Origin of the sequence: Ectothiorhodospira sp. 9100 (assembly GCF_022227565.1) — a bacterium.
Classification (GTDB): domain Bacteria; phylum Pseudomonadota; class Gammaproteobacteria; order Ectothiorhodospirales; family Ectothiorhodospiraceae; genus Ectothiorhodospira; species Ectothiorhodospira marina.
Genome location: NZ_JAJNAN010000020.1, coordinates 1 through 55,457, shown reverse-complemented (window position 1 = coordinate 55,457; position 55,457 = coordinate 1). Strand labels below are relative to the sequence as shown.

General features: G+C 62.5%; 51 protein-coding genes. 23 read left to right on the top strand and 28 right to left on the bottom strand.

Annotated features, from left to right (window positions below; translation table 11 throughout):
• Window positions 1-162 precede the first annotated feature (162 nt).
• Window positions 163-1,473, bottom strand: a complete 1,311-nt coding sequence (gene aceA, locus LPW29_RS08245) for an isocitrate lyase (RefSeq protein ID WP_090253499.1) — start codon at window positions 1,471-1,473, stop codon at window positions 163-165.
• Window positions 1,474-1,811: 338 nt separating this feature from the next.
• On the opposite strand from aceA, the gene aceK reads away from it, so the two are divergent.
• Window positions 1,812-3,569 carry a bifunctional isocitrate dehydrogenase kinase/phosphatase gene (gene aceK / locus LPW29_RS08240; protein ID WP_238627611.1) on the top strand — a complete coding sequence of 586 codons (1,758 nt, stop codon included), beginning with the start codon at window positions 1,812-1,814 and terminating at the stop codon, window positions 3,567-3,569.
• A gap of 1 nt (window position 3,570) precedes the next feature.
• On the opposite strand, the gene pgsA is transcribed toward aceK, so the two are convergent.
• From pgsA to LPW29_RS08195, 9 genes are all read right to left on the bottom strand, one after another.
• Window positions 3,571-4,122: a CDP-diacylglycerol--glycerol-3-phosphate 3-phosphatidyltransferase gene (gene pgsA / locus LPW29_RS08235; protein ID WP_090253306.1), complete on the bottom strand. Its 552-nt coding sequence runs from the start codon at window positions 4,120-4,122 to the stop codon at window positions 3,571-3,573.
• A 3-nt stretch (window positions 4,123-4,125) separates the two neighbouring features.
• Entirely contained in the window at window positions 4,126-5,976 is a 1,851-nt protein-coding gene (uvrC, locus tag LPW29_RS08230) for an excinuclease ABC subunit UvrC (RefSeq protein WP_238627606.1), read from the bottom strand.
• Window positions 5,966-6,610, bottom strand: a complete 645-nt coding sequence (locus tag LPW29_RS08225; RefSeq protein ID WP_238627605.1) for a uracil-DNA glycosylase — start codon at window positions 6,608-6,610, stop codon at window positions 5,966-5,968. The genes uvrC and LPW29_RS08225 overlap by 11 nt, the downstream gene beginning before the upstream one ends.
• Before the next feature lie 12 nt (window positions 6,611-6,622).
• Window positions 6,623-7,333, bottom strand: coding sequence for a response regulator (locus tag LPW29_RS08220; RefSeq protein ID WP_238627604.1), 711 nt, complete (start codon window positions 7,331-7,333; stop codon window positions 6,623-6,625).
• A 6-nt stretch (window positions 7,334-7,339) separates the two neighbouring features.
• On the bottom strand, window positions 7,340-7,807 hold the full coding sequence (locus LPW29_RS08215) for a CYTH domain-containing protein (RefSeq protein ID WP_090253314.1): 468 nt from the start codon (window positions 7,805-7,807) through the stop codon (window positions 7,340-7,342).
• Between the two features lie 98 nt (window positions 7,808-7,905).
• The gene (locus tag LPW29_RS08210) at window positions 7,906-8,877 is read right to left on the bottom strand and encodes a beta-ketoacyl-ACP synthase III (RefSeq protein WP_238627603.1); all 972 of its coding nucleotides are present in this window, start codon (window positions 8,875-8,877) and stop codon (window positions 7,906-7,908) included.
• Window positions 8,874-9,902: a phosphate acyltransferase PlsX gene (gene plsX / locus LPW29_RS08205; RefSeq protein ID WP_090253319.1), complete on the bottom strand. Its 1,029-nt coding sequence runs from the start codon at window positions 9,900-9,902 to the stop codon at window positions 8,874-8,876. The genes LPW29_RS08210 and plsX overlap by 4 nt, the downstream gene beginning before the upstream one ends.
• Before the next feature lie 201 nt (window positions 9,903-10,103).
• Window positions 10,104-10,298, bottom strand: coding sequence for a 50S ribosomal protein L32 (gene rpmF, locus LPW29_RS08200; RefSeq protein ID WP_063465610.1), 195 nt, complete (start codon window positions 10,296-10,298; stop codon window positions 10,104-10,106).
• Window positions 10,299-10,359: 61 nt separating this feature from the next.
• Window positions 10,360-10,899 (bottom strand): YceD family protein, encoded by a 540-nt coding sequence (locus LPW29_RS08195; RefSeq protein WP_238627602.1) that lies wholly within the window; start codon window positions 10,897-10,899, stop codon window positions 10,360-10,362.
• Between the two features lie 264 nt (window positions 10,900-11,163).
• On the opposite strand from LPW29_RS08195, the gene LPW29_RS08190 reads away from it, so the two are divergent.
• Genes LPW29_RS08190 through LPW29_RS08180 form a run of 3 tightly spaced genes read left to right on the top strand, consistent with a single transcriptional unit; the run spans window position 11,164 to window position 15,005 of the window.
• Window positions 11,164-12,582 carry an acetyl-CoA carboxylase biotin carboxylase subunit gene (locus tag LPW29_RS08190; RefSeq protein WP_238627601.1) on the top strand — a complete coding sequence of 473 codons (1,419 nt, stop codon included), beginning with the start codon at window positions 11,164-11,166 and terminating at the stop codon, window positions 12,580-12,582.
• Window positions 12,583-12,600: 18 nt separating this feature from the next.
• A complete protein-coding gene (oadA, locus tag LPW29_RS08185; RefSeq protein ID WP_238627600.1) occupies window positions 12,601-14,424 on the top strand; it encodes a sodium-extruding oxaloacetate decarboxylase subunit alpha in 1,824 nt (607 codons plus the stop codon).
• Window positions 14,424-15,005 (top strand): Maf family protein, encoded by a 582-nt coding sequence (locus LPW29_RS08180; protein ID WP_238627599.1) that lies wholly within the window; start codon window positions 14,424-14,426, stop codon window positions 15,003-15,005. Before oadA ends, LPW29_RS08180 begins: the two co-directional genes overlap by 1 nt.
• A 16-nt stretch (window positions 15,006-15,021) precedes the next feature.
• Here the strand turns inward: LPW29_RS08180 and LPW29_RS08175 are convergent, their stop codons facing one another.
• Window positions 15,022-15,447 carry an FHA domain-containing protein gene (locus LPW29_RS08175; RefSeq protein WP_090253330.1) on the bottom strand — a complete coding sequence of 142 codons (426 nt, stop codon included), beginning with the start codon at window positions 15,445-15,447 and terminating at the stop codon, window positions 15,022-15,024.
• 184 nt (window positions 15,448-15,631) lie between these two features.
• Between LPW29_RS08175 and LPW29_RS08170 the strand changes: the two genes are divergently transcribed.
• The 4 genes from LPW29_RS08170 to LPW29_RS08155 all read left to right on the top strand — a co-directional run bounded on the left by LPW29_RS08170 (window position 15,632) and on the right by LPW29_RS08155 (window position 18,936).
• Window positions 15,632-16,573, top strand: a complete 942-nt coding sequence (locus tag LPW29_RS08170) for an L-lactate dehydrogenase (RefSeq protein WP_238627598.1) — start codon at window positions 15,632-15,634, stop codon at window positions 16,571-16,573.
• An 82-nt stretch (window positions 16,574-16,655) separates the two neighbouring features.
• Window positions 16,656-17,492: an ion transporter gene (locus tag LPW29_RS08165; RefSeq protein ID WP_090253335.1), complete on the top strand. Its 837-nt coding sequence runs from the start codon at window positions 16,656-16,658 to the stop codon at window positions 17,490-17,492.
• Between the two features lie 44 nt (window positions 17,493-17,536).
• On the top strand, window positions 17,537-17,731 hold the full coding sequence (locus LPW29_RS08160; RefSeq protein WP_090253338.1) for a hypothetical protein: 195 nt from the start codon (window positions 17,537-17,539) through the stop codon (window positions 17,729-17,731).
• The gene (locus LPW29_RS08155; protein ID WP_238627597.1) at window positions 17,731-18,936 is read left to right on the top strand and encodes a cation:proton antiporter; all 1,206 of its coding nucleotides are present in this window, start codon (window positions 17,731-17,733) and stop codon (window positions 18,934-18,936) included. The genes LPW29_RS08160 and LPW29_RS08155 overlap by 1 nt, the downstream gene beginning before the upstream one ends.
• Window positions 18,937-18,985: 49 nt before the next feature.
• Here LPW29_RS08155 and LPW29_RS08150 read toward each other — a convergent pair whose 3' ends face one another.
• Both LPW29_RS08150 and LPW29_RS08145 read right to left on the bottom strand, forming a co-directional pair.
• On the bottom strand, window positions 18,986-19,633 hold the full coding sequence (locus LPW29_RS08150) for a peroxiredoxin (RefSeq protein WP_238627596.1): 648 nt from the start codon (window positions 19,631-19,633) through the stop codon (window positions 18,986-18,988).
• A gap of 183 nt (window positions 19,634-19,816) precedes the next feature.
• Window positions 19,817-20,170: a metalloregulator ArsR/SmtB family transcription factor gene (locus LPW29_RS08145; protein WP_090253343.1), complete on the bottom strand. Its 354-nt coding sequence runs from the start codon at window positions 20,168-20,170 to the stop codon at window positions 19,817-19,819.
• 141 nt (window positions 20,171-20,311) lie between these two features.
• Between LPW29_RS08145 and LPW29_RS08140 the strand changes: the two genes are divergently transcribed.
• Window positions 20,312-21,421, top strand: coding sequence for an AI-2E family transporter (locus LPW29_RS08140; protein ID WP_238627595.1), 1,110 nt, complete (start codon window positions 20,312-20,314; stop codon window positions 21,419-21,421).
• Window positions 21,422-21,466: 45 nt separating this feature from the next.
• On the opposite strand, the gene LPW29_RS08135 is transcribed toward LPW29_RS08140, so the two are convergent.
• The 5 genes from LPW29_RS08135 to LPW29_RS08115 form a co-directional block, all read right to left on the bottom strand.
• On the bottom strand, window positions 21,467-21,829 hold the full coding sequence (locus tag LPW29_RS08135; RefSeq protein WP_238627610.1) for a thiol-disulfide oxidoreductase DCC family protein: 363 nt from the start codon (window positions 21,827-21,829) through the stop codon (window positions 21,467-21,469).
• 80 nt (window positions 21,830-21,909) lie between these two features.
• Window positions 21,910-22,671, bottom strand: a complete 762-nt coding sequence (gene ubiG / locus LPW29_RS08130) for a bifunctional 2-polyprenyl-6-hydroxyphenol methylase/3-demethylubiquinol 3-O-methyltransferase UbiG (protein ID WP_238627594.1) — start codon at window positions 22,669-22,671, stop codon at window positions 21,910-21,912.
• Complete coding sequence (locus tag LPW29_RS08125) at window positions 22,668-23,582, bottom strand: NAD(P)-dependent oxidoreductase (RefSeq protein ID WP_238627609.1); 915 nt, start codon at window positions 23,580-23,582, stop codon at window positions 22,668-22,670. The genes ubiG and LPW29_RS08125 overlap by 4 nt, the downstream gene beginning before the upstream one ends.
• A gap of 66 nt (window positions 23,583-23,648) precedes the next feature.
• Window positions 23,649-24,428: an ABC transporter permease gene (locus LPW29_RS08120; RefSeq protein WP_090253353.1), complete on the bottom strand. Its 780-nt coding sequence runs from the start codon at window positions 24,426-24,428 to the stop codon at window positions 23,649-23,651.
• Window positions 24,429-24,431: 3 nt separating this feature from the next.
• Complete coding sequence (locus LPW29_RS08115; protein WP_090253355.1) at window positions 24,432-25,391, bottom strand: ATP-binding cassette domain-containing protein; 960 nt, start codon at window positions 25,389-25,391, stop codon at window positions 24,432-24,434.
• Between the two features lie 140 nt (window positions 25,392-25,531).
• On the opposite strand from LPW29_RS08115, the gene lexA reads away from it, so the two are divergent.
• Window positions 25,532-26,131 carry a transcriptional repressor LexA gene (gene lexA, locus LPW29_RS08110; protein ID WP_238627593.1) on the top strand — a complete coding sequence of 200 codons (600 nt, stop codon included), beginning with the start codon at window positions 25,532-25,534 and terminating at the stop codon, window positions 26,129-26,131.
• A gap of 9 nt (window positions 26,132-26,140) precedes the next feature.
• Here lexA and LPW29_RS08105 read toward each other — a convergent pair whose 3' ends face one another.
• On the bottom strand, window positions 26,141-27,124 hold the full coding sequence (locus LPW29_RS08105) for an alpha/beta fold hydrolase (RefSeq protein ID WP_238627592.1): 984 nt from the start codon (window positions 27,122-27,124) through the stop codon (window positions 26,141-26,143).
• A 217-nt stretch (window positions 27,125-27,341) separates the two neighbouring features.
• On the opposite strand from LPW29_RS08105, the gene LPW29_RS08100 reads away from it, so the two are divergent.
• Window positions 27,342-28,862, top strand: a complete 1,521-nt coding sequence (locus tag LPW29_RS08100; RefSeq protein WP_238627591.1) for a DUF2868 domain-containing protein — start codon at window positions 27,342-27,344, stop codon at window positions 28,860-28,862.
• Window positions 28,859-30,259 (top strand): GTPase/DUF3482 domain-containing protein, encoded by a 1,401-nt coding sequence (locus LPW29_RS08095; protein WP_238627590.1) that lies wholly within the window; start codon window positions 28,859-28,861, stop codon window positions 30,257-30,259. Before LPW29_RS08100 ends, LPW29_RS08095 begins: the two co-directional genes overlap by 4 nt.
• 19 nt (window positions 30,260-30,278) lie before the next feature.
• Here the strand turns inward: LPW29_RS08095 and LPW29_RS08090 are convergent, their stop codons facing one another.
• Together LPW29_RS08090 and pabB are read right to left on the bottom strand one after the other, a co-directional pair.
• A complete protein-coding gene (locus tag LPW29_RS08090) occupies window positions 30,279-31,934 on the bottom strand; it encodes a methyl-accepting chemotaxis protein (RefSeq protein ID WP_090253368.1) in 1,656 nt (551 codons plus the stop codon).
• A gap of 99 nt (window positions 31,935-32,033) precedes the next feature.
• Window positions 32,034-33,425, bottom strand: a complete 1,392-nt coding sequence (pabB, locus tag LPW29_RS08085; RefSeq protein WP_338018684.1) for an aminodeoxychorismate synthase component I — start codon at window positions 33,423-33,425, stop codon at window positions 32,034-32,036.
• A 378-nt stretch (window positions 33,426-33,803) separates the two neighbouring features.
• Here pabB and LPW29_RS08080 point away from each other — a divergent pair, with 378 nt between their 5' ends.
• The 7 genes from LPW29_RS08080 (at window position 33,804) to moeA (ending at window position 43,817) form a co-directional block, all read left to right on the top strand.
• Complete coding sequence (locus LPW29_RS08080) at window positions 33,804-34,994, top strand: efflux RND transporter periplasmic adaptor subunit (protein ID WP_090253372.1); 1,191 nt, start codon at window positions 33,804-33,806, stop codon at window positions 34,992-34,994.
• Window positions 34,991-38,095, top strand: a complete 3,105-nt coding sequence (locus LPW29_RS08075; RefSeq protein WP_238627588.1) for an efflux RND transporter permease subunit — start codon at window positions 34,991-34,993, stop codon at window positions 38,093-38,095. Before LPW29_RS08080 ends, LPW29_RS08075 begins: the two co-directional genes overlap by 4 nt.
• Before the next feature lie 257 nt (window positions 38,096-38,352).
• Window positions 38,353-39,741, top strand: coding sequence for a TolC family protein (locus tag LPW29_RS08070; protein ID WP_238627608.1), 1,389 nt, complete (start codon window positions 38,353-38,355; stop codon window positions 39,739-39,741).
• 39 nt (window positions 39,742-39,780) lie between these two features.
• Window positions 39,781-40,674, top strand: coding sequence for an AEC family transporter (locus tag LPW29_RS08065; RefSeq protein ID WP_238627587.1), 894 nt, complete (start codon window positions 39,781-39,783; stop codon window positions 40,672-40,674).
• 164 nt (window positions 40,675-40,838) lie between these two features.
• A complete protein-coding gene (mobA, locus tag LPW29_RS08060; protein ID WP_238627586.1) occupies window positions 40,839-41,501 on the top strand; it encodes a molybdenum cofactor guanylyltransferase MobA in 663 nt (220 codons plus the stop codon).
• Window positions 41,498-42,502 carry a GTP 3',8-cyclase MoaA gene (gene moaA, locus LPW29_RS08055; protein ID WP_238627585.1) on the top strand — a complete coding sequence of 335 codons (1,005 nt, stop codon included), beginning with the start codon at window positions 41,498-41,500 and terminating at the stop codon, window positions 42,500-42,502. Before mobA ends, moaA begins: the two co-directional genes overlap by 4 nt.
• A 40-nt stretch (window positions 42,503-42,542) precedes the next feature.
• Window positions 42,543-43,817 (top strand): molybdopterin molybdotransferase MoeA, encoded by a 1,275-nt coding sequence (moeA, locus tag LPW29_RS08050; RefSeq protein ID WP_238627584.1) that lies wholly within the window; start codon window positions 42,543-42,545, stop codon window positions 43,815-43,817.
• A 32-nt stretch (window positions 43,818-43,849) separates the two neighbouring features.
• On the opposite strand, the gene LPW29_RS08045 is transcribed toward moeA, so the two are convergent.
• The 4 genes from LPW29_RS08045 to nagZ all read right to left on the bottom strand — a co-directional run bounded on the left by LPW29_RS08045 (window position 43,850) and on the right by nagZ (window position 46,826).
• Window positions 43,850-44,602, bottom strand: a complete 753-nt coding sequence (locus tag LPW29_RS08045; RefSeq protein WP_238627583.1) for an S-methyl-5'-thioinosine phosphorylase — start codon at window positions 44,600-44,602, stop codon at window positions 43,850-43,852.
• Window positions 44,603-44,668: 66 nt separating this feature from the next.
• Window positions 44,669-45,226: a hypoxanthine-guanine phosphoribosyltransferase gene (locus LPW29_RS08040; protein WP_238627582.1), complete on the bottom strand. Its 558-nt coding sequence runs from the start codon at window positions 45,224-45,226 to the stop codon at window positions 44,669-44,671.
• Between the two features lie 85 nt (window positions 45,227-45,311).
• Window positions 45,312-45,680, bottom strand: a complete 369-nt coding sequence (locus tag LPW29_RS08035) for a DsrE/DsrF/DrsH-like family protein (protein WP_238627581.1) — start codon at window positions 45,678-45,680, stop codon at window positions 45,312-45,314.
• A gap of 99 nt (window positions 45,681-45,779) precedes the next feature.
• Window positions 45,780-46,826: a beta-N-acetylhexosaminidase gene (nagZ, locus tag LPW29_RS08030; protein ID WP_338018683.1), complete on the bottom strand. Its 1,047-nt coding sequence runs from the start codon at window positions 46,824-46,826 to the stop codon at window positions 45,780-45,782.
• Window positions 46,827-46,917: 91 nt separating this feature from the next.
• Between nagZ and LPW29_RS08025 the strand changes: the two genes are divergently transcribed.
• Together LPW29_RS08025 and LPW29_RS08020 are read left to right on the top strand one after the other, a co-directional pair.
• On the top strand, window positions 46,918-47,754 hold the full coding sequence (locus LPW29_RS08025; protein WP_238627580.1) for a succinylglutamate desuccinylase/aspartoacylase family protein: 837 nt from the start codon (window positions 46,918-46,920) through the stop codon (window positions 47,752-47,754).
• A 234-nt stretch (window positions 47,755-47,988) separates the two neighbouring features.
• Window positions 47,989-48,282 carry an Lpp/OprI family alanine-zipper lipoprotein gene (locus LPW29_RS08020; RefSeq protein WP_090253399.1) on the top strand — a complete coding sequence of 98 codons (294 nt, stop codon included), beginning with the start codon at window positions 47,989-47,991 and terminating at the stop codon, window positions 48,280-48,282.
• A 175-nt stretch (window positions 48,283-48,457) separates the two neighbouring features.
• Here LPW29_RS08020 and LPW29_RS08015 read toward each other — a convergent pair whose 3' ends face one another.
• Complete coding sequence (locus LPW29_RS08015; RefSeq protein ID WP_238627579.1) at window positions 48,458-49,747, bottom strand: diguanylate cyclase; 1,290 nt, start codon at window positions 49,745-49,747, stop codon at window positions 48,458-48,460.
• Window positions 49,748-50,015: 268 nt separating this feature from the next.
• Between LPW29_RS08015 and LPW29_RS08010 the strand changes: the two genes are divergently transcribed.
• Window positions 50,016-50,366: a hypothetical protein gene (locus LPW29_RS08010; protein ID WP_238627578.1), complete on the top strand. Its 351-nt coding sequence runs from the start codon at window positions 50,016-50,018 to the stop codon at window positions 50,364-50,366.
• A 148-nt stretch (window positions 50,367-50,514) separates the two neighbouring features.
• Here LPW29_RS08010 and putA read toward each other — a convergent pair whose 3' ends face one another.
• Together putA and LPW29_RS08000 are read right to left on the bottom strand one after the other, a co-directional pair.
• Entirely contained in the window at window positions 50,515-53,712 is a 3,198-nt protein-coding gene (gene putA, locus LPW29_RS08005; protein WP_238627577.1) for a bifunctional proline dehydrogenase/L-glutamate gamma-semialdehyde dehydrogenase PutA, read from the bottom strand.
• A 93-nt stretch (window positions 53,713-53,805) separates the two neighbouring features.
• Window positions 53,806-54,099, bottom strand: coding sequence for a hypothetical protein (locus LPW29_RS08000; protein ID WP_238627576.1), 294 nt, complete (start codon window positions 54,097-54,099; stop codon window positions 53,806-53,808).
• On the opposite strand from LPW29_RS08000, the gene LPW29_RS07995 reads away from it, so the two are divergent.
• A complete protein-coding gene (locus LPW29_RS07995; protein ID WP_238627575.1) occupies window positions 54,098-55,456 on the top strand; it encodes a methyl-accepting chemotaxis protein in 1,359 nt (452 codons plus the stop codon). The two genes, LPW29_RS08000 and LPW29_RS07995, sit on opposite strands and share 2 nt — an antisense overlap.
• Window position 55,457: the final 1 nt, after the last annotated feature.

Below are 55,457 nucleotides of genomic sequence, written 5' to 3'. Positions count from 1 at the left end.
GCACTGTGCCGGCCCTCGCCCCTCACCCCAACCCCTCTCCCCTGAGGGGAGAGGGGCTCGTCTGGAAACACAGGCCCCGCAAACCACAAGGGCCGCATCCCCCGTTCCCGGTTGATGCGGCCCTTGAAGATCCCGTTCAGTTCGGGTCAGCCCAGGCAGGCCTTAGCCGCTGAACTGATCTTCCTCGGTGGAACCCTTCAGCGCGGTCACCGAAGAGGTGCCACCCTGAATCACGGTGGTGATGTCGTCGAAGTAACCGGCACCCACTTCCTGCTGGTGAGACACAAAGGTGTAACCCTTGTCGCGCGCTGCGAACTCAGGCTGCTGCACCTTCTCCACGTAGTGCTTCATGCCCTCGCCGCGGGCATAGTCATAGGCCAGATCGAACATGTTGTACCACATGTTGTGGATACCGGCGAGGGTGATGAACTGGTACTTGTAACCGTACTCGGACAGCTTCTCCTGGAAGTGAGAAATGGTCTTGTCGTCCAGGTTCTTCTTCCAGTTGAAGGAGGGCGAGCAGTTGTAGGCCAGCAGTTGATTCGGGTTCTTGGCGCGCACGGCCTCGGCGAACTCACGGGCAAAGCCCAGGTCCGGCGTGCCGGTTTCGCACCACACCAGGTCAGCATAGGGGGCGTAGGCCACACCGCGGGAGATGGCCTGCTCCAGGCCGTTCTTCACCCGGTAGAAGCCCTCGGCGGTGCGCTCGCCGTTGACGAACGGACGATCGTTCTCATCAAAATCGGACGTCAGCAGGTTGGCCGCTTCGGCATCGGTGCGGGCCAGCAGCAGAGTGGGCACACCCATCACATCGGAAGCCATACGAGCAGCAATCAACTTGTGGACCGCTTCCTGAGTGGGCACCAGCACCTTGCCACCCATGTGACCGCACTTCTTCACCGCAGCCAGCTGGTCCTCAAAATGCACCCCGGCCGCGCCGGCGGTGATCATGTTCTTCATCAGCTCAAACGCGTTGAGCACGCCACCAAATCCGGCCTCAGCGTCGGCCACGATAGGCAGGAAGTAATCGATACCCTCGGGATCTTCCGGGCTCATGCCACGGGACCACTGGATCTCGTCGGCGCGCTTGAAGGCATTGTTGATACGGCGCACCACAGTGGGCACCGAGTCATAGGCGTACAGGGACTGGTCCGGATACATGGTTTCGGAGGTGTTGGCGTCTGCCGCCACCTGCCAACCGGAAAGATAGATGGCCTCGATACCGGCCTTCGCCTGCTGCACGGCCTGACCACCGGTCAAGGCCCCCAGGCAATTCACGTAACCCTTCTTGGCGTCGCCGTTGACCAGCTTCCACAGCTTCTCGGCGCCACGGCGGGCCAGGGTGTGCTCAGGCTGAACGGAGCCACGCAGGCGCACCACATCCTCAGCAGTGTAGCCGCGCGTCACGTCCTTCCAGCGCGGATTTTCTGCCCAGTCCTTCTTGAGCGCCTTGATCTGTTCATCTCGGTTCATCATGCCTAATCCTCTGTCACTCTATCATTGTGGCCCGTTTCCCGGGCGGGGGTCTCTTGGTCCGGACAGGACAACGTATGGCCGAACTGACTCGTGTGGGCCTCGGTGACACAGACCGGAAACCCGTTCATCTGCTTACCCGACGACTCCACCCGACTTTTCGAATGGAGGGGCCAAGCGTAGTCTAGACTCAGACAAAAGCCAGCAAGAAATTTCAATAGTAACCATTTGCTGGTGCAATGCAACATAGCAATTGGTACAAACAGAGTAAATACTGTAGTAGATTTGACATGTTGATAGCACACACCGCTCAGGCGACCACAGGCAACCAGCAGACCATGAATGACCGCGCGCGGCAGATCGCCCGCTCAATCCTCACGGGTTTTGAACGCCACTTCTCGTTTTTCCAGGAGATCACCAGCAGTGCCCGGGAACGTTTCGAGCATGCCGACTGGGAGGCCGTACGAGCCGCGTCAGTCAAACGCATCAGCTCCTACGACGGACGCGTGCAGGAAACCCTCGCCAAGGTGCGCGCCACCTTTGGCATCGATGGGTTGGAGGAAAAACTCTGGCAGCTGGTCAAGATCTCCTACATGGACCTGCTGCAACACCACTCCCGCCCGGAACTGGCGGAAACCTTCTACAACTCGGTGTTCTGCCGCCTGTTTGAGCGTAAGTACTACAATAATGACATGATCTTCCTGGAATCAGTGGCTAACCGGCAAGAACTGGCCGAGCGTTACAGGGGCTATCTATCCTTCCATACTCGTGACGGCGGCGTGGAGACCTGTATATGGGAAATCCTCTCGGCCTTCTATTTCAACCTGCCCCATGCAGACCTCTCCCAGGATGTGAGCAACATCACCGAGGCCCTGATCGAGCGATCGGAATTCGGTCCCGAGGCCATGTCGGACCTGCGCATTGACGTACTGGAGTTCCCCTTCTTCCGTAACAAGGCCGCCTACCTGATTGGCCGCGTGGTGCACGAGGGTTACTGCCACCCCTTCATCGTCCCCCTCACCAACAACGAACATGGCGGCCTGGTGGCCGACGCCCTGCTCACCACCGAAGAGGAGGCAGAAGCGGTATTCAGCTTTGCCCGAGCCTACTTCCTCGTAAAAACCCCGGTCCCCGCCGCCACCGTGGCCTTCCTGCAGGACCTGATGCCCAACAAGGCCGTAGCGGAGCTGTACATGAGCCTGGGCTTCCACAAGCAGGCCAAGAACGAGTTCTATCGGGACTTTCTCCACCACCTGGCCGACAGCCATGACCTGTTCAGCCTGGCCCAGGGCACGCCGGGCCTGGTGATGATGGTGTTCACCCTGCCCTCCTACCCCTACGTCTTCAAGGTGATCAAGGACCGCTTCCCGCCGCAAAAAGATGTCACCCACGAATTGATCGAGCGACGTTACCTGCAGGTCAAGATGCACGACCGGGTGGGTCGCATGGCCGATACCCTGGAATTTTCCGAGGTGGCCTTCCCCCTGTCACGGTTCTCCCCGCAGCTGCTGGAAGCCCTGCAGGACGAGGTGAGCTCCCAGGTGGAGGTGAGTGACGGCATGCTGGTGATCAAGCACCTGTATATCGAGAAGCGCATGCTACCGCTGGACGTCTTCCTGCAGAGCGCCAATGAAGAGGAGGCACGTCACGCCCTGCACGAATGGGGGCTGGCGGTGAAGCAGTTGATGGGCGTGAACATCTTCCCCGGCGACCTGCTGTTCAAGAACTTCGGCGTCACCGACAGCGGCAAGGTGGTGTTCTACGATTACGATGAGATCTGCTATCTCACCGAATGCCATTTCCGCAAGATCCCCGAATCCCCGTTCCCGGAAGACGAACTCAGTTCCGATGCCTGGTACTCAGCCGGCCCCAACGAGGTCTTCCCCGAGGAATTCCCCACCTTCCTGAGCACCGACCCCAGGGTGCGACGCACCCTGATCAAGCTGCACCCCGACCTGTTCGACTATCGCTACTGGCAGGCGCGTCAGGAAGACGTAAAGAAGGGCATTCACGGAGATGTCTTCCCTTACCGCCAATCGGTCCGCTTCAACAAGTCACCCGCTCAGCGCCCGGTTGCCCAGGCCGCCTCCGCCTGAGCTACTCGCTGATGCGCATGGCTGCGCGCAGGTAGTGGAACATGGACCACAAGGTCAGACCGGCGGCCACATAGAGCAGGATCATGCCGATGCCCATGCTGGGCAGACCGATAATGGGTTGCCCGTAGAGCAGCAGGAAAATGGCCACCATCTGCGCGGTGGTCTTGAGTTTGCCAATCCAGGAGACCGCCACCGCGCCGGACTGTCCCAGTTGAGCCATCCACTCCCTCAGGGCGGAGATGGCGATCTCCCGACCAATAATCACCACGGCTGCCAGGGTGATCAGCACGCCGCCCGGATGATCCACCAGCAACACCAGGGCCGTGGCCACCATCAGCTTGTCAGCCACCGGATCGAGAAAGGCACCGAACTGGGACGTCTGCTCCAGGCGCCGGGCCAGATAACCATCCAGCCAGTCCGTCCCCCCCGCCAGAGCGAAGATAAAGGCGCTCACCGGCCCTGAGAGTGGATGAGGATAGTAATACGTGACCACGATCAGCGGGATCAGGGCGATCCGCAGCCAGGTCAGCAGATTGGGGATGGACAATGTCATGAATCAGTCGTCGTGTAGCGAATCGAATATCTGCTGCGCCAGCTTGCGACTGATGCCGGGCACCTTGGCGAGTTCTTCCACCCTGGCACTGCTGACAGCCTTCAAGCCACCAAAATGCTTGAGCAACTGCTGGCGACGCTTGGGACCCATGCCGGGAATCTGCTCCAGCGGCGAGGTATTGCGTGCCTTGGCACGCTGCTGCCGATGTCCTGTGATGGCAAACCGATGCGCTTCGTCACGGATTTGCTGAATCAGGTGCAGCGCCTTTGAACTCGGCGGCAGTATAGACGGGCCGCGTTCATCGCTCAATATCAGCGTTTCCAGGCCGGGCCGGCGATCCTCGCCCTTGGCCACGCCCACCACCATGACCTCCGCCACCTGCAGGTCCTCCAGCACCTCCAGTGCCTGGCGCACCTGCCCCTTGCCGCCATCGATGAACAGGATATCCGGCAGGCGCGCCTCGCCCTCCTTGAGACGGGTATAGCGCCGATGCAGAGCCTGATACATGGCCGCATAGTCATCCCCGGGGGTGATATCGCGAATATTGAAACGCCGATAATCGGACTTGAGTGGCCCTTCGGGGTTGAAGACCACGCAGGAGGCCACAGTGGCCTCCCCATGAGAGTGACTGATATCGAAGCACTCCATGCGCGTAGGCACCTCGTCCAATTCCAGGGCCTCCCGCAGGGCCTCCAGGCGCTCACGCATGCCGGCCTTGCCGGCCAGGCGCGTGGCCAGGGACATCTGCGCATTGCGCTGAGCCATTTCCAGCCAGCGCGCCCGCTCGCCGCGCACGCTCCAGGCCAGACTCACCCTGTGACCCCGCTGCATGGTAAGCATTTCCTCCAGCAAGGCCGACTCCTCCGGGGCATGACTGAGGATGATCTGGGGCGGCACCTCCCGAGACAGGTAATACTGCCCCAGGAAAGCGGTCATCAACGCCTCGGCGCTGGTCTCTTCCGGCAGACTGGGGAATAGCGCCCGGTTACCCAGGTTCAAGCCGCCGCGAATGGAAAAAACCTGTACGCACACCTGGCCACCCTCCAGGGCGGCGGCGACAATATCCACATCACCGCCCTCCCCGCTCACATACTGCCGCTCGGAGATCTGCCGCAGGCGGGCAATCTGGTCCCGCACCTGAGCTGCCCGCTCGAACTCCAGGCGAACTGAAGCCGCTTCCATCTCAGCCACCAGATTCCGCATGACCTGATCGCTGCGACCTTCCAGAAAGTCCACCGCATGCTTCACATCACGCTCATAGGCCAGGGGATCGATCAGCCCCACGCAGGGGGCGGTACACCGCTTGATCTGGTACTGCAGGCAAGGGCGTGAGCGGTTCTCGAAGAAACTGTCCTTGCAGGGCCGGATCAAAAACAGCTTCTGCAGCAGATTGAGCGTGTCGCGCACCGCCGGGCTGGATGGATAAGGACCAAAATAGCGCCCTGGCTTCTTCCGTGCCCCACGATGAAATGTCAGGCGCGGATAGGTGTGCTGGGAGAGGAATATGTAGGGGTAGCTCTTATCGTCACGCAGCAGCACGTTGTAGCGTGGCCGATGCTGCTTGATGAGATTATTCTCCAGCAACAGGGCCTCGGCCTCGGTGGTGGTCACCGTCACCTGCACATCCCGGATCTGCGCCACCATGGAACGAATGCGGGGGCTGGGCACATTCCGGCGAAAATAGCTGGAAACCCGATTTCTGAGGTTCTTGGCCTTGCCCACGTAGAGCACCACACCCTCCTCATCCAGCATCCGGTAGACCCCAGGCTGGCGGGTCAGGCTGGCCAGGAAGGTCTTGGCATCAAAGCCGAATTCGGGTGGGGACGCATCCGTCACCATGGGATCAGCAGGCATCCAGGCGCTGGCGCAGTTCCGCAAACACGGCCTGGAACATCTCGGGCGTCAGCCGGCGGGTCTGGGTGTTGTAGCGGCTACAATGATAGGAGTCCACCAGGGTGATGCCACCCGGCAGATCGTGTATACAACCGTGACCGAAGGGATGATCCTTGAGTTTCAGGCCCCGAGCCCGAAGGATGGCCTGATGGGCAATGGATCCCAGAGCCAGCACCACCGCAGGGGCAGGCAAGGTCTCCATTTCCGCCGCCAGATAATCATTACAGGCGCGGACCTCCGCCCCCTGAGGCTTGTTCTGAGGGGGGAGGCACTTCACCGCATTGGTGATACGACAATCCCGCAGGATGAGCCCATCATCCCGGGAGCAGGATTCGGGTTGGCTCCCAAAGCCGGTTTCATACAGGGTGCGATACAGCAGGATGCCCGCATGGTCGCCGGTGAAGGGGCGCCCCGAGGCATTGGCGCCGTGCATGCCCGGCGCCAGCCCGACAATCAGCAACCGGGCATCCGGGTCACCAAAAGGGGGAACGGGCGCGGCATGATACTCGGGATGCGCCTGACGCACCTGGGAGAGAAATCCCGCCAGGCGGGGGCAGCGGACACAATGGGGGTCAAAGACGGTTCGAGACACCACAGGGAACAGACCTCAGGCGTCGTTGGAAGAATCCGGAGCGGTAATGCCATGATCCATGGCCAGGCGCAGCAGCTCGATATCACTGGAACACTCCAGCTTGTCCCGCAGACGGGCCTTGTAGGTACTGACAGTCTTCACATTCACGCCCAGTTCACTGGCAATCTTTTGTTGTTTGCAGCCCTTCACCAACAGCACCAGGATCTGCCGCTCCCGGGGAGACAGGCGAGCCAGGGCATCGGCTTCCTCCACCCCCTCGCCCCCCGACAGGTGGTGGGCGATCTTCGGGCTCATATGCCGGTCACCGCGCATGGCCAGCCGGATGGCCTCGATCAACTCATCCACCTGGCAGCCCTTGGTGAGATAACCTGAAGCCCCGCTATCCATCAACCAGCGGGGAAAAGGCCCTTCGTCCTGGACGGTGAGCACGATCACCTTGGTGCCGGGATACTGGGCCAGTACCTGACGGGTGGTCTCGAGACCTCCCATGCCGGGCATGTTCAGGTCCAGCAACACCACGTCCGGGCGCAGTCGCGGCAACTTTGCCAGGGCCTCCTCACCGGAACCGGCCTCGCCCACCACATGTATCCCCGCCTGAGCAGCACGCGACTCCAGCAAGCCGCGGATGCCAATGCGCACCAACTCGTGGTCATCCACCAGCAGCACATCCACCATACGCGGACTCAAGCCGTTCCTTTCGCCGTCGCCGTTGTGATTCCCGGACATCTTGAGCTACCAGTCCTTGTAAGGGTGCTGCACCAGACTCGTGTTGTAATAGCGCGGGTCATGGGAGACTTCCTCCCCGGCCCAGGCAGGGATTTCCGGCTCCTGCTGCGCATGCTCAAGTTCCACTTCAGCCACCACAAGACCGGCGTTGTCCCCCTCGAACACGTCCACCTCCCACAGATGGTCTCCCACCGGCACAAAATGCCGGGTCTTCTCGATCAACGGGTGATGACACAGGGATTCCAGCAACTCATGGGCATCGGTGGCTGGGATGGGATATTCAAACTCCTGACGCTGGACGCCCAGCGTGGCGCTCTTGATATTCAGGTCCGCCTGTTCATCCGATACACGCACCCGTACCGAAGCGCTCTTGTTACCGCACAGATAGCCCTGCCGAAGCTTCACACTCTTGGTGACATGCTTCTTCCAGGCATCTGAAACAACGAGGAATTTTTTTTCTATCTCCTGTCCCATGGCACCACCGAAAGATCCAGACGACCCATACCTTACCATGATCGCAGGACATTCGGCCCGCCCCGGTGCGGGTGTTGGCCCTGCAGGTCAAGCGAGGCTCAAAGATAGGCCAGCGCCGAACCCCAGGTGAAACCGCCGCCAAAGGCCTCCATGAGCACCAGTTGCCCGGGCTGGATTCGGCCATCGCGCACGGCCACATCCAGGGCCATGGGCACCGAGGCCGCCGAGGTGTTGCCGTGCTCCTCCACCGTGACCACCACCTTTTCCATGGGCAATTTCAACTTGCGCGCCGTGGCCTGAATAATGCGAATATTGGCCTGATGGGGGATCAGCCAGTCTATCCGGGATTGCTCCAGGCCCTGCTTTTCCAGGGTTTCCTCGACGATCCGGCCCAGGGTGTTCACCGCCCACTTGAAGACCTCGTTGCCCTTCATCTGCAGATACGCCTCACCAGCGATCATGTCCTTGTAGCCACGCCCCACACCCCGGGGCACGCTCAGCAGACTCTCGTAGCGTCCGTCCGCATGCAGATGCGTGGAGAGCACGCCGGGTGTGTCCGATGCCTCCAGGACCACCGCACCGGCACCATCACCAAAGAGCACACAGGTGCCCCGGTCATTCCAGTCCAGGATGCGGGAAATGGTCTCCGCCCCCACCACCAGCGCGCAACGGGCACTACCGGAGCGGATGAACTGATCTGCCACGCCCAGGGCATAGACGAACCCGGTACATACCGCCTGTATATCGAAGGCCGGGGAGCCGTTGTGTACGCCCAGCCGCTGCTGCAGCAAGCAGGCCGTGCTCGGGAAAACCTGATCCGGGGTGGTGGTCCCTACAATGATGAGATCAATATCCTCGGGGCGACGCCCGGCCATTGCCATGGCGCGCAGGGTCGCCTGTTCCGCCAGATCGCAGGTGGTCTCATCGTCCGCCACCACGTGGCGCTGGGCGATGCCGGTGCGCTCTCGGATCCACTCGTCCGAGGTCTCCACAATCTTTTCCAGATCGCGGTTGGTGAGAATCTTTTCCGGAAGATAGCTCCCGGTCCCTGTTATCCGGGAATAGATCACGTCGCGGACTCCTCGCTCAGCAGTTCTTCCAACCGCTTGTCGATGCGCTGCGGCACCCGCTTTCGGGCCTCGATGCGAGCAATGCGGATGGCGTTTTCAAAGGCCACTGCGTCGGCCCCGCCGTGACTCTTGATGACCACGCCCTGCAATCCCAGCAGGCTGGCACCATTGTAGGCCCGGGGGTCTATGCGGCTGCGGAATTTGCGCAATACGGGCATGGCTACCAGGGCCGCCAGACGACTGAACAGGCCGCGCTTGAACTCGGCTCGCATGTAGTGTGACACCATGCGTGCCACGCCCTCGCTGGTCTTGAGCGCCACGTTGCCCACAAAACCGTCGCATACCACCACATCCACATCGCCGCAGTAGATGTCGTTGCCTTCCACAAAGCCGATATAGTTCAGGTGGCTCTGCTCCAGCATGTGGGCCGCCTCCTTCACCTGATCGTTGCCCTTGATATCTTCCTCACCAATGTTCAGCAACCCCACCCGGGGATTGTTGACATTGTCCACGGCGCTGGCCAGTTCTGACCCCATCACGGCAAATTGGTATAGATGGTTGGCTGAGCAATCCACATTGGCGCCCAGATCCAGCATGTGGGTGTGGCCCTTGATGGCAGGGATGGCGGTGATGATGGCGGGGCGATCAATACCCGGCAGGGTCTTGAGTACATAGCGGGCGGTGGCCATCAGGGCGCCGGTGTTGCCGGCACTCACACAGGCATCGGCCTGCTGGTGCTTCACCAGGTTGATGGCCACCCGCATGGAGGAATCTTTCTTGTTGCGTAGCGCCTGAGTTGGGGGCTCGTCCATCCCCACCACCTGGGCGGCGTGATGAATACGCAGCCGGTCGGAAGGCGCCTTGCCGACGGCGGACAGTTCCTTCTCGAGCCGCGCCTTGTCACCCACCAGGATCAGGTGGATGTCGGAAAACTCGGCCAAGGCCTTGAGTGCCGCCGGAACAACCACATGGGGGCCGTGATCGCCCCCCATGGCATCCAGTGCGATGGTAAAGAGACCGCTCATGGACAAACTCTTTTTTTAACCTGCACAGGAAAGCCTCGCGGGATACAACATCCCGCGAGGTCGAAAGCGGAGGACCCACCGGTCCGCCGACAATGGCCTCATGGGCTGGCCGGCACCATATCGAGCCACGCCCCTGACCGGTGAGGCACCGGTGTTGGCAGGGTCATGCATCGGCATCACGGGCAGCCCGGGACCTAAGTGTTACTCTTCGTCTTCTTCCAGATCCTTGGCCTTGATCACCTGGCGACCCCGGTAAAAACCGTCGGCGCTGATGTGGTGACGACGGTGCAGCTCACCCGTGGTGGGCTCAACGGACAGGGTGGGACCGGTAAGGGCGTCGTGGGAACGACGCATACCGCGACGGGAACGGGTGGTACGACCTTGTGCAACAGCCATGATGTCTCTCCAATGAAAAGCGTTCGATGCCGCCGGGGCTTCCCACCGGCGGCCGTGTCAATCAACCGTCGTCGTCCAGGCGACCTTTCAGGGCACCCAGCGCAGCGAACGGGTTGTCTTCCTGCTTGCGGAGAGTCTCCACCTCCGCCTGCGAAAATTCCTTCAATGGCTGATCCGGGCAGTTGTCATCCGCATGCATGGGGACTGACGGCACCGACAACAGCAATTCATCCTCCACCAGCGACCAGACGGAGATCAGACCCTCTTCCAGCATGACCGGTTCAAACTCTACCGGCAGTTCCTCGATGGAACGCCCTTCCTCGAGCACGACACCCTCGAAGGTGGTATCCACCGGCCACGTCATGGGCCCGAGGCAGCGCTGGCACTGCAGTTGCAGCTCGGCCTGGATACTGCCAGATAGCTTGACCTGCCCACCGCGCTCCCGCCCGAATCGCAGGGACACCCGGGCCGGACCGGCCAGCGACATGCCCGCCGCGGCAAGACGCGGCAAGTTCGATGTCTCCAGCACGCCGTCCAGGGGACGCGCATGACCTGCGAGGCGAAACGGGTCGACCCGCTCAGAAAGGGTGGTCTCGGACATAAGCGCGCAATTCTAAAGGGCTTATCGCGGGACTGTCAAAACGAATTCGCGCCCGCGACTTGAAAAACCGTGCTGCGTTCACGGATACTGACGGTTTGATGACAATCTGCGGGCCGTACACGGCCCACCTCTCTTCATACATGCTTGGGTTGGGGGTCGGTGATTTCAAGGCGCGCAGGCCCGGTCGGGCAGCAGAACCTGTCCCGACCGGGCCAAGCACCAACCCATGAATCAATCGCCTCTGCGCAGGCGCGGGACCTGTTCGTGATAAAGAAGCTTCTGATCGCCAACCGCGGTGAGATCGCCGTTCGTATCATCCGCGCCTGCGCGGAGATGGGCATCACTTCCGTGGCTGTTTACACCGATGCGGACCGGCACGGACTGCACGTGAAAAAGGCCGACGAGTCGTATTCCATCGGCCCCGACTCCCTTTCCGGCTACCTGAATGTTCACCGCATGGTGAACATGGCCCGTACTGCCGGCTGCGATGCCATTCACCCGGGCTATGGCTTCCTCTCGGAAAATCCGGAGTTTGCCCGCGTCTGCGCCGAGCGGGGCATCCAGTTCGTGGGACCGGACAGCAAGGTCATCAGTCGCATGGGCGACAAGGTGGCCGCCCGCGAGGCCATGATCGAGGCAGGCGTGCCGGTGGTTCCCGGGAGTGAGGGCAACCTCTCCGGCGTCGAGGAGGCTGTGAGCCTGGCCGGCGACATCGGCTACCCGGTGATGCTCAAGGCCACCAATGGAGGCGGCGGCCGCGGCATCCGCCGGTGTGATGATGAGGCCAGCTTGCGCCGCAACTATGAGCGCGTGCGCTCCGAGGCCACCAAGGCCTTCGGCAGCACCGAAATCTTCATGGAAAAGGCCATCGTCAATCCGCGCCACATCGAGGCGCAGATCCTGGCCGACCGTCACGGCAATGTCATCCACCTCTACGAGCGGGACTGCTCCATCCAGCGACGTCATCAAAAGTTGGTGGAAATCGCCCCCTCCCCCCAACTCAGCCCCGAGCAGCGTGAATATGTGGGCGAGTTGGCGGTACGCGCCGCCCGGGCCGTGGGCTACGAGAATGCCGGCACCGTGGAATTCCTCATGGATGCCGATGGCAGCTTCTATTTCATGGAGATGAACACCCGCCTGCAGGTGGAGCACCCGGTGACCGAGATGATCACGGGTGTCGACATCGTGCAGGAGCAGATCCGCGTCGCCGCCGGCGAACCACTGCGCTACAGCCAGGATCAGATTACCTGTCGCGGCTTCGCGGTGGAGTTTCGCATCAACGCGGAAGACCCGAAAAATGACTTTCTGCCCAGTTTTGGGCGCATCACCCGCTATTTCGCCCCCGGCGGTCCGGGCGTGCGCACCGATGGTGCCATCTACACCGGCTACCACATTCCGCCCCATTACGATTCCATGTGCGCCAAGCTCATCGTCTGGGCGCTGGACTGGGACGCCCTCATCCATCGGGCCCGCCGGGCCCTCAACGATATCGGCGTGTACGGCGTGAAGACCACCATCCCGTATCACCTGGAGATCCTGGACAGCCAAGCTTTCCGCAAGGGCAGCTTCGACACGAGCTATGTGGATGCCCACCCGGAACTCACTCAGTACTCCGTTCGTCGCCCCACCCGGGAACTGGCGGCTGTGATCGCCGCTGCGATTTCCGCTCACAAGGGTCTCTGACCAGAAGGTAATGCACTGATGTCCAAGGTAACGATCACCGACCTGACCCTGCGAGACGGCCATCAGAGCCTGATCGCCACGCGCATGCGCACGGAGGACATGCTCCCCATCTGCGAGAAGATGGATGCCGTGGGCTTCTGGTCCCTGGAAGTCTGGGGCGGGGCCACATTCGACGCCTGCCTGCGCTTTTTGAAAGAAGATCCATGGGAGCGGCTGCGCCAGTTGCGCGAGGCCCTGCCCAACACCCGCCTGCAGATGCTGCTGCGTGGCCAGAACCTGCTGGGCTACCGCCACTATGCCGACGACGTGGTGCGCGGCTTCGTGGCCAAAAGCGCCGACAACGGCATGGACGTGTTCCGCATCTTCGATGCCATGAACGACACCCGCAACGTGCGTGTGGCCATCGAGGCGGTCAAGAAGGAAGGCAAGCACGCCCAGGGCGCCATCAGCTACACCACTAGCCCCGTGCACACCCCGGAGCAGTTCGTGACCATGGCCCGGGAGATGGTGGACATGGGCTGCGACAGCATCGCCATCAAGGACATGGCCGGCCTGCTCACCCCCTATGCCACGGGCGAACTGGTCTCGGCCCTCACCGATGCGGTGGCCGTGCCCATCCACCTGCATACCCATGCCACCGCCGGCCTCTCGGAAATGTGCCACCTCAAGGCCGTGGAAAACGGCGCGGCCAACATCAACACCGCCATGTCGGCCTTTGCCGGTGGAACCAGCCACGCGCCCACCGAGAGCATGGTGGCCGCCCTGCACGACAGCCAGTACAGCACCGATCTGGATCTGATGGCCCTGCAGGAGATCGGCTTCTACTTCCGCGAGATCCGCAAGAAGTATCACCAGTTCGAGAGTGAGTTCACCGGCGTGGACACCCGCGTGCAGACCACCCAGGTGCCGGGTGGGATGATCTCCAACCTGGTCAGCCAGCTCAAGGCTCAGGGGGCGCTGGACAAGGTCAACCAGGTGATGACCGAAATCCCCCGGGTTCGCGAGGACCTGGGCTATCCGCCCCTGGTCACGCCCACCTCCCAGATTGTGGGCACCCAGGCCGTGATGAACGTGCTCACCGAAGAGCGCTACCAGACCATCACCAATGAAGTGAAAAGTTACCTGCAAGGTCGATACGGACGCACCCCCGGCCAGGTGAACCCGGTGGTGCGTCGCAAGGCCATCGGTGATGCGGAGGTGATTGAATGCCGCCCCGCCGACCTGCTGCAGGACGAAATGGACACCTTGCGCGAGCAAGTGGGTGACCTGGCCCAGTCTGAAGAGGACGTGATGATCTACGCCATGTTCCCGGACCTGGGTCGCGAGTATCTGGAACATCGCCGCGATGGCAAACTGGTGCCCGAACCCCTCGAACCCGTCGGCGCCAAGGCCGAGGAAAAGAACGCCCCGGTGGAATTCAAGGCCACTCTGCATGGCGAGACCTACCACATCAAGGTCACCGGCACCGGCCACAAGCGGGACCACGAGCGCCCCTTCTATGTGACCGTGGACGGCATGCCGGAAGAGATCGTCGTGGAAACCCTGGATGAACTCGCCCTGGAGGGTGACGGCGGCGCCAGGCGCGATGGTCCACGGGGCAGCGGTCGCCCCCGGGCCACCAAGCCCGGCCACGTGAGCACCTCCATGCCCGGCACCATCATCGATGTGCTGGTGAAGGAAGGCGACGAGGTCAAGGCGGGTGATGGCGTACTCATCCTGGAGGCCATGAAGATGGAGACCGAAGTCCAGGCGCCGGTGGGTGGCGTGGTCAAGGCCATTCATGTGGCCAAGGGTGACAGCGTCAACCCCGATGACGCCCTGGTGGAGATCGAGGCCAGTTGATGAACCCCGGACTTGTCCTGGCCTCGACCTCGCCGTTCCGCCGTGAGCTGCTGCAGCGCCTGGCCCTACCCTTCGATACCTGCTCCCCCCAGGTGGATGAGACACCGAGGCCGGGGGAGGGTCCGAACGCCATGGTGGCTCGTCTGGCCGAGGCCAAGGCCCGGGCGGGGGCCAGGCAAAAGCCGGATCATCTCATCATCGGCTCCGATCAGTGCGCCGAATTGGACGGGCGGATACTGGGTAAACCCGGTGATCATCAACGGGCCCTGGAACAACTCACCGCCGCCTCGGGCCGTACGGTGGTCTTTCACACCGGCCTGTGCCTGCTGAATGCGGTCACCGGCGAGGCCCAAGTGGACGTGGTGCCCTTCAAGGTTCGGTTTCGTGCACTGAGCCCGGAGCAGATCGACCACTACCTGCGCAAGGAGCAGCCCTACCAGTGCGCTGGCAGCATCAAGTCGGAAGGGTTGGGTATCGCGCTCTTCGAGGCCATGGAGGGAGATGATCCCACCGCACTGGTGGGACTTCCGCTGATCCGGCTGTGCACGCTGCTTGAGCGGGCAGGTTTCAGGGTTGTATAGGGCCGTGCGCCCCCGCTCAGTGGGGCACAGAAAAACTCACCAGGTGGGTATCATCCTCGGCTGCCGGTCGCCCCAGACTGATCAGCCCCTCCCCCACCAACGGCAACTCCTCCCCGTTGAGCAGGCAGATTTCATCATTGCCCTGCAACCGCACATAGGTACCATTCGTGCTCTGATCAATGAGCACGAACTTTCCCTTGCGATAGATCACCCGGGCATGATGCCGTGACGCCACGGGCACCGACACCATCAGGTCGCAGTCCTGGCTGCGCCCCAGCACAAACACGCGAGCACCTGCTGTAAACCAGTGTTCCTCGCCATGCAGCCCGAACATCATACGGGCGTTGAGATCATACAGTGCACGCATGCTCTCCGCGCTGATCCGCTGCGTGGGGGAACGTTCCTCGTGATCGTCACCTGCATTATCCGGAGAAGCTTTCATATGCCGCGTATCCTCTTGAAAGGCCTGAAGAGGCACAGACCCTGACCAGCCTCGGATTATGACCTGAAACGATCTGTTTTTTTGTGATGTTTTGCAAAGATCGTTCATCATAACAAGTCATTGTCACTTCAAAGCGGATACATTGGCCCTTGACGGGTCTGCCCCGCCCCAGGAGGGTTTTGCCATGGCCAGAGACAGCGTAGGTATCATCGGCACCGGCAACGTGGGTGTTGCCGCCGCCTATTCCATCTTTCAACGACAGATCGCCGGCGATCTAATCCTGGTGGATCGGGATCAGCAACGCGCCGAGGGTGAGGCCATGGACCTGATGCATGGCCAGTCCCTGGTGGGACGGGTCATGGTCCGCGCTGGCGACTATGCCGACCTGACCGACTGCGGCGTGATCGTCATCACCGCCGGGGTCGGCCAGAAACCAGGCGAATCACGCCTTGAACTGCTCAACCGCAACGCCGCCGTGTTCCGTGAGATCGCCGCGCACCTGGACCGTCACGCCCCCGATGCTGTACTGGTGATCGCCACCAACCCGGTGGATATCCTCACCTACGTCATGCAGCGCCTCACACAACGACCGGCCCACCGCGTGATCGGTACCGGCACCATGCTGGACACCTCGCGGTTTCGCGCCGCCCTGGGAGAATACTACGGCGTAAACCCCCGGTCGGTTCATGCCTACATCCTGGGTGAGCACGGTGATTCCGAGGTGCCCATCTGGAGTACGGCCAAGGTGGGGGGACTGAGCCTGTTCGAGCAGACGGTGAATGGGCGGCAGTTCGCCCCCCAGGCCATGGAAAGATTATTTCAGCAGGTCAAGACTGCCGCTTTTGATATCATCTCGCGCAAGGGCTACACCAACACCGCCATTGGCCTCGTGATTGCCTACATGGTGCGGGTGATCCTGGAGGATCAAAAAAGCGTCCTGGCGGTCAGTGTGGATCCGCAAGGGGACTACGGTCTTGAGGATGTCTGCCTGAGCATTCCCTGCATCGTTGGCCGGGATGGCATTGAATCCCGTGTGGCGCCCTTGATCAACGAGACGGAGCACGAGGGCATGCAGGCCTCCTCCCAGGTTCTGCGGAACAGCCTCCAGGGCATGTCCATCGACTGAGAGAGTAAGGCCCACCCGTCCGGGCCTGCCCCTCCCTGTGGGGAGGGGGCATTAATGACCGATCTACCCAAGGAATTCGCACATGCATGTTGTGGCCGGTCCACGCGCCCGAGTGGGCGCCTTCATACAATCCGATCGCATCCAGCGCTGGATCATCGCGCTCATCCTGGTCAATGCCGTCATTCTGGGCCTGGAGACCTCATCCACCATCATGGAACACCCGGCGGCCCCTTGGCTGATCGCGGCGGACCGAATCATTCTCGGTGTCTTTGTGGTGGAGATCCTGCTCAAGCTCTTTGCCCAGGGCTGGGGGTTCTTCCGACGCCCCTGGAATGTCTTTGACTTCCTGGTGGTCGGCATCGCCCTTGTTCCCACCTCCGGACCCATGGCCGTGCTGCGGGTGCTGCGACTGTTGCGCCTCGTCTCCATGATGCCCAAACTCCGCTTCATCGTGGAGGCCCTGCTCAAGGCCATCCCGGGCATCCTGTCCATCCTCGGCCTGCTGGTGCTGTTGTTCTATGTGTTTGCCGTCATTGCCACCGGCCTGTTCGGCAAGAGCTTCCCGGAGTGGTTTGGCAGCCTGGGACAATCCATGTACACCCTGTTCCAGGTCATGACCCTGGAGAGCTGGTCCATGGGCATTGCACGACCCGTGATGGAAGAATACAGCTGGGCCTGGGTGTTCTTCGTGCCCTTCATCCTCATTGCCACCTTCACCATTCTCAACCTCTTCATCGCCATCATCGTCAACACCATGCAGTCCATGCAGGAGGACCAGCAGAAGTTCGAGCACGACGCCATTGAAGAGGTGGTCCACACCGAGAACACCCAGCTCCATGAAGATCTCAAGGCCCTGCGTCAGGAGATTGGCGAACTGCGCAAGGAGATCGCCCGCGATCGCACACCGGGCCCGGGCTGAGTGTCCACCCGATCAGACCCCCATCCGTTGCAAAGGACACCGGCATGAGCGAAGACGATCAAAAAACCGCGCCGCCCTCCAAACCCTACCCTGGTCCGGAGCGACGCAAGGGCGAACGTCGCAAGGCCCAGCACGACCGTCGTGAAATGTTCCGTTTCGAGCCGGAAAAGGACCCCCGCCGCTCCGGCCAGGATCGCCGCCGGGCCAATCAGGATGTCTGGAAGCAGCGGGATATTTGATGATGATGGAATCCCTTCCCGGTTGGCTGCCCGTTGAGGTGTCTCGAACCCCATTAAACATCCTCTTATTGGGCGTTATTTTATCCTTCAGTATTTTTGCTGACACGGTGGCACGCCGTGTGGGCGTTCCACGGATATCCATCCTGATCATGGTGGGTGTTGGTATTGCTTTTGTGCAGCAGGTGCTGATGGGGGCTCAAGACGCCGAATTATTGGGTGGGTCAAGTGAACCCCTGATCCAGTTGGCGCTGGTCATGGTGGCTTTTCTGCTGGGTAGTGAATTCAAGCTGAATCAGCTGCGGGATACGGGGTCACTGATTCTGATCATTTCACTCTTTGTGATTGTGGGCGGCGGCGTCCTGGTGGGCGTCGGTCTGCTGGCGCTGGGATTCCCGCTCGTGGTTGCCATCTCCTTGGCCGCCATTTCCGTGGCAACAGATCCTGCCGCCGTCACGGAGTCAATCAGGGAGAGTGGCGATACACGACTGCGGGCCAAGGTCTTGCTGGGCACCGTGGCCATTGATGATGTCTGGGGTATCTTGATATTCGGGATCAGCATGGCGGTGCTGGGGTGGGCGCTGAGCAATGACGGCCAGCTGGCCTTACTGCACGCCTTATGGGAGTTGGGAGGGGCCATCGTATTAGGTGCCCTGATCGGGCTGCCAGCCTCCTGGCTGACCGGTCGCCTCAGTCCGGGAGAGCCCATCCAGGTTGAAGCCATCGCGCTGATTCTCTTACTGGCGGGCTTTTCCGACTTGCTGGGTGTGTCGGCCCTGCTGGCATCCATGGTTGCCGGCACGCTGGTGGCCAATCTGGCCTACCACCATACCCGGTCATTCCGGGAGATCCAGCATATCGAATGGCCATTTCTGGTGTTCTTCTTTGTACTTTCCGGTGCAAGTATCGATCTGTACAACGTTGGAGATGCCATCGGGCTGACGATCGCTTATATCCTGCTGCGGCTGGTGGGCAGGATTCTTGGTGGATATCTGGCAGTGATATTGACCCGAAGTCAACAACAGACCCTGCCCCGGCATATTGGCCTGGCACTCACACCTCAGGCCGGCATCGCCATCGGGATGGGCTTGCTGGCAGCCGAGCAATTTCCCGAGTTCCGCGCTACGATCCTCTCGGTTGTGGTCGCTTCGACCATCACCTTTGAATTGATTGGACCGGTTCTGGTACGACGCGTCTTGCGTTCCTGAGTTGCCCCGCTGATGGAAAACGCCGCCCCCTCAAGGGCGGCGTCATGACCTACAGGGATTTGCGGGAGAAGTACCAGTCCACGTAGTCGTAACCTTCACCTTCGCGCTGCTTCATGCCCTCCGAGGTCTTGGGCGGCGGCACGATGACGGGCTGACCGGGGCACCATGCCTCAGGCGTGGCCACACCGTGTTCGTCAGAGGTTTGCAATGCATCCAGCAGTCGCACGAACTCGTCCACGCTTCTGCCATTGCTCATGGGGTAGTAGACCATGGCGCGAAGGATACCTTCCGGGTCAATCAGGAAGGTAGCACGCACCGCTGACGTATCGGCGGCATTGGGGTGGATCATGCCATAGGCACTGGCCACTTCCATCTTGAGATCCTCGATGATCGGGAAAGGAATCTCGACACCGAACTTCTCATGGATGTTTTTCGTCCAGGCCAGGTGAGAAAACAGGCTGTCAATCGACAACCCCAGCAATTGGCAATTCCGCTTTTTGAATTCCTCTGCCCGTTCAGCAAAGCCGAAGAATTCAGTGGTGCACACGGGCGTGAAGTCCGCTGGATGGGAGAACAGCACCAGCCACTGTCCCCGATAATCATTGAGAGAACGTTCACCGTGGGTGGTCTGGGCCTTGAAATGCGGGGCCGGGGCGTTGAGTTGCGGAAGACCGTAGGTTTGTTCGTTGGCTTGCATCGGGAGCTCCTTGGAAGGGTTATGGATTGATCGTGACCTTCGCGACCCATAATAAGGAAACGCTTATGCTTAGGCCAATGACTTTTCCCACCCAGCAAGATAGCCTTAGTTAATTGATTTATCGCAAGATATTCAAGGGAGTCCCCGGCCACCCGCCATCGAAAACCATGCTGGACGGCGCGCTCATACCACACACGTGGCGCCGGGCCTGCCGACCATGTTGGCCAGGCGCTCGCGGTCGAGGACAAAGGGTTCGGTGGGGGCAATCTCACGGGCAGTGCGCTCAAGGATGTCGCGTACCCAGGACGGGAGACCGGGATTGATGCGATAGAAAATCCATTGGCCACGACGATGGTCGGCCACGATGCCACTTTCGCGCAGCAGTGCCAGGTGACGGGACACCTTGGGCTGGGGCATCTGAATGGCGTGAGTGAGCTCACAGACGCACAACTCCCCCTCCAGACTGAGGAGCGTGAGGCACCGCAAGCGTGTGGAATCCGACAGGGCCTTAAAAACAGTTTCCGGCAACTTATTCATGGAACTGAATATATGGGATGCACCTCCCCCAGACAAGCGCCCTGGAAGCCGGCCAGGCAAGCAAGGTGCTCTGCTTGTGCGCGACGCCGCAGGCTCCGTATAATTCTGGAATCTTTACACTATTCATGGATAATCACCCGGATGCAAGCAGCCTTGGAACGACGCGCCTTCATCATCCTGCTGTTGCTGGTGACTGGCCTCTTCCTTTACCTGATGAAGCCTTTCTTCGGCGCCGTGCTCTGGGCCTGCATCATCGGGGTGCTGTTCCATCCGGTGCAGATGCGCCTGGAGTCCCACTGGGGCAGGCGCCCCAACCTCACGGCCCTGACCACCCTCACCCTCTGCGTCATCATGGTGATCATCCCGGTACTGTTCGTGCTGGGGTCGTTCCTGCGGGAAGGAGCCAGCCTGTACCAGGCGCTGGAGACCGGCAAGATCGACCCAGGGGCTTACGTGGACCGCATCCGCGAGGCCTTCCCCGTGATCCAGAACCTGCTGGATCGCCTGCAGGTGGACGTGGCCAGCCTCAAGGAGCGACTGGCCGATACGGCGCTCACGACCAGCGGATTAATCGCTCAGAACACGCTGCAGGTGGGACGTAACACCCTGCAGTTCTTCGTCAGCCTGGGACTGATGCTCTACCTGACCTTCTTCCTACTGCGGGACGGTGAGAAGTTGCTCCGACTCATTGAGCGCGCCCTGCCCATAGGTGATGAGCGGGAACGACTGCTTTTTGCGCGCTTTTCCGAGGTAGCCCGCGCCACGGTCAAGGGTAATCTGGTGGTGGCCACTATCCAGGGGACGCTGGGGGGGCTCATTTTCTGGATCCTTGGCATCCCCGGGGCCCTGCTCTGGGGCGTGGTGATGATCCTGCTCTCCTTGATTCCCGTGGTCGGTGCAGGGCTCATCTGGGCCCCTGTGGCCATTTATCTGTTCGCCGTCGGCGACTGGGTACAAGGGCTGATCCTGACAATCTTTGGCGCCGGGGTCATCGGTTTGGTGGATAACATCCTGCGCCCCATCCTGGTGGGTCGGGATACCAAGCTGCCCGACTACGTGGTGCTACTCTCCACCCTGGGCGGCATCGTCACCTTCGGCCTGAATGGCTTTGTGATCGGCCCGCTGATTGCCGTGCTCTTCACCGCCTTCTGGGGCATCTTCATGCGGGACTTCCACAGAGGGCCGGAGGAGCAGAGCGCTTCGGCCGCTGAAGAAGACGATGGGGAAGGTCAAGGCGGGGGAACGACCTGAACGCCGTCGTCTCCGCCCCCTTGGGTTTTCAGGAGTCCTGGGTTTTCAAGAGTCCTTGGGCAACTCACACGCGGCGGGTTGGCGGCGGCGGTAACGGGCCCAGATACCGTAACCAAAATCCATCACCGGCAGCACACCGGGGATCGCCGATACGGCCTTGGCCAACCAGCGATAGCCCGGCAAGGCACGCCAGACAGTCACAAAGGCATAGGCCCCGGTGGTCAACCGACCCTCGGCGTCGCAGGCGTGCATCCGCTCCATGGCCTGCTCCCAGGTAACCCCCAGGCGTTCCAACGCCTCGGGATGGCTGTGCAGATCAAGCCAGTTGACCTTTCCAGCCTTATCCAGCCGTCGGTAGTGACCGATCTCGCGGCGGCACAAAGGACAGCCCCCATCATAGAAAACCATGGGCCTACCATCGAATCCAGCACCTTGCGAGGGGCTGGAAGCGGCAGAGATATTGTCAGCGCTATTCATGAAATCAGGCCTCAAGACAGTCGGGGGCCGGGTTGATGCGTCATGAGCATATAGTTCACACCCATGTATCCGGCCAAGCTCATGCGACGGTTGAGCGGGTTGACCCGTACCCCCGTGCGTTCGATCACTTCCAGCCCATCGGGCGTAAGCAGGGCCTCCAGTTCCTCTGGCTTGGGGAAGCGCTTCCACTGGTGGGTGCCTCGAGGCAGCCAGCGCAGGATGTACTCGGCGCCGATGATCGCCGCCACAAACGAGGCCGCCGTCCGGTTGATCGTGGCAATGAAGCCATACCCCCCGGGGCGCAGCAGCCGATTACAGGCTTGCATGAAGCCGGACAGGTCCGCCACGTGCTCGACCACCTCCATGTTGAGCACCACATCATAGTGGGTGTCGCGGTTTGCCAGAGTCTCCACGGCAACCTCTTCATAGGTGACCGGCAGCCCTGAATGCTCCGCATGCATCCGTGCCACAGTGATATTGCGTCCGGTCACATCCACACCATGAACCTGCGCGCCCAGCTTCGCCATGGACTCGCTGAGAATTCCTCCGCCACAGCCAATGTCCAGCAGGGTGAGGCCCTCCAGTGGGCGCTCAGCATGACAGTCACGTCCCAGATACTGACAAAGCCGCTCCAGGATATACCCGGTGCGCACCCGATTCAGCGTGTGCAGGGCCCAGAAAGGCCCTCGGTCATCCCACCAGAGATCGGCCAAGGCGGTATAGCGGGCCACCTCTTCCGGGTCGATGGAAGACTCTCGGGACGGGGATATCATGAGCGGCCTCCGGCCTCTTTGTCAGACACGCTGGATGACGGCATCAAGCGGCGCAGTACCTCGGCAATCACCGCGGAGTCCTCTTCTCCGTATCCCTGCCCCACGGCTGCATTGATCCACTGGGCCGCCTGAGCGGTACCCGGCAGGGGCAAACCCAGATCCGCCGCGGTTTGCAGCACAATGCCCATGTCCTTGGCGTGCAAGCGGGCCTTGAAACCAGGTGGATAGGAGCGATCAATCATCCGCTGGCCGTGCACTTCCAGCACCCGGGAATAAGCCAGGCCACCCAGCACGGCCTCGCGCATGGCCGCCGGGTCCACCCCGGAGGCCTCGGCCAGGCGGATGGCCTCGGAGACCGCGTTCATGGTCTGGGCCACAATCAATTGGTTGCAGGCCTTGGTGATCTGACCGGCCCCGTGGTCACCCACATGCGTGATGGACCTGCCCACCACCTCGAGCACCGGGCGTACGCGTTCCAGCACCTCGGCCTTGCCACCCACCATGATGGTCAGGCTGCCCTCCCTCGCCCCCTGCTGCCCTCCGGAGACCGGGGCATCCAGCATATCCACGTCCCGGTCTGCCAGGGCCATGGCCAGCTTGCGGGTCGCCGCGGGGGAGATGGTACTGTGATCCACCACCACCAGGCCCGGCTGAGCGCCTTCGATCACACCGTTATTCCCCACCAGCACCTGCTCCACGTCCCGGGTGTCGGAGACGTTGGTGAGCACCACGTCCACCTGGCGGGCCAGCTTGGCCGGACTGGTGTCCACATGGGCGCCTGCATCCTTGAAAACCTCCGTGGCCTCCAGGCGTCGCGCCCACACGTGAACCTCATGGCCGGCCTTGAGCAGATTCATGGCCATGGGACCGCCCATGATGCCCAAACCGATACAACCCACCTTCAACGTCATCATCGACTCCAGCAATTCATTGAATGAGATCCGATTCAGCCCGGTCGGTTTCAACCCATGCGACTGTCAGCACATCAAGCGACGCCGCAGCAGCCAGGTGGACAGGCTCAATGCCCCCCCTCCATAAGCCGCCACCACCCCCAGATGCAGCAACACATGCGTCGGCCATTCACCAATCATCAGCGGCCGAACCACCTCCACCACATGCACCAGGGGCAGCAGATGAGCCAGGATCACGATCATGTCCGGCAACTGCTCCAACGGGAAAAATACCCCCGAAAGCAGCAGCATGGGCGTGATCGCCAGGGTGAAGTAATACAAAAAGAAATCATAACTGCGCGATAACGCAGTGACGATCATGGCGCAGGCCGCGAAGGTAAACCCGGCCAACAGGATCACGGGCAGGGCCAGCAGTGCCCTGGGGTCGCTGACCAGACCCAGCAGGGTCGCCACCACCAGGATGGCCGCGGCACTCATCAGGGCCTTGGTGGCAGCCCAGATGATCTCGCCCAGCACAATGTCATCCAGGTTAAGCGGCGCGCCCAGCAGGCCATCCCAGGTCTTCTGCTCGGACATGCGGGTGTAGGCAGAATACATGCCCTCGAAACTGGCCGTATACATGGCACTGGAACAGATGATGCCGGAGGCCAGGAAGACCATGTAGGGCAGGTCGCCCAGGTCCCCTACCAGTTGACCGAATCCGTAGCCAAAGGCCAGCAGGTACAGCACCGGCTCGCCGAAGTTGCCCAGAATGGAGGGCACCATGATCTTTCGCCATACCAGCAGATTGCGACGCCACACGGGGATGAACCGCAGGCTCAGTTGCGGAATCAGGGAGGTCGTCATGGCTCAGTCCCTCAACTCGTGTCCAGTGAGTTTCATGAAGACATCTTCCAGGTTCGCGGGGCGATGCAGGTAGCGCAGACCGGCTCGCTCCAGGCGTTCCAGCACCGGGGCGGCCTCATGGCAGTACAGCAACGCCATATCTCCCACCCGATGAGCGCGAGCGGGCAGGTCGTCCGCCTGGCCATCCAGCCAACGCATGGCAGCGTTGCCATTGATCTCCAGCACATGGGGGTCGATGTGCTGTGCAATCAGGGCCTGGGGGCTCTCCTGGGCCACGATCCGACCCCGATCCATGATGGCCAGACGGTCACAGAGACGTTCGGCCTCTTCCATGTAATGGGTGGTGAGGATCAGCGTCGTGCCCTGCTGCTTCAACCCCCGCAGGCACTGCCAGATATGATGACGGGCCTGGGGGTCCAATCCCGTGGTGGGTTCATCCAGTACCACCAACTCCGGATGATTGATCAGTGCCCGGGCCAGGGTGAGGCGCCGTTTCATCCCGCCGGAGAGGGCCTCGATGCCCAGGTTCTCCCGTTGCCCCAGGTTGGCAAAGGCCATGAGTTCATCCACGCGCTGGCGCCGTGCGGCGCCCTTGAGGCCGAAATAACCGGCGTATGTCGTCAAATTCTCACGCACGGTGAAATCCGGGTCGAGATTGTCGAACTGGGGCACGATGCCCAGGCGCAACCGGGCTTCGCGGGCCCTTGCAGGGATCGGCTCGCCCAGCACATGCAGAGTGCCACCATCAGGGGGCGTCAACCCCAGCATCATGCGCAGGGTGGTGGTCTTGCCTGCCCCGTTGGGCCCGAGCAACCCGAAGCATTCCCCTGGACGCACCTCCAGATCAATGTGATCCACCACCGTCTCGCCATCGTAGCGCTTGAGCAGACCACAGGCCCGGGCAATATGGGGTTCGCCCGCAGCCTGGGCAGTAAAATCGTTGGTTAGAGCGACTGTATCCATGCACTGTCCTTTGAGTTGACCGGCCATGTTACTAAGCGCCGGGCCGATGACGCCAGCAACCCGACCTTTTGCCGGGTGTTGCCCCTTGCCAAATGCACCGCCTTGAAATACTGTCTATAGATATAGAAGCGAGGATCAGTATGGAAAAGCTCACCCCCAGGCAGGCGGAAATCCTGGCATTCATCCGTGATTACATGCAGACCAGTGGCATGCCACCCACCCGGGAAGAGATCATGCGTGCCTTTGGTTTCAAGTCCCCCAACGCGGCGGAATGTCATCTGCGCACCCTGGCCCGCAAGGGGGCCATCGATATCCTGGCAGGCACCTCCCGCGGGATTCGTCTGCGCGAACCCCTGGGTTTGCCCCTGGTGGGTCGCGTGGCCGCCGGGGTGCCCATCCTGGCCGAGGCGCACATCGAAGATCATTACCGGCTGGATCCCCGCCTGTTCAATCCGCGACCGGATTACCTGCTGAGAGTCGAGGGGCTCAGCATGATCGGGGCCGGCATCATGGACGGAGACCTGCTGGCCGTCCATCGCACCCCCGAGGTCCGCAACGGTCAGATCGCTGTCTTTCGTCTGGAGAACGACGTCACCGTGAAACGTTTCCAACAGGAGGGGCATACGGCCCGCCTGTTGCCGGAAAACCCGGATTTCGAACCCATTGTCGTGGATTTGCGTGACGAGGAACTGTCCGTCGAGGGCGTCAGCGTCGGCATCATCCGCAACCGGGATGCCTGACCCGCAGCCCTACAACCACTCCAGGAGCGCATCCAGAACCGCATCAGGACACTCCTCCTGGGGCACGTGACCACACTCGGGAATCGTCGCCACGGTGGCATTGGGCAGTTCCGCCGCGGCCCGCCGCGAATCCGCGGGAGAGACCACGCGATCTTCCTCGCTGATGATCACCAGGCTGCGTTGGGTCAGATCCCCCAGATGGGTGCTCACATCCACCGGGCTGGCCATGGCACGCACGAACAACTCACCCCAGGCCAGATCCCAGTTTTTCACCCGGGTGTGAATCGTGGTCAGCGCGCGCCGCTCATCGCTGATGCGCTCCGGATCGTGATAGGACAGGTCCAGCAGTGCCCCCCGAGCACCCATTTGTCTCGCCAGCAACAGGTTCAGACGCCGGATCTGGGGCAGTTGGGTCACCGCTTCCGGGAAGGTAGGCCGATCCACATACACCCAGGGGTTGATCAACACCAGGCCCTTGACCCGCTCCGGGGCCTGCAAGGCGGCCTCCATGGCCAGGGTGGCCCCGGACGAATTGCCCACCAGAATGGCCTGATCAATCCCCTGGGCATCCAGGAAGGTCAGCAGATGCATCAGCGCCGCCTCCTTGGTAAAGGGATTGGGCCCCGACCAATCCTCGCGAGTGGGTTTGGCGCTCAGCCCATAGGGTACCTGATCATGGGCCACCACCCGCCCCTGTTCCGCCAGGCCCGGCAGGAGTTCATTCCAGGTATAGGCATTGAAGGTGAAGCCGTGGAGCAGTACAAAGGTGGGCGCATCCGCCCCGCCACTACCGTCGGACTCCAGATAGTGCAATGTCAATCCATCTGTCCCCGCAAAGGGGATGGTGACAAACCGACTCTCCTCGGTGGCTACCGCTTCCACCGATTCCAATCCTTTCAGCGGCTGGTTGGAGATCAGAAAGGGCCCCAGCAGCAGGACCAGAAGCCCCAGCGTCAACAGGCTGCCAAGGATGATCAAGAGCCATCTAAACATGAGAATCCTTACAAGGTTTGTTTTACAATCGCCCGTTTTTCAGGCGCTTGATCGGCATGAAAACACGCCTTCTTAGTCTCGGGCACCATTTACTTTACCGTCTGGCCCGGCCACCGGCCAGTGGGCGAGATGAGCGAACCGGCAGGATGCCACTGGGCTCGCCCGATTGGCCGATCCGGTTGGCGGATTCCGGGCCTCGCCTTATAGTGACCAAGCCATGAAGAACCCAACCCAGACCCAACCCGTTGCGGCGCCCCAGTCCCTTTTCACGCAACGTCTCATTGCCGAGGCAGTGCGCATTCACGAAGATCGCGAAGGCCGGGTCATCGAGGACTCCACGGCCTGGAAGGCGGGGCGCGAGACCGCCGGTGACCTGGAGGCGCGGGTGCTGGCCCGAGCTGCCGCCACCCGCCTGGGGGGGCAGGTGAAGGATGCCCTGCAGGGGGTGCGTCGCCTGGGCACCTGGATGGGGATACTCGCGCTGCTGCTGGCGGGCCTGGTGGGCATGGGCGCCGCCAGCGCCTCCCTGGGCGCACCGCTGATGGACGATGGCTCCCGGGTCAACATCTTCTGGACCCTGGGCAGCCTGCTGGGCGTACAAACACTGATGCTGCTGCTGTGGCTGCTGGTCATGCTGTTGCTGCCCCGGGCTGGCGGCGGCCTGCTGGGGCACGGGGTGCTGGGGGTGGGTGGCGGCCTGGCTCGCTGGCTGTCCCGTGCCCAGGCACACGAACTGGCCGTGCGCGCGCTGATCAACCTGCTCGGTCGGGGGGGGCTGGCCCGGTGGTCCGCAGGCTCCGTCACTCACCTGCTCTGGGCCGCTTTCGGGGCCGGGGCGCTGCTCATGTGCATCTGGAGTCTGAGCGTGCGCCAATATGATTTTGCCTGGGGAACCACCCTGCTCAGCGAGACCCATTTCATCACCCTGATCCATACCCTGGGCGCCCTGCCCTCCTGGCTGGGTATCCCGGTACCCGACGAGGCACTGATCCACGCCAGCCGTCTCGGTGTGAGCGAGGGGGCCGGCGGTCGCATCGCCTGGTCCGGCTTTCTGCTGGGCAGCCTGCTGTTCTACGGCCTGTTACCCCGTTTGTTGCTGGGTCTGTTGTGTCTGGGTCTGGCGCGCCGTTCAGCGGCTCGTTCCCGTGCGGATCTCACGGCTCCAGGGTACGCGCGCCTGGCCCCGCGCTTGCAGCCCGATCACCATCGCCTCGGCGTGATCGATCCCCCCCCGGCCTCACTCGCCCCGCAACCCGCCAGCCAGGCACGTCGCAATACCCCGGATGCCACCGTCCCCATGGCCCTGATCGGCTTTGAGCTGGAGCACGCCCGGAACCATTGGATCCAGAAAACCCATCACGCCCGCTGCACCCCTCTGGGTCAGGTGGACGACCGCCAGACCCGGCGCGATATCCTGGCAGCACTTGCCGCGCAGAACCCCGCCCCCTCCGTGGTCGTGGTGGTCTGCTCCCTGGCTCGCACCCCCGATCGCAGTGCCGAGGGCTTCCTGGCGGACCTGCGTTCCCGTACCACAGCCCCGGTGTGGCTGTTGCTGGATGAGGCCAGTGTCGCCCGAGGGCGAGAGATCGATCTGGATGCCCGTTATCGCGCCTGGCAGGATCTGTCGGAACGGGCCTGCCTGGACCGTCTGTTGCCCGATGACCCGGCTCGGGCCGATCACCAGGATGCCCAAGTCCTGCTCGATGCCTTCGACCATCCCGAGGATCACGCATCATGAGCTCGCTTTTGCAGGTGGCCGTGGTCGGCCACACCAACACCGGCAAGACCTCCCTGCTGCGCACCTTGTCCCGCGACACGGATTTTGGCGAGGTATGCGACGCGCCGGCCACCACCCGACATGTGGAAGGCACCGAACTGCTGGTGGACGGCGAACCCATCATGGCCCTGTACGATACCCCGGGCCTTGAAGATGCGTCCGGCATCCTCGATTGGCTGGAGGCCGGTCAACAGGACCGTCACGCCGGCGCTGAGGCGCTGGAGCGGTTTCTGCAGTCCCCCGAAGCCAATGGGCGCTTTGAGCAGGAGGCCAAGGTCCTGCGGCAGCTGCGCAGCAGCGATGTGGGTCTTTACGTGATCGACGCCCGCGAACCCGTGCTGGGCAAATATCGGGACGAACTGACCGTTCTGGGCCTGTGCGCGAGGCCCCTGATCCCCGTGCTGAACTTCGTGGCCTCCCAGGACAACCGCGAGCCCGACTGGCGGGATACCCTGGCAAAATTGGGCCTGCATGCCGTGATCACCTTTGACTCGGTGGTTTATGACCTGCAGGGCGAGTTGCGCCTGCACGAAAAGCTTCGCAGCCTGCTGGACCCGTACCGGGAACCCTTGAGCCGTCTCATGGAGGCCCGGGCTCGAGAGGCCCAGTGGTTGGAGCGCGCGGCGGCGGAGATCGTCGCCGACATGCTGCTGGATATCGCCAGCTGCACCCTGCTGGTCCCCCTCGACCCCAAGGCCATGGAGGCCGGCATGGATGAATTACAACGCATTGTCCGCAAACGGGAGCAGGATTGCGTGGATGCCCTGCTCAGCCTGTACCGCTTTCGCACCAGCGACTATGTGGCCACTCAGTTGCCGCTGGAAGATGGTCAATGGGGCCTGGATCTGTTCAATACGGAGGCCATGCGTCATTACGGTCTGCGCACCAGCGAGGGTGCGGCAGTCGGCGGGGCCATCGGATTGGCCGTCGACGTGATGGCTCTGGGCACAACCCTGGGTGCCGGCACGGCAGCGGGTGCCACCGCCGGTGCGCTCATGGGCAATGGCATCGGTCTGGGACGGCGCCTGAGCCAGCGCATGCGTGGGCAACGGGAACTCAGAGTCAATCATGCCACCCTGCGCCTGCTGGCCTTGCGTCAGCGGCAGCTTGCCCGGGCCCTGTCGCGCCGTGGTCATGGCGCCGAAAAGGCCCTGGAGCTCAACACCCCCACCGACAACGCCTGGCGCCGGGGCAAGCTGCCTCCCCCCGTGCGCAAGGCGCGGATCCATCCAGGTTGGTCGCGACTGAATGAGCAGGCTGATGATGTCGAGTCCAAGTCACGCGGTCAGGCATTGGCGGCGTTGACGGAGCAGTTGCTGGATGATGCCCCTCCCCTCACCCCAACCCCTCTCCCCTGAGGGGAGAGGGGCTTTCCATTCAAACCTGATAACCCGATACCCGATTCTGCAGATCGGCGGCCAGCCGAGCCAGCTGTTCGCTGGCGGCGGCAATTTCCTGGGCGCCGTTGGAGGTTTGATCCACCGAGTGACTGATGGTGCTGATGTTGCGGTTGATCTCCTCGGCCACAGCGGACTGTTCCTCCGCCGCGCTGGCGATCTGGGCATTCATGTCATTGATGCTGACAATGGAGTTGTTGATGGAGTCCAGTGACTCACCGGCCTTGGCGGCCTTGGACACGCTGTCCTTGGCCTTGGTGCGCCCCTGCTCCATCACGCGTACCGCGCCGCTGGCACCGCTTTGCAACCGCTCGATCATCTCCTGGATCTCGGTGGTGGAACTTTGAGTGCGGCTGGCAAGCGTGCGCACTTCGTCGGCCACCACCGCAAAGCCACGGCCCTGCTCGCCCGCACGGGCTGCCTCAATGGCGGCATTCAGGGCCAGCAGATTCGTCTGCTCGGCAATGCCGCGAATCACATCCAGCACCTTGCCAATCTCGTCGCTATCGGCGGACAGGCGCGTAATCACCTCAGAAGCGTTCTCCACCTCCTGGGCCAGTTCCTCGATGGAGCTGATGGTCTCCTTCACCACCTGACTCCCCGTGGAGGTCTCATGCTGGGTATCCTGAGCCGACTGGGCTGCATGGGAGGCATTGCGAGCCACTTCCTGCACCGTGGCCGTCATCTCGTTCATGGCCGTGGCCACCTGATCGGTCTCCGAGTGCTGCCGCTTCACCTGCTCACGGGTTTCTTCCGAGGTGGTGGACAGTTGTTCCGCTGCCGAGGAGAGCTGCGCGGTGGCCGAGCCCACCTGGCGCACCAGTTCATGCACCCGGTCAGCAAAGCGATTGAAACCCGTCGCCAGATCCCCCACCTCGTTTCTGCCCTTCACTATGAGTCGCTGCGTTAGATCCCCGCCACCATCGGCGATGTCACGCAGGGTATGGGCTGCTTCACGGATGGGTCCGACGATCATGCGGGCGAAGAACACTGCACCCACAATACCCACCACAACGATCACCACCAGGGCAACCAGCATGCCGCCAACCAGTTCAGTGACGCCGCGAGCCACAATGGCATCGGCCTGTTCCTTGGGGATGCCCAGGCCCATGATGCCGATCACCTGGTTGCGTTCGTTGAACAGGGGTTCATACGAGGTGAGATGTGGCACCCCCACCACCTCGGAAACCCCGGTGTAGCGTTCACCCTGAATTGCCGCCGCATAGGCGGGCGTATCCCGCCCCAGGGGCGTGCCCACCGCGCGCCGTCCGTCCGAACGCGTCACACTGGTGATCACCCGGGGGAACTGGTTGCCGTCGCGACCAAAAATGGTGAAGGCAATACCGAGATCCCGACCGATGGCATCCGCCATCTCGTGGCGTCCTTCCAGCGGCTCGCCGTCCGCGTCCACCAGGCGCCCATCGGAAACCGCGACGCTACCGTAATACTGGGCAAGGTACACCCGGGCGGCGCGCAGATCCCCTTCTGTTTTCACCAGCAGGCTATGATCCACCAACTGACGAGAGGTGTTGGACATGCTTTGATAGGAGACCAGCAGGAAAATCAGCCCCACCCCTGTCAGACCCACCACCGCGAACAGGATGAGCCTTGCCTGGATTGTAATATTATTCAGCATTTTGAATTCTCTTGTTGAAGCGCTGGGCCACCCGGAAACGGCGAACAGCAATTATCCAGGTTATCGGCCGCCAGAGGGCATTCCTTGAGCACTCTCCTGTCATTCTCCCGTGCGACGGCACAGCAGACTCATCATGGCACTGGCCTTGTGCAGGGTCTCCTGGTACTCATCCTCACCTTGGGAGCCCGAGGTGATGCCGCCACCCGCCCAGAAGCGCACCTGCCCATGGCTGTTCACCAGAGTGCGGATGGCGATGCTGGTGTCCATGTCACCCTCGAAGCCCACATAGCCGATGGCTCCGCAGTACACCCCGCGCCGATGCGGCTCCAGCGTCTCGATGATCTCCATGGCCCGAAGCTTGGGGGCCCCGGTGATGGAGCCACCGGGAAAACATCCTCGCAGCAGATCCAGTGCATCCCGTCCCGCCGCCAACTGCCCACTGACTGCGCTCACCAGATGATGCACGGTGGCATAGCTCTCCACACTGAACAGCTCCGGCACCTTCACGCTGCCAGTGGTGCAGGCCTTGCCCAGATCATTGCGCAACAGGTCCACGATCATCACGTTTTCGGCCCGGTCCTTGGGGCTTGCGGCCAACTGTTCCCGCTGTACCTGATCGGCGGAGCGGGTGGTACCCCGGGGCCGGGTTCCCTTGATGGGCCGGGTGCTCACCTGACCGGCCCGCACCTCCAGAAAACGCTCCGGTGAGTTGCTCAGGATGTTGGCTTCGGGCAACTTGAGAAAGGCCCCAAAGGGTGCCGGGCTGATATGCCTCAGGCGCTGGTAACTGCCCCAGGCATTCCCCTGAGCCGAGGCACTGAAGCGTTGCGCCAGATTCACCTGGTAGCAGTCCCCCTCACGAATGAAGTGCTGCACCCGGGCGAAGCGCGCCTGATAATCCTCCCGGGACATATTGGACTGTATACCGTCACTCAAACGGAAACCCGATCGTACCCGCCCCCGGCCCGCCTTTGACAACATGCGCAGAAGGTCCGGCCAGATCCGGGCTGTGTGGGGATCCAGGCCACGCCCGACCAGCCAGGCGAGTTGTTCCTGATGATCCACGACCACCGCCCAGTCATGAAGACCCACGGCCATCTCCGGCAGGTTCTCACCGTCGTGGGCTATCGATGGCAGACGCTCAAATCGACGCGCCAGGTCGTAGGCAAAATACCCCAGGGCACCCCCCGCAAAGGGCAACCCCTCCACCGGCGGCAACCGTGGCCCAAGGCGCCGCGCGAGCAGTTGCAGCGGGTCGGCAGTGCTTTCCCATAGGCCATCGCGTGCCCCGATTCGCGTCACCCCACCCCGGGTCACCACCGTCACGAAGGGATCGGCAGCCAGGATGTCGAAGCGGCTGCGCCCACCGATCGTGCCACCGCTGTCCAGGAACACGGACCAGGGCCGGTGCGCCAGCACCTGAAACAGCCGGGCGCCATCCCCCGGATAAGGTAGGCGCTCGAGCCGGAAACCGGTGGAACGGGTAGGCATGATGGCGTGAGGATCCTCGGAGATCACGTCGGATGGACGAACAGTGGGTGACAAGCGGATTCTACTATGATGACGGCCACCCAGAGTGCGGTCCCGGATGGCGTCTTTCGGGTGGGACTGAGTATACTGCGCCCGCGCCACATGATCGCCGCCCACCTGGCCTGTGCGTGAAACCCGTGCGGTCCGTTGGTGTCTATCCGCTGGGCGGACCACCGCCCGCACCCTGTCGGTAGATGATCTGTCAACGGATGGCAGCGCCGCGCGTTTATCCCATGCCAGGCCTTTTTTGTCACTGCCAACCGGCGTGATCGCCCTGGCCTGAATCAGCCACCGTTCAAGCCCACACGATACTGCCCTCCCGGCCATGGACAAGACCCGATGAAACGACTCCCGATCCTGATCCCCCCGGTACTGATCCTTCTGGCGGTGCTCGTCTGGTGGGGAACCGGGTCCGATTCCATCACCGGCCCGGGCCCCGGGAACGGTCAGGGGGCCGTGGCAGTGACCGTGGAGAGGGTTTCCCAGGCGGATCTCACCGATCGCTCGGTCTTCACGGGCTCCCTGGTGGCAGCCCACCGTGTGGAGATCGCCACCCGCGTGGCGGGGCGCCTGGACCATCTGCACGTGGACATCGGGGATCAGGTGGCCCAGGGTCAATTGCTGGCCGAACTGGACGATGATGCGTTCCAGCAGGAAGTGGAGCAGGCGCGGGCCGAACTCGCGGTTTCCAACGCCAGCCTCCTCGAGGCTCAAGCGGCACTCACCTCCGCCCGGCGGGCCCTGGACAGGACCCGCGAGTTGCGCGCGCAACGCGTGGCCTCCCAGTCCGAACTGGAGTCGGCGGAAACCGATGTGGAGGCTCGCCAGGCGGGCGTCACCCTGGCACGCTCCCAGATCGCCCAGCGCCAGGCGGCCCTGCGTAACGCGCAGATACGCCTGGACTACACGCGCATCCAGGCCGAACTGGACCCTGGTGAGGGCCAGTGGCTGGTGGCCGATCGCATGGTGGATCAAGGCAGCATCCTGCAGGCCAACACCCCCATCCTGGCCCTGGTGAATCTTCAACCCCTGCGTGCCCGGGTATTCGTCACCGAGCGGGATTACGCCCATCTGGAACCCGGTCAACAGGCCCATCTGAGCACCGTGGCGCATCCGGGTGAGCAGTTTGAGGGACGCGTGATCCGCGTGGCCCCGGAATTTCGCGAGGCCTCCCGTCAGGCCCGCGTGGAGATTCAGGTACCCAATCCTGACCAGCGTCTGCGTCCGGGCATGTTCGTGGAGGCCCGTGTCAGCACCCGCTCCGTTGAGGCTGCCACGGTGGTGCCCTTTGATGCGATTCTCGAGCGCGATGGCCAGTCGGGTGTCTTTCGGGTGGAAGAAGGGGACAACGGTCCCATCGCACGATTCGTGGCCGTGACCCCGGGCATCGAGGACGATGGCCAGGTGGAAATCCTGCAGCCCGAGATCGATGGTCGGGTGGTCACCCTGGGCCAGCATCTGCTCAGCGACGGGGTTCCACTGCGAATCGCCGACGATGAACAAGTGCGGGACGCAGGTGCCCGCCGATGAATCCCGCCCGTTTCACCGTCCCCCGACCCATCTTCACCTCCATGGTGACGGCCATTGTCGTCACGCTGGGCCTGATGTCCCTATTCCGCCTGCCCATCGATCTCCTGCCGGACATCACCTTCCCCACCATTTCGGTGATGACCAGCTATAACAACGCCGGTCCCGAGGAGATGGAGCAGCTCATCACCCGCCCCGTGGAAGAGGCCGTTTCGGCCGTGCCCGGCGTGGAGGAAGTGACCTCCACCTCATCCGAGGGCTCCAGCACGGTGCGCATTGCCTTCGGCTGGGGCACCAATCTGGATGAGGCCACCAACGAGGTGCGCGACCGCCTGGACCGCATCGTCAACAGCCTGCCGGAAGATGCTGACCGGCCCCGTGTACGGCGCTTCGACAGCTCGGATGTGCCCATCATGCTCATCGGTGTGGCAGCCGAACTGGATCCCATCGAGCTGCGCCAGCTCATCGATGATCGCATCCGCCCCCGGCTGGAGCGCGTGCCCGGCGTCGCGGCCGTGGATGTCTGGGGCGGCCTGGAACGCGAGATCCGCGTGGAGGTGGATCCGGATCGCCTGCAATCCCTGAGCCTGGGTCTGGAGGACATCCGCCAGGCCCTGCGCGATGCCAACATCACCGTGCCTGCCGGGGAGATTGTTCGGGGCCGCATGGACCTGCGCCTGCAGACACCGGGGGAGTTCGAGAACCTGGATCAGATCCTGGGCACCGTGGTGGCCACCCGCGATGATGCCCCCATTTACCTCCACCAGGTGGCCCAGGTGCGAGATACCCACCAGCGCATCACCCGCCTGATCCGTATTAACGACGTACCGGGGGTCCGTCTGGCCATCCAGAAACAGGCCGATGCCAACTCGGTTCAGGTGGCCGAGGTGGTGCGGGATGAGATCGACCGGCTCAATCGTGAGTTTCCACAGATCCATGTGGCCGCAGCCATCGACAGCTCCCGCTTCATCGAGCGCTCCATCGCTAACGTGGGTCGCTCCATCCTCTACGGCGGCAGCCTGGCGGTACTGGTGCTGCTGTTCTTCCTGCGGCATTTGCGCTTCACTCTGGTGGCGGCCACGGCCATCCCGGTCTCGGTGATTGCCACCTTCGGCCTGATCCACTTCGGTGGCTTCACGCTCAACCTGATGACCTTGGGTGGACTGGCCCTGGGGGTGGGCCTGATGGTGGACAATGCCATTGTGGTGATTGAGAACATTGCCCGACGCCGCACCGAGGACGGGCTGCCGGCCGCCGCGGCAGCCACTGAAGGCACCTCGGACGTGGCCGCAGCCGTCACTGCCAGCACCCTCACGACGCTGGCCATCTTCCTGCCCATGTTCTTCGCACAGGAAATGGCCGGCGTGCTGTTCAAGCAGCTGGCTTATGTGGTGGCCTTTGCCCTGTTCTGCTCTTTGCTGGTTGCCCTCACCCTGGTGCCCATGCTCATGGGCCGCAAGGGCACTGTCAGCGAACGCCCAGGCAATGGGCTCACGCAGCGGGCCAGTCGCGGTGCCGGCAGTATTGTGCAGGGAATCGAAAGCACCTACCTGCGCCTGCTTGATGCGGCCCTGGGTCATCGCTGGACGGTGATCATCCTGGCCATGGGCCTGTTCATCCTGGCCCTGGCCCTGGTGCCACGTCTGGGTACTGAATTCATGCCAGCCACTGATGAGGGCGAGTTGCGGGTGAGCATCGAGATGGAGCCGGGCACACGCCTGGATATCCTGGATCAGGTGGTGCGCCGCATCGAGGAGACCCTGGTGGCACAGGTGCCCGAAGTGAACAATCTGGTGACCAGCGTGGGCGGTTCCAGCTTCCGTTCCACCTCGCCGTCCACGGCCAGCCTGCGCATCTCCCTGGTGTCCCAGTCCGAACGCAACCGGAGCACGGACGAGATCGCCATGGAATTGCGCCGCCACCTGGATGACATCCCCGGCGCCACCATTCGCGTGCGCCCCAGCCGCGGCATGATGATGCGGGGCATGGGCCGGGGTGGGGACGAGGATATCCTGAGCCTGGAAGTCAGAGGTTTTGAACTGGAGACCATCGACCAGGTAGCGGATGAACTGGAGCGCCGTCTGGAAGGCATCGAGGGCATCACGGATGTGCGCCTGGCACGCGAAGATGGCCGCGAGCAGCAACTGGTCCGCATCAACCGCGCCCGCGCTGCTGACCTGGGGGTGAGTGTCTCCCAGGTCGCCCGCACCCTGGAGACCGCCCTGAGTGGCGGCAGTGCTGGACAATACCGGGATCGAGGCACGGAGACCCGTATCTGGGTGCAAATGCAGGATGCGCACCAGATGTCCATCGACGAAGTGCTGAACATCACCGTACCCAGCCGTACCGGCGACCCGGTGAGCCTGCGCCACTTGGTGGAACTGGAGTCGGGGATTGCTCCACTACAGATCGAACGCAAGGAACAACAACGCGTCAACACGGTGAACGCCAACATTGCCGGCCGGGATCTGGGTTCCATTGTCGCCGATGTGCGCACCGAACTGGAGAATCTGCCCCTGCCTCGCAATGTGGACATCACCTTCGGCGGAGACGTGGAAGAACAGCAGCGGGCCTTCAAGGAACTGGGGCTGGCACTACTCATGGCCGTGGCGCTGGTGTACATGGTCATGGCCAGTCTGTATGAATCCCTGCGCGACCCGCTTATCGTGATGTTCTCGGTTCCCCTGGCGCTGATCGGCGTGGTTGCCATGCTGCTGATCACGGGCACGACCCTGAACGCCCAGTCGCTGATCGGCATCATCATGTTGACGGGCATCTCGGTGAACAACGCCATCCTGCTGGTGGACCAGAGTGCTCGCCTGCATCGCAGCGAGGGTATGATCCCTCGATCTGCCGTGCGGGAGGCCGCCCGTCGCCGCCTGCGGCCCATCCTGATGACCTCCCTGACCACCATCCTGGCCCTGATCCCCCTGGCCATCGGCATCGGTGAGGGTGGCGAGACCCAGGCACCCATGGCTCGAGCGGTCATCGGTGGACTGTTCAGCTCCACGCTGATCACGCTGCTATTGATGCCGGTACTGTATACGCTGTTTCATCGAGAAGAAGCGGGCTCACCCGCGCCCAACCCGATCAGGTCGACATGATGTTCCCATGCTCACCCCCACGCCGCGGTCTCAGTGCCCTGGCCATCGCTGGTCTGATGCTATTGCCCACCGCCCAGGTTCCGGCGGATGACCTCCCCACCCCGCCCTGGCTGGAGGAACGTCTGGATGCCTGGGGCCCGGCACCGGAGGCATTACCCGAAGGCCCCCCCGAACTGAGCGCCCCGCAGGCGTGGGCCCCCACCTCCGGGCAGGCCGCACCCGACGCGCTGGCGCTATCGGTGGAGAATGCCGTTTTCATGGCCCTGCAAAACAATCGCTCCCTCACCATGGAGCAACTGCAACCATTGATCACCGGCACCTTCGAGGCCGTGGAGCGGGCGGTGTTTGATCCGGTGCTGTTCGGCGAGGCCAGCCTCTCCGAGGATGAAACGGTACGGCAGTTTGACCAGGCTCGGTTACCGGACCAAGTCACCCGCTCCCAAAGGGATCGCATCGAGGCCGGCGTGCGCCAAAGCCTGCCCACCGGCACCGACATCGAGCTGTCCCTGCGCAGTGTGCGCAGCGAATCGACGCGCACCGATGAACAATTCACCTCCCGTGCCGGCCTCACCCTCACCCAGGCCCTGCTGCGTGGCGCCCGCATCGACTCCAACCTGGCCAGCCTGCGTCAGGCCCGGGTGGATACCCGAAGCTCACTCTATGAATTTCGGGGCTTCACTGAATCCCTGGTGGCCGATGTGGAAAAAGCCTACTGGGACTATGTGCTGGCAAGTCGCCAGACACAGATCTTCGAGGAATCTCTGGCGGTGGCCCGTCAGCAGCTGGAAGAGACCCGTCAGCGCATCCGTGTCGGCGACCGGCCCGAGAGTGAGGAAATCTCTGCCCGCGCTGAGGAAGCCCTGCGTCGTCAGGGCTTGATCGACGCCCGTTCACAACGGGCCCAGGCCCGCATCCAGTTGCTGCAACTCATCAATCCGCCGGCCGCCCACTGGGGCACCCAGGTCACCCCCCTGGACAAGCCGGACCCACAGGTACCTACCCTGGAACCGGTGTCCGCCCATATGGAACTGGCCCGGGAACTGCGTCCGGCGCTGAATGAGGCCCGGTTGCGGGTACAACGGGGAGAGCTGGAGGTGATTCGTACCCGTCAGGGCCTGCTGCCGCGGCTGGACTTGTTCGTCACGCTGGGGCAAAGCGGCTATGCCTCCGCCTTCGGCGACGCCTGGCGGGAGGTGGATGGCCCCGGCTATGACTACAGTGTGGGTCTGCAACTGGAATATCCCATCGGCAACCGCGCCGCCCGCGCCGACGTTCAGCGCGCCGGTCTAAGCCGTCAGCAGGCGCTGGAGGCCCTGGGCAACCTGCAGCAACTCACCGCCCTGGACGTACAGAACGCCTGGTTTGACGCCAATCGCACCCGTGAACAGATCCAGGCCACGCAACTTACCCGGGAACTTCAGGAGGAGGTTCTCCGGGGAGAGCAGGCCCGTTTCCGCGTGGGCACCGGCACCGCCCTGGCCCTGTCCCAGGCCCAACGGGATCTGCTGGAGAGCCAGCTGGAGGAAGCCGAGGCCATCATCCGTCACCGTCAGGCCCTCACCGAACTCTATCGCCAGAGTGGTACGCTGCTGCTGCGCCGTGGGATCGAGGCCCCGGGGGACGAGGCGCTGGAGTTAAGCTTCTGAGACCTTTGACTTGCGGTATGCCATCCACACCTTTGCGCCATGACGACACTGCAGATCCTCATTCCCACCTTTGCCCTGATCGTTGCGGGGTTTCTGCTCAGGCGGCACGCCGGTTTCAACCCCGGTTTCTGGTCCGACCTGGAATGGCTGATCTACTACATCCTCTTCCCGGCGCTGCTGTTTGGCTCCCTGGCCCGGCACCCGCTGGAGATCCAGAGCGCTGCCGGCATGATCTACACCGGGTTCATCTTCATGCTGGCCGGCATGGCGCTGGGCTATCTGGGGCAGCGCTGGATGCGCCTTGGCCAGCAGGAATTTGCCTCGGCATTCCAGTGCGCCTTTCGCTTCAATTCCTATATCGGCTTTGCCATTCTCGGCGGCCTTTACGGCGCTGAGGGGGTGGCGGTATTCGCCATCCTGACCGGCTTCATGGTGCCCTTGGCCAATGTGGGCGCCGTGTGGGCCCTGGCGCGGCACGGCAATCACGGCCTGCTGCGGGAACTGGCCCGCAATCCTCTGGTGCTTTCCACGTTTGCAGGGCTGGCCTGGTCCCTCAGCGGCTGGTCCCTTCCCACGATGATCGACACCACCCTGGGCTTTCTGGGCGAGGCCGCCCTGCCCCTGGGGCTCATTGCCGTGGGGGCTGGCCTACAACTGGCCGGCGTGGGCCGCCATGCCCCAGCCATCGCTTACCTGACCCTGGTCAAGCTGATCGCCGTGCCTGCCATCTCCGTGGGCGCCGCCATGTTATTCGGCATCAGCGGTGTCTATCTGGCCGCTGCCCTGGTCCTGGCCGCCCTGCCCACCGCCTCCTCGGCCTATATCCTGGCCGTGCGCATGGGCGGCGATGGTCAGATCGTGGCCGCCCTGATCGCCACCCACACCCTGGCAGCGGCCATCACCCTGCCCTTGTGGCTCTTCTTGATTCAATAAAAGACGCCCTCACCCCAACCCCTCTCCCGCCAGCGGGAGAGGGGCTCAGAAAAAGGCACCCGTATCCTCCTGTCCAAGAGGGACTCAACAGCAGATACTCTCTCTCCAATCAAACTTGAGGTTACTCAAATCAAGTCGGTCGGGTTACACTTCGATATAACCTTATGACTCCAATCGCCCCCACAGCCCCCGACCCAACCTCCGTTACCGGCGTCGTCCTGGCCGGTGGCCGGGGTGTGCGCATGGGGGGGCGGGACAAGGGGCTCGTCGATCTCGCCGGGCAACCCATGGTGCGCTGGGTCATGGAGAAGCTTTCGCGTCAGGTGGACACGCTCATCATCAGCGCCAATCGCCATGCAGATGCCTACGCAAGCTTCGGTGCCCCTGTCGTGTCCGACACACAACCCGACTTTGCCGGCCCCCTGGCGGGAATCGCCGCGGCGCTGAGCGCCAGTACCACGCCCTGGGTACTCACCGTCCCCTGCGATTGCCCGCAACTCCCGGGCGACCTGCTGCAGCGACTCGCCCAGGCCCGCCAGACTCAGGGAGGACGGCTGGCCATCGCCCAGGTCGAACGACGCCCGCAGCCCGTCTTTGCCCTGGTGCACCAGTCGCTACTGCCGGACCTTGAGGCCTTTCTCAATGCGGGTGAACGCAAGGCGTGGATCTGGTGCCAGCGCCACAGGCCCTCGCTGGCAGACTTTTCTGACTGCCCGGAGGCCTTCGCCAACATCAACACCCCCCGGGAGCATCGTTTCCTGGCTGCCACGCTCCAATCCAGCCCCTCGCCCGAAATGCCCAGCCCACTGGAGGACCGCGCCTCATGAGTCCGACACCCTCGCCGCCCCTCGTTGATCGGTTCGGACGCCGCGTGAGCTATCTGCGGATCTCCATCACGGATCGCTGCGATTTTCGCTGCGTCTACTGCATGAGCGAAGACATGCAGTTCCTGCCCCGCAGCCAGGTGCTCACCCTGGAGGAGATCCAGCAGATCGCCCAGGCCTTCGTGGCGCTGGGGGTGGACAAGATCCGCATCACCGGTGGCGAACCCCTGGTACGGCGGGGTGTCACCGGGCTGTTCCGGGGGCTGGGCACCCTCCCCGGCCTTGAAGAACTCACCCTCACCACCAACGGCTCGCAGCTCGCCCGACACGCCCCGGCCCTGCGGGCCGCGGGGGTTCGACGCATCAACATCAGCCTGGACAGCCTGCGACCGGAACGGTTTCGGCACATCACCCGGCTGGGGGAATTGCAAAGGGTGCTGGATGGTATCGATGCAGCCCTGGCTGCCGGTATGGAGCGGGTGAAGATCAACAGCGTCATCCTCAAGGGCCGTAACGCGGATGAGGTCATTGATCTGGTGGAGTTCTGCCGCGCCCGGGACATGGACATCAGCTTTATCGAGGAGATGCCCTTGGGAGTGAACGCAGATCACGACCGGGCCGAGGTATTCTATTCCAGCGATCAGGTCAGGGCCGATATCCAGGCCCGCTACCGCCTGATCCCCACCACCGAATCTACCGGTGGCCCATCCCGCTATTTTCGCCTGGACGACGGCCCTACACGGATCGGGTTCATCTCTCCCCATAGTCACAATTTCTGCGCGGACTGCAACCGGGTGCGTCTGACCGCCGAGGGCCGCCTGTTACTTTGCCTGGGCCAGGAGCACTCGGTGGACCTGCGCCAGGTGGTTCGGGAATACCCAGGGGATTCACGGGCACTTACCCGGGCCATTGTGGAGGCCATGCAGATCAAGCCACAAGGGCATACCTTCGACCTCAGCGCAAAGCCGGTGATCCTGCGGCACATGAGCGTGACCGGTGGATGATCGGTCACTGCCTTAAACTCACAACAACCGCGACCCAATCATGACCCAGACCAACGCGCCTGTTTCCACCCACTGCCACGATGATCACGATCCGGATTCCATGACGCTGGCGCAGGCCCGGCAACGGATGCTCGAGTCCGTCGCCCCGGTCACCGGTCACGAACGCCTCGCCATGCGGGAGGCGCTGCATCGAGTGCTCGCGGAACCGGTTCAAGCCCCGATTGCCGTACCCGGTCACGACAACGCTGCCATGGATGGCTATGCCGTTCGCGGCCCCGATCTCCCCGGGGAGGGCTCAGTAAGGCTGGAAGTGGTGGGCACTGCCTGGGCCGGCAACCCCTTCAGCGGTCCAGTGGGGCCGGGGGAATGCGTACGCATCATGACCGGGGCCGTGGTGCCAAAGGACTGTGACACCGTGGTCATGCAGGAGAAGGTCCGCCGCGAAAGCGATCAAATCATCCTCTCCGCTGGCCCCCGCACTGGCGAGAATGTGCGCCATGCCGGCGAAGATGTGCAGCAGGGGCAGACGGTGCTTGAGGCGGGGGCCGCCATCACGCCTGCACGCCTGGGCCTGCTGGCCTCTTTGGGACCGGTGGAGGTCACGGTTCGCCGGCGCCCGAGGGTGGCCTTTTTCTCTACGGGGGATGAACTCACCCCCCTGGGCCAACCCCTGCCGCCCGGGGGTATTTATGACAGCAATCGCCATACCCTTTTCGGCATGCTCACTGAACTGGGCGTGGAGGTACTGGATATGGGGGTCATCCCTGACACCCGCGAGACCCTGCTGGCCGCCTTCGTCGATGCGGCAGCCTGTGCCGATATGGTGATCAGCACCGGTGGCGTCTCGGTGGGAGAAGCGGATTACATTCGCGACATTCTTGATCAGGTCGGGCGAGTTGATTTCTGGAAGGTGGCCATCAAGCCTGGGCGTCCGCTGGCCTTTGGTCGGGTGGGTGACGCCGTGTTCGTAGGCCTGCCGGGTAATCCGGTCTCGGCGGTGGTCACCTTCTATCAGCTGGTGCAGCCCACGCTGCAACGGATGATGGGGGTTCCCGAGCCGGCGCTGCCCCCCCTGTTCCCGGTGGTCTGCCAGGATACGCTGAAGAAGCGCCCGGGGCGAATGGAGTTCCAACGCGGTGTGCTGGAGCAGGATGAGGCGGGTCGGTTACAGGTACGGGCAACGCTTTCCCAGAGTTCCGGCGTGCTGAGTTCCATGAGCGAGGCCAATTGTTTTATTGTGCTGGACATGGAGCAGGATCGGGTGGAGCCGGGTGAAATGGTACAGGTGCAACCGTTCTGGGGTGTGATGCCCTGAGGCAGATGCCTTCGTTCCCCCTCACCCAACAACTACATGGTCGGAATCACCACCTCCAGCAGGCGCCGCACGTTCACCATCCCCTCGCTGACATTCTTCTCCACATCTTCCATCGAGATCTCCCCGACACCCTCGCCACGACCGGCGGCCCAATTGGCCACCACGGCGCAGGTGGCATAGCCCAACCCCAGTTCACGGGCCAGGCCGGCCTCGGGCATGCCGGTCATGCCCACCAGATCACAGCCGTCCCGCTCCAGGCGGTCCACCTCGGCACGGGTTTCCAGGCGCGGCCCCTGAGTGGCAGCGTAAGTCCCCCCGTCATGGGCATCCAGCCCAATGGATTGGGCACCAGCGAGCAGGCATTGGCGCAACTCCGCGCAATAGGGCTCGGTGAAGTCCACGTGAGTCACATGGCTCAGGTCTTCCTCGAACAGGGTGTGCCCACGCGACCAGGTGTAGTCAATGATCTGGTTGGGGAAAACGATCCGGGGTGGATACATCTCGGGCGTGATGCCACCCACGGCAGCCACCGCCACCACACGGCTGATCCCGGCATTCTTCAGTGCCCAAAGGTTGGCCCGATAGTTGATGCGGTGCGGCGGGATGGTATGTCCATAACCGTGGCGCGCCAGAAACATGACCTCCCTGCCGGCCAGCACCCCGTGGGTGATGGGGCCGGAAGGCTCTCCATAAGGGGTGTGCATCACCTCGCGTCGGGTGATCTCCAGGCCGTTGAGTGAGGTTAATCCGGTGCCACCGATAATGGCAATGGTACTGTCGGTCATGTCGCGCTCTTCATGATAAAGAAAGGCCACCCAGGGGCGGCAAGGATACAGCGGAGGCAGGCGCGCTCAGCAGCCCTTGACGGCATAAACACCGTTGGCGTTACGCAGGAATTCCTTGTAGTCCATGCCGTAGCCAAAGACATAGCGGTCCTCCACCTCCACACCCACGTAGTCTGCCTCCAGGCCGGGTACGCGGCGATCGTGGCGCTTGAGAACCAGGGCAGCACTGTGTACGGCGCGGGCGCCCTGTTGGCGGCAATAGTCCAGAATGCCGGCCAGAGTGTGGCCCTCATCGAGGATATCGTCCAGGACCAGCACGACGCGGTCCTTAAGATCAATCTGGGGTTCCATGATCCAGTGCAGGGTGTCATCCCCCTTGAGTTCGCCCCGATAGCGGGTCGCATGCACATAATCCACCTGCAGCGGAAAATGCAGACGCGTAAGCAGATGGCCGGTGAAGACCACGCCACCGGTCATCACGCACAGCAATAGGGGATTCTGCTCCGCCAGATCCCGGGTAATCGTCTCAGCCATACGGTCAATTGCTGCCTCCACCTGCTGTTTCGAGATCAAACAATCGGCTTCGGCGTAAACCTGCGCCGCGTGCTCCGGAGTAACGGACATGACAACCCTTTATTTTCGTTAAAAAAAGCCTTGATTCGGGGTATTTGCCCCTCTCCCAGCAGGGAGAGGGGCCTCGGAAGAGGGCTCAGTAGGTGAATGTCACCGTATCATCATCCATGGCTTCCCCGATCACGTAGGCACCGCCCACGGTCTCTTCCACCTCAGGGATCATATCATCCCCCCAAAGATCCAGCGTGGGCGTGCACACCTTGAACTTGACGCCCGCTTCGTGGGCATCCTTGATGAAATCGTAAACAGACTTCGGACTGCCCTCCTGCACGAACAGGTTTTCGGCCACTCCCTTCTTGGCCAGTTCGCCGGCACGACCGGTCATGACGACTTCCACGTCATATTCCATGGCCGCGGCCACGGTGGCCTGGAAAAACGGCGCACCCAGTTCGGAAGGGTTCTTGGGATCGGTGTTGACCATGATAATCATTAATTTGTCGGCCATTTTCTCACTCCTTTGGTGGTTCAGCCGGCATTATAGGCAGGCTATTCCACTCCCGCCAATGCATAAGGCCGGCTTATTCCAGGATCAGACAAACCCTTGTCACACCGGCAATTCCATGTTCGAGGCGTTATCCATTGACGCCGCCAGCGTCACGGCAGTTTCCCAGTGGGGGTCGCTGCGCAGTGTCTGCCAGTCAGGTGCCCGCCGGCCGTGCATCCTTGCCAGTCTGGCCATGGCCACGGGCGCGTCGTGCCCCGCCAGGGCATCCAGTGCCTGGGCAGCGCCCTCGGGGTGGTTACATACCAGCATCATGTCGCAGCCAGCGGCCTGGGCCCTGAGTGCGCGTTCACCATAATCCCCGAATGTCTCAGTGGCTGCCATGCTCAGATCATCGCTGAAGATGGCTCCCTGGAAACGCAACTGCCCGCGCAATACATCCTGCAACCAGTAACGGGAAAAACCTGCCGGAAGCCCATCGACCCGGGAGTACACCACATGGGCGGGCATGAGCCCGGCGATCCCCTGCTCGATCAGGCGCTCAAAGGGGAGCATGTCGTCATTCAGGATGTCTCGCTGCCGTCGCTCGTCCACCGGCAGTTCCAGGTGGGAATCAGCGCGTACCCCACCGTGGCCCGGGAAGTGCTTGCCCACCGCCTCCATGCCTGCCGAACGCATGCCCTTCACCCAGTGGTGCGCCAGATCCGCCACCGCATGGGGCGAGCGATGAAAGGCTCGATCACCGACCACGCCACTGCACCCATGAGCCAGATCCAGCACCGGCGCAAAGCTGAAATCCACGCCCACGGCGCGCAACTCCGCCGCCATCAACCAACCCAGCAGGCGGGCCCGGCGGCGTGCCTCGGCGGGCTCCCGATCGTAGACATGACCCAGGCGAGCCATGGGGGGCAGCTTCGTGAATCCTTCACGAAAACGCTGCACTCGACCTCCTTCGTGGTCTACGGCCACCAGCAGATGCGGTTCGCGCAGGGCATGGATCTGCCTCACCAGTTCAGTCAGTTGCTCCATCGACTGAAAGTTGCGGGTAAACAGGATCACCCCGCCTGCCATGGGATGGCACAACAGGCGTTTCTCGGCGGCTGTCGGGGTCGTCCCCTCCAGATCCAGCATGATGAGCCCCAGGGGCATGGCAGCTTACTCTTGCACTCGGGATCGAGACCCGCGATTGTAACGGATCGTGCCCCAAGGGCCACATGCAACCCAGAAGGATCGGATGCCGATGGCAGATCAAAGCACCCCACTCGCCAACCCGGTTCACGACCTGGGGCCCGCCGAGCGACGGCCGCGGGTCGCCCTGGTCAACCCCGGGGGAGAGACCAACATCAACGGCCAATTCGTCCTGGGCCGACTCAGCGCCTTTCTCAAGAGCCTGGAATCAGGTGAAGCCGCACGGGGCCGCCTGCGAGAAAGGATCCTCATTGCTCCCTGCCCCGAACCCGATCAGGCGGAGACCGTCGCCCACCAGACCCGACAGGCCTTTTATCGGGTGGAGGTCAGTCATGGAGCGGACGGTATGGATGCCCTGCCCCAGGTGTCGCTTATCGACCCCAGCGATGACGAACGTGCCTCTGCCTGCCTGTTTGGTCTGGCGGCCGTGATCGAACACCCGGGACACATGAACGGCGGCCTGCCCTGGCTGCCGGCCTGGCGCGAAGCGGGCGGTGAAAATCTCTACCTCCAGGCCGGTCGCGCCGGTGAGTTACAGCCCGCCCTGTGCGAGCGCCTGTTCCGCGCCCTGGTGACCTTTCTCACCCATACTGAGATCATTCGGGAAATCAGCCTCGCGGAAGAAGAGGACGACCTGCACTACTTTGGCGAAAAACAGATCTTCGAGTTGACCAGCGAGGCTCGCGGCCTGTTCGTCTTCCGTCAGGATCCGGGGCATTGGCTGCATGGAGGAGATCTCATCGGCTATCTCTATGACCGGGACAACGGCGCCCTCATCAAGGAACTCAAGACACCGGTGAGTGGCCTGCTGACTTCCATTCGCCGCAATCCACTGGTGGAGGCCGGCTCACCGGTGGCCACGGTCAGCCGCCTGGAGCGTGATGACTGACCCGCCCCTGACCATGACGCTGTACAGCAATGATGCACTGCAGAATCCTTATTTTGTGAACGGCTCGCAAGACTGGCGATCCCACGGTATGGATACTCCACCTGACCTGATACACTCGAGTCATCTGGATTTTTCAGAATTCAGCTTGGTGGAATCATGGCCACCGCGCCTCGGGGCATCCCGGACCGGAGCCATGCACGCCCCGAAAAATAACCCTTTGTAATGGAGGTTACGATGCGTAAAGGTATGATCCGTTTTGCCGTAGTTCCCGCTGCCGCTCTGGCCCTGGTGCTGGGCACCGGCTGTGCTACCACCGATAACATGGAACAACAACGCCAGATGATCGACAGCGCCAGTGTGACGGCTGACAATGCTCTGCGTACTGCCGAGCAGGCACAGTCCACTGCTCAAGGTGCAAACCGCACTGCCAACGAAGCCAACCAGAAGGCCGATCGCGCCTTGGAAGAAAATGCTCGCCTGCGCGAGATGATGCAGCGCATGGAGCGCACCATGGGGCGCGGTAAGTAAGCAGACTCCACGCACGTCATGATTGGCTGACGCGCAAAAAGAACCGGCCCCGCCACTCAAATGGCGGGCCCGGCACTGCCAATATCCGGATGTGCAGGCGTTGCGTGCGCCAGGCCGCAGCCTCGGTGTGACCTGGGTCGGGGAGTTCTGATCCCCCTCAGGGTCGACTCCTTCCCTACGGGTCCGTGACCGGGGTGGCCACCACCCTGTTGCGGCCCGATTCCTTGGCCTGATACAGGGCGTTGTCCGCATCGTGGAGCATCTGTTCCAGATCGCTTCCCAGGCGGGTGGTCACCCCTACACTCAAGGTCAGCTTGACGCACTCGCTGTCCAGACAGAACTCCATGCTGGCCACCGCCTGACGCAGGGTCTCGGCCAGCGCGATGGCCGCTTTCTGATCAACGTCCTGTGCCACCAGACAGAACTCCTCGCCACCGTAACGCACCAGGATATCCGAGGCACGCGCCCGAGCCTTGAGCACCTTGGCCACCTGGGTGAGTACCTCATCACCCCCGAAGTGACCGAAACGATCATTGATGTGCTTGAAGAAATCCAGATCCATCAGGATCACGCTCAGACCACGCCCACCCCTGCGGGCCGCCTCGTGCAGCATCTGTCCGGCATCGGCCAGGTATCGGCGATTGAACAGGCTGGTCAGCGGATCATGGTTGGCGGCGTTCTCCATCTCCTGGATCAGTTCGATCAGGGCCACATTCTGGTTGACTCGCACAAAGAACTCCTCTTCCAGGAAGGGCCGTGTAATGAAGTCGTTGGCCCCGGCCTTGAGCTGACGGGCTGAAAGGATACCCGAGCCATGATTGGACATGCCGATGATGCACAGCCGGGTGCGGCAATACCGTTGGCGAACACGGGTAATCAGGGTGATGCCATCCATGCCGGGCATGTGCTGATCGCACAGCATCAGATGGATCTGGTCTCCCTGTTCATCCAGCAGCCTGAGGGCGCTCTGACCATCCTTGGCCTCCAGCAACCGATACCCATACCGATGCAGCAGGGCCATGAGATAGGCTCGGGCCGAGGTGGAGTCGTCCACCACCAGGACACCGATATTGCGATTACGATGAATGCGGCCTACCGAACGAACCACATGGTCGATCTCGGAGGGGTTGTCCTTGTTGATGTAATCGATAATGCCCAGATCGATCAGCCTGTCCCGATCATCGTCGCTGACTCCCGCGGTCAGTACCAGAGCAGGGATACCCTGTTCAAGCACCCAGGGAACCACCTCCCCGTCCGGTGCGTCAGGCAGATTCAGATCCAGCACAGCCAGAAAGAACTGTTCGGCACCTTCTTCCAGCGCTGCCCTGGCCTCAGCCAGGGAGCCAGCCACTCTCACCTGAAGATCGGGCAGTTCTGCGATCTTGTTCGCCAGCAGCCCGGCCACCGAGCGGCTGTCCTCCACCACGAGGACGTGATGGCCGGATTGTCTGCGGATCTGCGGCATGGCGAGAGGGCCCGTGTCTGGGCGTGGGACTGGCATCAGTGAAACGTGTGGTGTTCAATATAGCACTCCCAACGCCCCTGATCATCTGGCATACCAATGGACTGAACCGCCTCATCACCACAGGGACAAGATGGGCCAAAACCGCCCCCCCTCCCCCAAGGGGTACTCTTGAGCCGGCGCTTGGGGCAAAATATTTCCCCTATCGGACCAACCCACCCTTGACAATACGCCCATCGCCGTGGGCAGCCAACATCATTTGAGAGAGACCATGCCCGAAAGAACACGCATCATCCTGCTCAGCATTGCCGCCCTGGCCACCATCGTCTTCCTGCAACCCCTGCTCACGCTGCTTGGTGGCGTCATGGTGCTCGCCCTTGTCGGCACCCTCATCTACCGAGACCTGCCGCTGGATACCCAGGACATCATCGAGGAATACCTGAATGCCTGGCTGCGTCGCGCCAGAGACGGCTTCTGGCCCTCCAGTCAATCCCGGCGGGACGAGGATGATCCGGTGCTGATGATGGAGGAGGAATACGAAGAGAAACCCGCGCCCAAGCCCCGAGCCCGCCGCAGCCGTGCACGGAGCAAGAGTGGCTCCGGGAATGGCAGCCCTTCCTGAGACGGTGTGCCCCCCGCCCCTCCCACTGGGTGGGATAAAGAACGCTGATATCTGCTAGCCCCTCTCACCGCGAGGAAGAGCGCTGATACCTGCTAGCCCCTCTCCCCTCTGGGGAGAGGGGTTGGGGTGAGGGGCGAGGGGTGAGGAACTAAGGTGAAGGCAATCGCTTCTGCCCATGACCATGACCATGACCAACACCATGTCCCTCAGCCATGGCAAACAGACTGGCATTCCCCCCTACCGCCGCTGTGTTCACCGTCACCACACGCTCGGTGGCAAACTTCAACAGGTAATGAGGCCCGCCGGCCTTGAAGCCGGTTCCTGACAACCCCTCGCCACCGAAGGGCTGCGTGCCCACCACGGCCCCCACCATATCCCGGTTCACATAGGCGTTACCGACCCTCGCCCGGCGGGTCACCGCATCAGCATGGGCATTGATACGGCTGTGAATACCCAAGGTCAGGCCATACCCCTGAGCGTTGATACGATCCACCAGGGCATCCAGTTCTCCGGACCGCCAGGTGACCACATGCAACATGGGACCGAACACCTCCGCCACCAATTCCTCGATGCTCTCCAGCCGGTAAAGGGTGGGTGCCATGAACAGGCCTCGCTCGCAGTCTCCCCCCAGCGGCGCGCGATGCAGGACGCGGCCATGCTCCTCCATGGTCTGGTGATGGGCCTCAAGCCGCTCCAGAGCCTCGGCATCGATGACCGGCCCCACATCCGTGACCAGCCAGTGGGGGTCTCCCACCACCAGGGAATCCATGGCGCCCTTGAGCATCTTCAACAGCGGCTTGACGATATCCGCCTGCACACAGAGGAGCCGCAGGGCTGAGCAACGCTGACCGGCACTGAGGAAGGCCGAGCGCACGATGTCCATGACCACCTGCTCGTGCAAGGCGGTGGAATCCACGATCATGGCGTTGATGCCGCCGGTCTCCGCAATCAGCGGCACGATGGGCCCCTCCCGCTGGGCCAGCCCCTGGTTGATCAGGCGCGCCGTCTCGTTGGAACCGGTAAAGGCCACACCGCTGACCCAGGGGTCACCCACCAGCAGGGGGCCAATCTCGCCACCGGGCCCGGGCAGGCAGTGCAATACTTCAGTGGGGATACCAGCCTGATGCATCAGGGCCACGGCCCGGATGGCCACCAGACTGGTCTGTTCCGCGGGCTTGGCCAACACCGCGTTGCCGGCTGCCAGGGCGGCGGTCACCTGCCCGGTGAAGATGGCCAGGGGAAAATTCCAGGGGCTGATACACAGGAAGGTGCCTCGCCCATGCAGACTCAATTCGTTGCGCTCCCCGGTCGGACCGGGCAACACTGCCGACCGGGAGAACAGGCGCCGGGCCTGGGCGGCGTAATAGCGGCAGAAGTCCACTGCCTCGCGCACCTCGGCATGGGCATCGCGCAGGCTCTTGCCGGCCTCTTCCACGCACAAACTCATGAGCTCGGTCTGGTGTCTCTCATAGAGATCAGCCACCGCTTCCAGGATCTCGGCCCGACGCTCGGCGGGCGTCGCCTCCCAGTCAGGCCAGGCGGCATCGGCCGCTTGCAGAGCCGTTTTCACGTCCCCTTCACCGGCCCAGGTGATCTTGCCCGTCTGACGCTGCCTGTCCGAGGGGGACACCACCGCTTGAGCCTGATCCGTGCGCATCGCCCCCGCCACCAGCGGTCCACCACGCCAACCCTTCTCGGCGATACGCGTCATATGAGCCGACAGTTTCAACAGCAGGGACCGATCCGAAAAATCCAGTCCCTCACTGTTGCGGCGGGCCTTGCCATAGAGGTCCTTGGGCAGGGCAATACGAGGATTGCGCAGCGGCTCGCAGGTGCGCAACCAGGCGGCGGGGTCGGCGATCAGATGATCCAGATCATCCTCGTGGATGCGATGAACAAATGAGGAATTGGCGCCATTCTCCAGCAATCGGCGCACCAGGTAGGCCAACAGATGCGCGTGACTGCCCACCGGGGCATAGATGCGACAGGGCACCTTTGGGCGGTCACGGGCCACCAGCTGATCGTACAGCGCCTCCCCCATGCCATGGAGACGCTGCAACTCGAATTCCTTGTCCCGGGCCATCTCCATGACGGCCGCCACCGTATGGGCATTGTGGGTGGCGAACTGAGGGTACAGGTGCGGACAGTCATGCAGCAGGCGCTGGGCACAGGCCAGATAAGAGACATCCGTCGCCGCCTTGCGAGTGAACACCGGATAGTCGGCCAGACCCTGGACCTGAGCCTCCTTGATTTCCGTATCCCAATAGGCCCCCTTGACCAGGCGCACCATCAGTTGACGACGTTTCAGCGACGCCTTGTTCTCCAGCCAGCCCAGCACCTCCCAGGCCCGCTTCTGATAGGCCTGCACGGCAAATCCCAATCCTTCCCAGTTCTCCAGGCTGGAGTCGTCCAGCAGGCGTTCCACCACATCCAGCGACAGATCCAGGCGCCAGGATTCCTCGGCGTCGATACACAGGGGGATGTAGTAATCTCGGGCCAGCTGGCACAGATCCAGAATGCGCGGCATCAGTCGGCGATGAACCCGTTCCTCGTGCCCGGGCTCATAGCGGTTATCCAGAGCCGAAAGCTTCACCGAAATGCCAGGGCGCTCCCGCATGGCGATGCGAGGGTCCACCGACTTGCCGATGTGCTCGATGGCCTCCTTGTAGGCCTGAAAGTAAGCCTGGGCATCTTCTTCCGTGCGGGCTGCCTCGCCCAGCATGTCGTAGGAATACAGATAACCACGCTTTTCGTTGCGTCGCGCCCGCTTCATGGCCTCGTCGATGGTCCTCCCCAGGACGAAACCATCGCCCAGCATCCCCATGGTACGGCGCACGGCCGTGCGGATCACCGGGCTGCCCACGCGGGCCAGCATGCGATGCACCACGCGGGATAACCAACGCCGGCGATCATCCGTATCGATGATGCGTTCACTGAGCCACAGGCTCCAGGTGGCCGCATTCACGAAGAAAGGCCGATCACGACCCAGATGGGCATCCCAGTGGGAAGCGGTGAGCTTGTCGTGGATCAGGCGATCCGCCGTGGCCTTGTCCGGCACCCTGAGCAGGGCCTCGGCCAGGCACATGAGCGCGATCCCCTCGTCGCTGGAGAGATCATATTCCTGCATCAGCGCTGCCATGCCGGACTGGCGCTTCTGGGCCTGAATCATCCCCTTGACCAGGCCCCGGGCCAGGTAACGGGTGCGGGTGCCTCGTTCCTCATCCTGGGGCAAGCGGTCGAGCAGCATCCGGACCGTCACGGCCTCATCGGCCCGATACAATTGGCTGATGGCCTGCCGATCGTGATGTGGCAGGGAATCGGGGTCGGCATAGACAAATCGGCTCATGCTCTTGTCCTGTCTTCCTGGCAATCGCACGAGGATAGCTCCAACCGCCTCATGGAATCCATGGATACGGAGGCCAGCACCGTGTGCCGGCCATCACCACCGTGAATGCGCCCGGCGACGGGCATTCAGGATGGCCGGAATGTCCTCGGCCGGCACCGGCCGGCTGAACAGATAACCTTGGGCTCGGTGGCAGCCCATATCCAGCAAGGAGGAATCCAGACCACCCTCCTGCAGCACATCCGCCACCGTCTGCACCTGCACGCCCGAAACATTCACCGCGATGGTGCCGAACTCAAGTCCCTGCTGCGCCCATTGCCGGGCCTGCAGGCAGGCCTGACGCAACACCCAGCGACCCACGGGTGTACTGCAGCACTTTGGCCAGCGCATGAGCGCAGAATACGAGGTGCTGTTCTTCGCCGATGGCGATGGCGAGGCCTATTACCACAACGAACACCGCTCCAACCTGGCCGACCGGGGCTATTTCCAGCGCATCGTTCGGGATCAGGGTGCCACATCCGTGGTGACCGACCCCGTATACTCCCGCAGCACCGGGAATCCGATCACCGTGTTGGCCCATGCAGTGGAAGATGCACGGGGTGAGGTGGTCGGCCTGCTGGCCGCGACCGTCACCCTGGACACCCTTTCGCGCATCGTGGAGCAGGCCATCGATCAACCCGGCGCCATTGCCTGGGCCCTGGATTCCAATGGCATGACGATCGCTCACCCGGATGCACGGCGGCGGATGTCGGAAAATGCCCTGGATGTGGCCAACGAAGCCTACGCCACCATCGCTCGGCGCATGGTAGACGGTGATCGGGGTGTGGGGGAATATGTGGATGAGACCGGGCGCGCCTTCAATGTGGCCTATCAACCCATTCCCAACACGCCCGGGTGGTCCTTGGCCGTCGCCATCCCCACAGATAACCTACTGGCCACTGCGCGTGAGTTACAAATAACCCTGGTGGTTGTCTTCGGACTCACCCTATTGATCCTGGCCGGCATCATCATGCTGGTGTCGCGCATGATCGTGAGGCCAGTGAGTGAAACGCGACAGGCCCTGGACCGGATTGCGGCCGGCGACGGTGATCTGACACAACGGCTCGATGGGGAGCGTCACGACGAATTCGGGGATCTGGCCCGCAGTTTCAACGGCTTCATCGATGGTGTTCACACCCTGGTGAGGCAGGTCTCGGAGGCAGCCAGCCAGTTATCAGCGGCGGCAGAGCAACTGGCCGTGTCCAGCCGTCAGGCCAGTGAGCAAGTTCAGCAGCAGCAATCCGAAACGGAGCAGGTGGCGACGGCCATGACCGAGATGGCGGCCAGCGTGACTGAGGTGGCAGGTAATGCCCACCAGGCCGCTGATGCGGCAACCGCATCGGACCGTGCGGCGCATTCCGGTGCCGAGGTGGTCCAGCAAACCTCGCGGGAGGTTGGCGAATTGGCCACGGAGGTGCAAAGCGCAGTTTCAGTGATCAACCGCCTGCAGGGAGATGCCGAAAGTATCGGTACAGTGCTGGAGGTCATCCGTGGGATTGCAGAGCAAACCAACCTCCTGGCACTCAATGCAGCCATTGAGGCTGCCCGCGCCGGAGAGGCAGGCCGCGGTTTTGCTGTCGTGGCCGATGAAGTGCGTGGAGCAGGCAGCCAGCGGCTCCACACAGATTGCGGCGGCCAGCGACGAATTGGCGAGATTGGCTGCGGAACTTCAAACGCGGGTGGGAAGATTCAAGGTATAGCGGCATGAC

Coding starts and splice junctions, on each gene's coding strand:
- aceA (WP_090253499.1), bottom strand. CDS start 1,473: ATGAACCGAGATGAACAGATCAAGGCGCTCAAGAAGGACTGGGCAGAA.
- aceK (WP_238627611.1), top strand. CDS start 1,812: ATGAATGACCGCGCGCGGCAGATCGCCCGCTCAATCCTCACGGGTTTT.
- pgsA (WP_090253306.1), bottom strand. CDS start 4,122: ATGACATTGTCCATCCCCAATCTGCTGACCTGGCTGCGGATCGCCCTG.
- uvrC (WP_238627606.1), bottom strand. CDS start 5,976: ATGCCTGCTGATCCCATGGTGACGGATGCGTCCCCACCCGAATTCGGC.
- LPW29_RS08220 (WP_238627604.1), bottom strand. CDS start 7,333: ATGTCCGGGAATCACAACGGCGACGGCGAAAGGAACGGCTTGAGTCCG.
- LPW29_RS08215 (WP_090253314.1), bottom strand. CDS start 7,807: ATGGGACAGGAGATAGAAAAAAAATTCCTCGTTGTTTCAGATGCCTGG.
- plsX (WP_090253319.1), bottom strand. CDS start 9,902: ATGAGCGGTCTCTTTACCATCGCACTGGATGCCATGGGGGGCGATCAC.
- rpmF (WP_063465610.1), bottom strand. CDS start 10,298: ATGGCTGTTGCACAAGGTCGTACCACCCGTTCCCGTCGCGGTATGCGT.
- LPW29_RS08195 (WP_238627602.1), bottom strand. CDS start 10,899: ATGTCCGAGACCACCCTTTCTGAGCGGGTCGACCCGTTTCGCCTCGCA.
- oadA (WP_238627600.1), top strand. CDS start 12,601: ATGTCCAAGGTAACGATCACCGACCTGACCCTGCGAGACGGCCATCAG.
- LPW29_RS08180 (WP_238627599.1), top strand. CDS start 14,424: ATGAACCCCGGACTTGTCCTGGCCTCGACCTCGCCGTTCCGCCGTGAG.
- LPW29_RS08175 (WP_090253330.1), bottom strand. CDS start 15,447: ATGAAAGCTTCTCCGGATAATGCAGGTGACGATCACGAGGAACGTTCC.
- LPW29_RS08170 (WP_238627598.1), top strand. CDS start 15,632: ATGGCCAGAGACAGCGTAGGTATCATCGGCACCGGCAACGTGGGTGTT.
- LPW29_RS08165 (WP_090253335.1), top strand. CDS start 16,656: ATGCATGTTGTGGCCGGTCCACGCGCCCGAGTGGGCGCCTTCATACAA.
- LPW29_RS08160 (WP_090253338.1), top strand. CDS start 17,537: ATGAGCGAAGACGATCAAAAAACCGCGCCGCCCTCCAAACCCTACCCT.
- LPW29_RS08155 (WP_238627597.1), top strand. CDS start 17,731: ATGATGATGGAATCCCTTCCCGGTTGGCTGCCCGTTGAGGTGTCTCGA.
- LPW29_RS08150 (WP_238627596.1), bottom strand. CDS start 19,633: ATGCAAGCCAACGAACAAACCTACGGTCTTCCGCAACTCAACGCCCCG.
- LPW29_RS08145 (WP_090253343.1), bottom strand. CDS start 20,170: ATGAATAAGTTGCCGGAAACTGTTTTTAAGGCCCTGTCGGATTCCACA.
- LPW29_RS08140 (WP_238627595.1), top strand. CDS start 20,312: ATGCAAGCAGCCTTGGAACGACGCGCCTTCATCATCCTGCTGTTGCTG.
- LPW29_RS08135 (WP_238627610.1), bottom strand. CDS start 21,829: ATGGTTTTCTATGATGGGGGCTGTCCTTTGTGCCGCCGCGAGATCGGT.
- ubiG (WP_238627594.1), bottom strand. CDS start 22,671: ATGATATCCCCGTCCCGAGAGTCTTCCATCGACCCGGAAGAGGTGGCC.
- LPW29_RS08125 (WP_238627609.1), bottom strand. CDS start 23,582: ATGACGTTGAAGGTGGGTTGTATCGGTTTGGGCATCATGGGCGGTCCC.
- LPW29_RS08120 (WP_090253353.1), bottom strand. CDS start 24,428: ATGACGACCTCCCTGATTCCGCAACTGAGCCTGCGGTTCATCCCCGTG.
- LPW29_RS08115 (WP_090253355.1), bottom strand. CDS start 25,391: ATGGATACAGTCGCTCTAACCAACGATTTTACTGCCCAGGCTGCGGGC.
- lexA (WP_238627593.1), top strand. CDS start 25,532: ATGGAAAAGCTCACCCCCAGGCAGGCGGAAATCCTGGCATTCATCCGT.
- LPW29_RS08105 (WP_238627592.1), bottom strand. CDS start 27,124: ATGTTTAGATGGCTCTTGATCATCCTTGGCAGCCTGTTGACGCTGGGG.
- LPW29_RS08100 (WP_238627591.1), top strand. CDS start 27,342: ATGAAGAACCCAACCCAGACCCAACCCGTTGCGGCGCCCCAGTCCCTT.
- LPW29_RS08095 (WP_238627590.1), top strand. CDS start 28,859: ATGAGCTCGCTTTTGCAGGTGGCCGTGGTCGGCCACACCAACACCGGC.
- LPW29_RS08090 (WP_090253368.1), bottom strand. CDS start 31,934: ATGCTGAATAATATTACAATCCAGGCAAGGCTCATCCTGTTCGCGGTG.
- pabB (WP_338018684.1), bottom strand. CDS start 33,425: ATGCCTACCCGTTCCACCGGTTTCCGGCTCGAGCGCCTACCTTATCCG.
- LPW29_RS08080 (WP_090253372.1), top strand. CDS start 33,804: ATGAAACGACTCCCGATCCTGATCCCCCCGGTACTGATCCTTCTGGCG.
- LPW29_RS08075 (WP_238627588.1), top strand. CDS start 34,991: ATGAATCCCGCCCGTTTCACCGTCCCCCGACCCATCTTCACCTCCATG.
- LPW29_RS08070 (WP_238627608.1), top strand. CDS start 38,353: ATGGCCCTGCAAAACAATCGCTCCCTCACCATGGAGCAACTGCAACCA.
- LPW29_RS08065 (WP_238627587.1), top strand. CDS start 39,781: ATGACGACACTGCAGATCCTCATTCCCACCTTTGCCCTGATCGTTGCG.
- mobA (WP_238627586.1), top strand. CDS start 40,839: ATGACTCCAATCGCCCCCACAGCCCCCGACCCAACCTCCGTTACCGGC.
- moaA (WP_238627585.1), top strand. CDS start 41,498: ATGAGTCCGACACCCTCGCCGCCCCTCGTTGATCGGTTCGGACGCCGC.
- moeA (WP_238627584.1), top strand. CDS start 42,543: ATGACCCAGACCAACGCGCCTGTTTCCACCCACTGCCACGATGATCAC.
- LPW29_RS08045 (WP_238627583.1), bottom strand. CDS start 44,602: ATGACCGACAGTACCATTGCCATTATCGGTGGCACCGGATTAACCTCA.
- LPW29_RS08040 (WP_238627582.1), bottom strand. CDS start 45,226: ATGTCCGTTACTCCGGAGCACGCGGCGCAGGTTTACGCCGAAGCCGAT.
- LPW29_RS08035 (WP_238627581.1), bottom strand. CDS start 45,680: ATGGCCGACAAATTAATGATTATCATGGTCAACACCGATCCCAAGAAC.
- nagZ (WP_338018683.1), bottom strand. CDS start 46,826: ATGCCCCTGGGGCTCATCATGCTGGATCTGGAGGGGACGACCCCGACA.
- LPW29_RS08025 (WP_238627580.1), top strand. CDS start 46,918: ATGGCAGATCAAAGCACCCCACTCGCCAACCCGGTTCACGACCTGGGG.
- LPW29_RS08020 (WP_090253399.1), top strand. CDS start 47,989: ATGCGTAAAGGTATGATCCGTTTTGCCGTAGTTCCCGCTGCCGCTCTG.
- LPW29_RS08015 (WP_238627579.1), bottom strand. CDS start 49,747: ATGCCGCAGATCCGCAGACAATCCGGCCATCACGTCCTCGTGGTGGAG.
- LPW29_RS08010 (WP_238627578.1), top strand. CDS start 50,016: ATGCCCGAAAGAACACGCATCATCCTGCTCAGCATTGCCGCCCTGGCC.
- putA (WP_238627577.1), bottom strand. CDS start 53,712: ATGAGCCGATTTGTCTATGCCGACCCCGATTCCCTGCCACATCACGAT.
- LPW29_RS07995 (WP_238627575.1), top strand. CDS start 54,098: ATGAGCGCAGAATACGAGGTGCTGTTCTTCGCCGATGGCGATGGCGAG.
- LPW29_RS08000 (WP_238627576.1), bottom strand. CDS start 54,099: ATGCGCTGGCCAAAGTGCTGCAGTACACCCGTGGGTCGCTGGGTGTTG.